Origin of the sequence: Pseudomonas sp. S30, from assembly GCF_016518545.1 — a bacterium.
Classification (GTDB): domain Bacteria; phylum Pseudomonadota; class Gammaproteobacteria; order Pseudomonadales; family Pseudomonadaceae; genus Aquipseudomonas.
In genome coordinates, this window is record NZ_JACVTO010000021.1 from 1 (window position 1) to 57,671 (window position 57,671).

General features: G+C 66.7%; 38 protein-coding genes and 1 other RNA gene (1 of these 39 running past the window's edge). 22 read left to right on the top strand and 17 right to left on the bottom strand.

Features of this window, described 5'->3' with window-relative positions; translation table 11 throughout:
- Window positions 1–244 precede the first annotated feature (244 nt).
- Window positions 245–1,105 carry a DUF2242 domain-containing protein gene (locus IAE34_RS20000; protein ID WP_200140682.1) on the top strand — a complete coding sequence of 287 codons (861 nt, stop codon included), beginning with the start codon at window positions 245–247 and terminating at the stop codon, window positions 1,103–1,105.
- Window positions 1,106–1,293: 188 nt separating this feature from the next.
- On the opposite strand, the gene IAE34_RS20005 is transcribed toward IAE34_RS20000, so the two are convergent.
- Together IAE34_RS20005 and IAE34_RS20010 are read right to left on the bottom strand one after the other, a co-directional pair.
- Window positions 1,294–2,334 (bottom strand): AraC family transcriptional regulator, encoded by a 1,041-nt coding sequence (locus tag IAE34_RS20005; RefSeq protein WP_200140683.1) that lies wholly within the window; start codon window positions 2,332–2,334, stop codon window positions 1,294–1,296.
- Between the two features lie 3 nt (window positions 2,335–2,337).
- Window positions 2,338–3,456: a nitrilase-related carbon-nitrogen hydrolase gene (locus IAE34_RS20010; protein WP_200140684.1), complete on the bottom strand. Its 1,119-nt coding sequence runs from the start codon at window positions 3,454–3,456 to the stop codon at window positions 2,338–2,340.
- 191 nt (window positions 3,457–3,647) lie between these two features.
- Between IAE34_RS20010 and IAE34_RS20015 the strand changes: the two genes are divergently transcribed.
- From IAE34_RS20015 to IAE34_RS20025, 3 genes are all read left to right on the top strand, one after another.
- Window positions 3,648–5,684: an NADPH-dependent 2,4-dienoyl-CoA reductase gene (locus tag IAE34_RS20015; protein WP_200140685.1), complete on the top strand. Its 2,037-nt coding sequence runs from the start codon at window positions 3,648–3,650 to the stop codon at window positions 5,682–5,684.
- A 90-nt stretch (window positions 5,685–5,774) separates the two neighbouring features.
- Window positions 5,775–9,671 (top strand): dermonecrotic toxin domain-containing protein, encoded by a 3,897-nt coding sequence (locus IAE34_RS20020; protein ID WP_200140686.1) that lies wholly within the window; start codon window positions 5,775–5,777, stop codon window positions 9,669–9,671.
- Window positions 9,672–9,713: 42 nt separating this feature from the next.
- Window positions 9,714–10,604, top strand: coding sequence for a pyridoxal-phosphate dependent enzyme (locus tag IAE34_RS20025; RefSeq protein ID WP_200140687.1), 891 nt, complete (start codon window positions 9,714–9,716; stop codon window positions 10,602–10,604).
- Here IAE34_RS20025 and IAE34_RS20030 read toward each other — a convergent pair.
- Complete coding sequence (locus IAE34_RS20030) at window positions 10,595–11,140, bottom strand: cytochrome b (RefSeq protein WP_200140688.1); 546 nt, start codon at window positions 11,138–11,140, stop codon at window positions 10,595–10,597. The two genes, IAE34_RS20025 and IAE34_RS20030, sit on opposite strands and share 10 nt — an antisense overlap.
- 228 nt (window positions 11,141–11,368) lie before the next feature.
- On the opposite strand from IAE34_RS20030, the gene IAE34_RS20035 reads away from it, so the two are divergent.
- The 11 genes from IAE34_RS20035 to IAE34_RS20085 all read left to right on the top strand — a co-directional run bounded on the left by IAE34_RS20035 (window position 11,369) and on the right by IAE34_RS20085 (window position 23,291).
- Window positions 11,369–12,259, top strand: coding sequence for an NAD(+) kinase (locus IAE34_RS20035; protein ID WP_039576369.1), 891 nt, complete (start codon window positions 11,369–11,371; stop codon window positions 12,257–12,259).
- Window positions 12,259–13,230 (top strand): metallophosphoesterase, encoded by a 972-nt coding sequence (locus IAE34_RS20040; RefSeq protein WP_200140689.1) that lies wholly within the window; start codon window positions 12,259–12,261, stop codon window positions 13,228–13,230. Before IAE34_RS20035 ends, IAE34_RS20040 begins: the two co-directional genes overlap by 1 nt.
- The gene (locus tag IAE34_RS20045) at window positions 13,227–14,123 is read left to right on the top strand and encodes a rhomboid family intramembrane serine protease (RefSeq protein ID WP_200140690.1); all 897 of its coding nucleotides are present in this window, start codon (window positions 13,227–13,229) and stop codon (window positions 14,121–14,123) included. The genes IAE34_RS20040 and IAE34_RS20045 overlap by 4 nt, the downstream gene beginning before the upstream one ends.
- Window positions 14,124–14,137: 14 nt before the next feature.
- Window positions 14,138–14,398, top strand: a complete 261-nt coding sequence (locus IAE34_RS20050; protein ID WP_200140691.1) for a YeaC family protein — start codon at window positions 14,138–14,140, stop codon at window positions 14,396–14,398.
- A complete protein-coding gene (locus tag IAE34_RS20055; RefSeq protein WP_200140692.1) occupies window positions 14,395–15,225 on the top strand; it encodes a DUF2797 domain-containing protein in 831 nt (276 codons plus the stop codon). The genes IAE34_RS20050 and IAE34_RS20055 overlap by 4 nt, the downstream gene beginning before the upstream one ends.
- A gap of 13 nt (window positions 15,226–15,238) precedes the next feature.
- Window positions 15,239–17,896 (top strand): aminopeptidase N, encoded by a 2,658-nt coding sequence (gene pepN / locus IAE34_RS20060; protein ID WP_200140693.1) that lies wholly within the window; start codon window positions 15,239–15,241, stop codon window positions 17,894–17,896.
- 192 nt (window positions 17,897–18,088) lie between these two features.
- Window positions 18,089–19,111 (top strand): WD40/YVTN/BNR-like repeat-containing protein, encoded by a 1,023-nt coding sequence (locus IAE34_RS20065; RefSeq protein ID WP_200140694.1) that lies wholly within the window; start codon window positions 18,089–18,091, stop codon window positions 19,109–19,111.
- Complete coding sequence (locus tag IAE34_RS20070) at window positions 19,108–21,501, top strand: efflux RND transporter permease subunit (RefSeq protein ID WP_442793228.1); 2,394 nt, start codon at window positions 19,108–19,110, stop codon at window positions 21,499–21,501. The genes IAE34_RS20065 and IAE34_RS20070 overlap by 4 nt, the downstream gene beginning before the upstream one ends.
- A gap of 65 nt (window positions 21,502–21,566) precedes the next feature.
- Window positions 21,567–21,857 carry a DUF5629 family protein gene (locus IAE34_RS20075; protein ID WP_200140695.1) on the top strand — a complete coding sequence of 97 codons (291 nt, stop codon included), beginning with the start codon at window positions 21,567–21,569 and terminating at the stop codon, window positions 21,855–21,857.
- Window positions 21,823–22,953, top strand: a complete 1,131-nt coding sequence (locus tag IAE34_RS20080) for a lactonase family protein (protein ID WP_200140696.1) — start codon at window positions 21,823–21,825, stop codon at window positions 22,951–22,953. Before IAE34_RS20075 ends, IAE34_RS20080 begins: the two co-directional genes overlap by 35 nt.
- A 137-nt stretch (window positions 22,954–23,090) precedes the next feature.
- Window positions 23,091–23,291: a hypothetical protein gene (locus IAE34_RS20085; protein ID WP_200140697.1), complete on the top strand. Its 201-nt coding sequence runs from the start codon at window positions 23,091–23,093 to the stop codon at window positions 23,289–23,291.
- A 21-nt stretch (window positions 23,292–23,312) separates the two neighbouring features.
- Here IAE34_RS20085 and IAE34_RS20090 read toward each other — a convergent pair whose 3' ends face one another.
- The 10 genes from IAE34_RS20090 to IAE34_RS20135 all read right to left on the bottom strand — a co-directional run bounded on the left by IAE34_RS20090 (window position 23,313) and on the right by IAE34_RS20135 (window position 37,240).
- Window positions 23,313–23,906, bottom strand: coding sequence for a glutathione S-transferase N-terminal domain-containing protein (locus IAE34_RS20090; RefSeq protein ID WP_200140698.1), 594 nt, complete (start codon window positions 23,904–23,906; stop codon window positions 23,313–23,315).
- On the bottom strand, window positions 23,903–27,547 hold the full coding sequence (locus tag IAE34_RS20095) for an AAA family ATPase (RefSeq protein WP_200140699.1): 3,645 nt from the start codon (window positions 27,545–27,547) through the stop codon (window positions 23,903–23,905). Before IAE34_RS20095 ends, IAE34_RS20090 begins: the two co-directional genes overlap by 4 nt.
- Window positions 27,544–28,782, bottom strand: a complete 1,239-nt coding sequence (locus IAE34_RS20100) for an exonuclease SbcCD subunit D C-terminal domain-containing protein (protein WP_200140700.1) — start codon at window positions 28,780–28,782, stop codon at window positions 27,544–27,546. Before IAE34_RS20100 ends, IAE34_RS20095 begins: the two co-directional genes overlap by 4 nt.
- 142 nt (window positions 28,783–28,924) lie before the next feature.
- A complete protein-coding gene (locus IAE34_RS20105; RefSeq protein ID WP_200140701.1) occupies window positions 28,925–30,544 on the bottom strand; it encodes a BatD family protein in 1,620 nt (539 codons plus the stop codon).
- Window positions 30,541–32,271: a VWA domain-containing protein gene (locus IAE34_RS20110; protein WP_200140702.1), complete on the bottom strand. Its 1,731-nt coding sequence runs from the start codon at window positions 32,269–32,271 to the stop codon at window positions 30,541–30,543. Before IAE34_RS20110 ends, IAE34_RS20105 begins: the two co-directional genes overlap by 4 nt.
- Window positions 32,268–33,344 (bottom strand): vWA domain-containing protein, encoded by a 1,077-nt coding sequence (locus IAE34_RS20115; protein ID WP_200140703.1) that lies wholly within the window; start codon window positions 33,342–33,344, stop codon window positions 32,268–32,270. Before IAE34_RS20115 ends, IAE34_RS20110 begins: the two co-directional genes overlap by 4 nt.
- Complete coding sequence (locus IAE34_RS20120; RefSeq protein WP_200140704.1) at window positions 33,337–33,831, bottom strand: DUF4381 domain-containing protein; 495 nt, start codon at window positions 33,829–33,831, stop codon at window positions 33,337–33,339. Before IAE34_RS20120 ends, IAE34_RS20115 begins: the two co-directional genes overlap by 8 nt.
- Window positions 33,828–34,769: a DUF58 domain-containing protein gene (locus IAE34_RS20125; protein WP_200140705.1), complete on the bottom strand. Its 942-nt coding sequence runs from the start codon at window positions 34,767–34,769 to the stop codon at window positions 33,828–33,830. The genes IAE34_RS20120 and IAE34_RS20125 overlap by 4 nt, the downstream gene beginning before the upstream one ends.
- Before the next feature lie 5 nt (window positions 34,770–34,774).
- Window positions 34,775–35,734: an AAA family ATPase gene (locus IAE34_RS20130; RefSeq protein ID WP_200140706.1), complete on the bottom strand. Its 960-nt coding sequence runs from the start codon at window positions 35,732–35,734 to the stop codon at window positions 34,775–34,777.
- A 156-nt stretch (window positions 35,735–35,890) separates the two neighbouring features.
- A complete protein-coding gene (locus IAE34_RS20135; RefSeq protein WP_200140707.1) occupies window positions 35,891–37,240 on the bottom strand; it encodes an NCS2 family permease in 1,350 nt (449 codons plus the stop codon).
- Window positions 37,241–37,570: 330 nt separating this feature from the next.
- Here IAE34_RS20135 and IAE34_RS20140 point away from each other — a divergent pair, with 330 nt between their 5' ends.
- Complete coding sequence (locus IAE34_RS20140) at window positions 37,571–38,326, top strand: GntR family transcriptional regulator (protein WP_200140708.1); 756 nt, start codon at window positions 37,571–37,573, stop codon at window positions 38,324–38,326.
- Window positions 38,327–38,550: 224 nt separating this feature from the next.
- Window positions 38,551–43,434, top strand: coding sequence for a hypothetical protein (locus IAE34_RS20145; protein ID WP_200140709.1), 4,884 nt, complete (start codon window positions 38,551–38,553; stop codon window positions 43,432–43,434).
- A gap of 2 nt (window positions 43,435–43,436) precedes the next feature.
- Here IAE34_RS20145 and guaD read toward each other — a convergent pair whose 3' ends face one another.
- The 4 genes from guaD to xdhA all read right to left on the bottom strand — a co-directional run bounded on the left by guaD (window position 43,437) and on the right by xdhA (window position 49,516).
- Window positions 43,437–44,741 carry a guanine deaminase gene (gene guaD, locus IAE34_RS20150; protein ID WP_200140710.1) on the bottom strand — a complete coding sequence of 435 codons (1,305 nt, stop codon included), beginning with the start codon at window positions 44,739–44,741 and terminating at the stop codon, window positions 43,437–43,439.
- 10 nt (window positions 44,742–44,751) lie between these two features.
- Window positions 44,752–45,597 (bottom strand): xanthine dehydrogenase accessory protein XdhC, encoded by an 846-nt coding sequence (xdhC, locus tag IAE34_RS20155; RefSeq protein WP_200140711.1) that lies wholly within the window; start codon window positions 45,595–45,597, stop codon window positions 44,752–44,754.
- Between the two features lie 72 nt (window positions 45,598–45,669).
- A complete protein-coding gene (gene xdhB, locus IAE34_RS20160) occupies window positions 45,670–48,069 on the bottom strand; it encodes a xanthine dehydrogenase molybdopterin binding subunit (protein ID WP_200140712.1) in 2,400 nt (799 codons plus the stop codon).
- Window positions 48,062–49,516 (bottom strand): xanthine dehydrogenase small subunit, encoded by a 1,455-nt coding sequence (xdhA, locus tag IAE34_RS20165; protein ID WP_200140713.1) that lies wholly within the window; start codon window positions 49,514–49,516, stop codon window positions 48,062–48,064. Before xdhA ends, xdhB begins: the two co-directional genes overlap by 8 nt.
- Window positions 49,517–49,794: 278 nt before the next feature.
- Between xdhA and IAE34_RS20170 the strand changes: the two genes are divergently transcribed.
- The 5 genes from IAE34_RS20170 to ffs all read left to right on the top strand — a co-directional run.
- Window positions 49,795–50,454 carry a GntR family transcriptional regulator gene (locus tag IAE34_RS20170; RefSeq protein WP_200140714.1) on the top strand — a complete coding sequence of 220 codons (660 nt, stop codon included), beginning with the start codon at window positions 49,795–49,797 and terminating at the stop codon, window positions 50,452–50,454.
- A gap of 3 nt (window positions 50,455–50,457) precedes the next feature.
- Entirely contained in the window at window positions 50,458–53,952 is a 3,495-nt protein-coding gene (gene smc / locus IAE34_RS20175) for a chromosome segregation protein SMC (protein WP_200140715.1), read from the top strand.
- A gap of 204 nt (window positions 53,953–54,156) precedes the next feature.
- A complete protein-coding gene (gene zipA / locus IAE34_RS20180; RefSeq protein ID WP_200140716.1) occupies window positions 54,157–55,035 on the top strand; it encodes a cell division protein ZipA in 879 nt (292 codons plus the stop codon).
- 87 nt (window positions 55,036–55,122) lie between these two features.
- Window positions 55,123–57,453, top strand: a complete 2,331-nt coding sequence (ligA, locus tag IAE34_RS20185) for an NAD-dependent DNA ligase LigA (protein WP_200140717.1) — start codon at window positions 55,123–55,125, stop codon at window positions 57,451–57,453.
- Between the two features lie 181 nt (window positions 57,454–57,634).
- Window positions 57,635–57,671, top strand: an RNA gene (gene ffs, locus IAE34_RS20190) — signal recognition particle sRNA small type; it runs 60 nt beyond the window's last position.

Consider the following 57,671-nt stretch of genomic DNA (forward strand, 5'->3'; position numbering starts at 1 on the left):
CGGCCTGTCACGCCGGGGGTCGCGGGTTCGAGTCCCGTCCGCTGCGCCATACTCGCACCGAGGTCGCTGAACACCTCGGAGCACAGATCAAGCGACCTTCTGGTCGCTTTTTTTGTGCCTTCAGCCATCTCGCACGCAAGGGTGGGTGCAGCACGGCGCTGAAGCTATCTTCATCGACCGGCGGTTCCAGCCATTGCCGGATGTGTTGCACAATAGGCACCGTTCGTCTCTCCCGGAATCGACAATGTCCAGATCTATCGTCTGCGTGGCGCTCGGGCTGACCCTGACGCTGGCGGGCCTCGCAGGCTGCGCCACGAAGAAGGCGGCCGTCTACGAGCATGAAAACTTTGCCGACTCAGGTACCTTCTCGCGCAGTTTTCCAGTGGCCGAGGCTGGCTCCTGCGAGGCGGCGCGGCGCGCCTTGCTCAGCCAGGGCTACATCATCACCAGCAGCGATGCCAGTCAGGTAGCCGGTAACAAGAGCTTTCAGCAGAATGCCGAAAACCATCTGCAGATCAGCTTCAACATCACCTGCGTGCCGGACAGCAATGACGAGCAGCGCTCGACTATCTTCGCCAACGCCTTGCAGGACCGCTACGCGCTGAAGAAGTCCAATACCTCCGCCAGCGTCGGGGTGGGCGTGCTCGGCTCCTTGTCGATGCCGATCGGCTCCACCGACGATTCGATGGTCAAGGTGGCCAGCGAGACGGTGTCCTCGGCGCAGTTCTATGATCGCTATTTCGCGCTGGTGGAAAGCTATCTGCCCAAGCCACGCAAAGCGAGCCGGCTCGCGCCCAGAACCGAAGCGCCAAGCGCTGTCCCGCCCGCGCCTGCGCTGGGGCTGCCGGAACCTGCAAGCCCGGCGCCGAGCGACGCGCAGGCCGCTGCCAGCGTGCCGGCTTCGACCTCCAGCACTGCGCAGACTCAGGCGCCTGCCGCCGTCCCGCTCGACGACAGCCAAGGCTCGCAGCCCGTGGCGCCACCCTCCGAGCCGGCACCACTCGAGGTTCAGCAACCTGCTGAACAGCCCCCTGCCAGCCAGCCCCCTGTCAGCCAGCCCTCCGTCAACCCGACCGAAAGCGCCTCGCCTACGCAGAGCGAATGAACCTGCGCGTGGTGTCCTCGCTCATAGCACTGTCATGATGATTTAACCTGGCGCGGCCAGGATCATCAGCGAACACGACAACACAGAGCGAGAGAGGGCGGTGACATGGACGATTATCAGGAAGAACTGCTGGAGTTCCAGGCTTACGAACTGGATGCCTCCGAAGAGCTCGAAGACGCGACCGAACTCTAACCCAGGCGTCGTTGCTCGCGGCGGAACGCTCCCGGGGTCAGGCCGGTCCAGCGCTTGAAGGCGCGCTGAAAGGCCTCCGCCGATGCGAACCCCAGTAAATAGGCGATTTCACCGAACGCCAGGGCCGTGTCGCGTATGTAGGTCTGCGCCAGGTCTCGGCGGGTGTCGTTGAGCAGGGTGCGAAAGCTCGAGCCCTCTTCGGCCAGTTTGCGCCGCAGCGTCCAGCTGGGCAGGTGCAACGCTCTTGCGACGTCTTCCAGGTCAGGTTCGCGACCACCGCTGAGTAGCGGGCCGAGCATGTGGATGATGCGCTCTCCCAGGCTGCGCACGCGCGTGCGCTGGGCCAGTTCCCTTTCACACAGCTGCAGCAACTGCAACCAGGTACTGGCGCAGTGCTGCTCGTTGCGCTTCTCCAGCAGGCCCTGGTCCAGATGCAGTTGATTGCAATCGGCGCCAAATTGCACTGGCGTGCTGCACAGCCCCTGATAGCGGTCGCTGTAGGCCGGTGCCGCGAACTCGATCTGCAGACGATCTGCCGTGAGTCGACCGCCCGCCAGGGGTGACAACTGCGCCAGCCAACCGGACAGCACCGAGTCGACCACGAAGCGGTTGTAGGCGTTGTAGGGGCTGATCGAATAAAAGCGCAGCCAGGCGCCCTCGCTGTCCTCCACGAACGTGGAACTGCCCCGGTAGTTGGAGGCGTACAGAGGCTCGAAGCGCAGCAGAGTGCGTGCCGCTTCCCCCAGCGTCGGGGCCTGTGCGGCGGTGACGCCGGCCAGGCCTGCCTGGGCCATGTGGCCGAGGCGGCCGATGCTCAGGCCCAGTGCCGGTTCATTGCACAGCGTGATGGCGGCATGGCCCAGATGCATGTAGCGCGGGATCGACAGGCGTGCGCCGGGCTCGGCCATGCGCGCTGCATCCAGGCCGTAGCGCAGCAGCAGGGGCAGGGGGTCATGGCCGCATTCGCGCACGGCGGCGCTCAACGGCTGGATGAAGCCGACCGACAGATCGCCCAGGCGCACGCGTGGCGGGGCCATGCTCTACAACCACAGGTTCAGCAAGCGGGCGCCCTGCAGGGGCCTTCCGGCCAGGTGCTGTCCCGCCTGGAAGGCGAAGCCCTGGCCGTCGCTGCCCAGCTCCCAGAATTGCCCGCGCATGAACACGCTCAGACCGGGAAGGCCCGGATTGGCCGCCAGGGACAGCCGAGGCCAGGCCGACTGCTCGTCGACCTGGCCTCGGCTCAGCGGCAGCTGGGCGGCCGCCGGCTGATGACGGTTGCCGCGCCAGGGCGGTTGCCAACTGCCCTTGCCACTGAGAAATGCCGGGTTGACGATCAGTTGCGCCGACTGGCGTTGCAACAGCTCGTGATTGCGTGGGTACCAGCTGTCGCTGCCCACCAGCACACCCACGCGTCCCGCGGGGGTCTGCACCACATGCAACGGCTGACTGACGCCATCGTCGACGTAGCGGCGCATTTCACTGTCGACGTACTGCTGCAGCTGGGGTTGCCCCACAGGCGAGCCATCGCTGGCGAAGACGACGCTGGCGTTGTACAGCGGTCCGCGACCGACCTGCAGGCGACCTTCTTCGACGTAGGGGACCGGCAGCACGATGGAACCGGCCACCACGGTGACGCCGAACTCGCGCGCCAGGCCACCGAACAGCTGTTGGTAATCGGCGGCCATCTGTCCCGCCTTCATGCGCAGGTGGGCATCGGCGCGGCGATCGTCGCCGGTGGCGGCCAGCATGGCCAGGCCATAGCGCAGCGGGTTGCTCAGCTCCAGCCACTGCCAGGCCTCGCGCAGGCGCGTGACCTGGTACACCTCGTTCTTTTCCCCGCGGGCCCAGAGCCAGGTGCCGATGTGTTCCGGGAACACCACCACGGTGCGTGGATTGAGCAGCCCCTGGTCCTGGGCCTGGTGCAGATAGGCCGACAACTTGCGGTGCAGGCGTTGCAGGTTCTGGTAGTCGGTGGGGTAGAGCAAGGGTTCGACGCCCAGCAGGTTGCCGCGCTCGCCGGGCACACCCTGGTCGAGCACCAGTTCGATGCGCAGGTCGGACAGGTAGTGGCCCTCGGGCCGTTTTTGGGTCCAGAAGCCATAGCCGCCGAGGGCCACCATCAACACCAGCGCCAGGGCGCTTGCCAGAAGCTTTCGCATGAAGCGGTACATCACCTTGAACGAGTGCGATAGCCAAGGGTAATCGCGCTGCGCGGCTGGATCAATGAATTGTCAGTTTCGATCATTGAGCCTGTTCAAACGCCTGTTTAATGTCGCTGCCAGACAACCGACGGACGCCCTTCGAAGGCGCCCGCACTTTCCGTGAATACGCCGACTGTGGAGCCTTTCCCATGGCAGCCCGACCTTATCCGCACCTGCTCGCGCCCCTCGACCTGGGCTTCACCACCTTGCGCAACCGCACCCTGATGGGCTCGATGCACACCGGCCTGGAGGAGCGCCCCGGCGGCTTCGAGCGCATGGCCACGTATTTCGCCGAGCGGGCCCGTGGCGGGGTCGGGTTGATGGTCACCGGTGGCATCGCGCCGAACGATGAGGGCGGTGTCTATGCCGGCGCTGCCAAGCTCAGCACAGAACAGGAGGCCGACCAGCATCGGCAGGTCACCGAGGCGGTGCATGCCGCGGGCGGCAAGATCTGTCTGCAGATCCTGCATGCCGGCCGCTACGCCTACAGCCCGCGGCAGGTGGCGCCCAGCGCGATCCAGGCGCCGATCAATCCGTTCAAGCCGCAGGAACTGGACGAGGCGGGTATCCAGAAGCAGATCGACGATTTCGTCACCTGTGCGCGGCTGGCCCAGCGCGCTGGCTACGACGGGGTCGAGATCATGGGTTCGGAAGGGTATTTCATCAACCAGTTCCTCGCCGCCCACACCAACCAGCGCAGCGACCGCTGGGGCGGCAGCTATGAGAACCGCATGCGCTTGGCCGTGGAGATCGTGCAGCGGGTGCGCGAAGCGGTGGGCGAAGCCTTCATCATCATTTTCCGCCTGTCGATGCTCGACCTGGTCGAGGGTGGCAGCGATTGGCTGGAAATCGAGCAGTTGGCCAAGGCCGTCGAGCGCGCCGGGGCCACCCTGATCAACACCGGCATCGGCTGGCACGAGGCACGGATCCCGACCATCGCCACCAAGGTGCCACGCGCGGCATTCAGCAAAGTCACCGCCAAGCTGCGCGGTGCCGTGAGCCTGCCGTTGATCACCACCAACCGCATCAATACACCCGAGGTGGCCGAGCGCGTGCTGGCCGAGGGCGATGCCGACATGGTCTCCATGGCCAGGCCGTTTCTGGCCGATCCGGAGTTCGTCAACAAGGCGGCGCAGGGGCGCGCGGCGGCGATCAATACCTGCATCGGCTGCAACCAGGCGTGCCTGGATCATACCTTCGGCGGCAAGCTGACCAGTTGCCTGGTCAACCCCAGGGCCTGTCACGAGACCGAACTGAACTACCTGCCCGTGGCCACGGCCAAGCGCATCGCCGTGGTCGGGGCTGGACCTGCCGGGCTGGCCGCCGCGAGCGTGGCCGCCCAGCGCGGTCATCGGGTGACCCTGTTCGATGCCTCGGCCCAGATCGGCGGGCAGTTCAACGTCGCCAAACGCGTGCCGGGCAAGGAGGAGTTCTTCGAAACCTTGCGTTACTTCAGCAATAAGCTCGAGGAGACCGGCGTGGAGCTGCGCCTGAACACCCAGGTGGGTGTCGAGGACCTGGTCGCCGGTGGCTTCGACGAAGTGATCCTGGCCACCGGCATCGTTCCCCGCACGCCGGACATCGTGGGCATCGAGCATGCCAAGGTGCTCGGTTACCTGGACGTGCTGCTGCAACGCAAGCCGGTAGGCCAGCGGGTGGCGGTGATCGGTGCGGGCGGCATCGGTTTCGATGTGTCCGAGTACCTGGTGCACAGTGGGACCTCCACCAGCCTGGATCGCGAGGCGTTCTGGCGCGAATGGGGCATCGATCCCAGCCTGAATGCCCGTGGCGGTGTGGCCGGCGTTCATCCGCAACCGCTCGCCCCGGCCCGCCAGGTCTACCTGCTGCAGCGCAAGCAGAGCAAGGTCGGCGACGGGCTGGGCAAGACCACCGGCTGGATTCATCGCACCGGCCTGAAGAACAAGCAGGTACAGATGCTCAATGGCGTGGACTACCTGAAGATCGACGACCAGGGTCTGCATGTGCGCATCGGTGACGGCGAACCGCAGGTGCTGGCGGTGGACAACGTGATCATCTGCGCGGGCCAGGAGCCGCAGCGCGAACTGCACGAAGGGCTGCTCGCCAAGGGCCAGTCGGTGCACCTGATCGGCGGCGCCGACGTGGCGGCCGAGCTCGATGCCAAGCGCGCCATCGACCAGGGTTCGCGATTGGCCGCCAGCCTTTGACCTGCGACCAGGGCCTGACGGCGCTACATAGTTAGCGCCAGGGACGCAGCGGGGCGCAGCAAGCTCCGGGCTTTACGCCGGAGAGTGCCGATGACTTCCCCCGACCGTCCCGCCGCGCGGGTGGCGCACCTGCCTGATGGGCTGCCCGAGATCGCCAACCTGCCGTCGCTGTCCCAGGCGGCTCGTGCCTTGTTCGAGGCGCGGCTGCCCGGGGTGCTGGCGCTCGAGCTGTACCTGCTGACCCTGGCGCCCGAGGATGGCCTCGGGCAGCGCCAGGTGCTCGAGGCCCGGCCCCTGACCCGAGTGCTGGAAGGGGTCCGTCGCGGCCAGCCTGTCCCCAGCCATGCCTTCGAACCCGAGCGTGGCGCGTTGTCCGTGCGCGCCGAGGTGCTCCAGGCGCCGCCTGCGGCGATGGCCCTGACCCTGTCCCGGCTGCGCGAGGTGTTGAACGGTATCGCGCCGATGCAGGTGCAGGCGCGTCTGCTGCAAGATGCGCTGGCCTACTGGGAAGTGCCGCCGAGTCTGTCCGAGGACAGCCGGCGCCTGACCATGCAGCGCCAGATTCGCCAGAGCCTGCGCAGTGCGCTGACGTCGTTCAGCGCTGCCGGTTGGCTGGCAATGTCCACCAGGACCATGGTCGAGGACATCGTCGCTCATCCACGCCTGATCGATCGCAGCATCCGGCGAGGCGTCTACGCCGTGATCGCGAGGGCCGCAGGCGGTGGGCAGGACATTGTCCTGCCAGGCGTGGTGGCGTTGTCCACGGAGCCGGCCGGGTTCAGTCCGGCGCACACGGGGGTCACCGAGCGCCAGACGCTGACCGGGCCCTGCGTGCTTTATTGCACCGGCTATTTCGGTTTCGTCAACGCGTACGCGCATTTGCAGCAAGCGCTGACCTGGCTGGCCACCGCCCTTGGTGGACAGGGGCCTTGGTTGCAGACGTTGCTGCGGCGCCTGGGGCCTGCAGCCCAAGCGCAGCTGATGCAGGAACGAACGCGCCCCGACGGTCGCTTCGAGGTGTTCGCCAGGCCTATCGACGACAACTTCTTCGAGGTGCTGGCCGAGCAACAGATCGCGGCCTGGCGCGACAGCGCGCAAACGGACGAAACCTCGCTGTGGGACTCCAGGCTGGGGCTGGACGTCTCGGTGGCGCGCACGCAACGCATCGTACAGGCCTTCATGGACCACAGGCTGGCATTGCGAGCCCGACTGCCACTCGGACTGCGCGAGTTGTCGCAGGCGCGCCAGGCTGACCTGGACCGGTTGATCGCAGCGTTGTTCGAACAGCGGCGGTCGGCGGCTCGCTTCTGGGCGGCGCTGCCCTCGTTCGACACTTTCGCCCGCGAGCGGATCGCGGCAGCACTGGCGCTGGATGGCATCCAGGCCGACCCCGCCGCGATCGGCGTGACCATCACCGTCACCGAATTCTCCGCCGAACAGGTCGGGTCCGAGCTGGCGCCTGGAGTCGATCCGGATCGCGGCCATGCCCAGACACGGGTCATCGACTGCACGCTGCTGGAGTACCTGGCCATGCGCATGGAGGCTCGCGCCGATGCCCATTGGCAGGTCGAGCTACACCCTTCGGGCGAATCGTTGCCCCCCCGTCTGACGCTGTCCTACCTCAAGACCCTGGGCCAACGGCTGAACCTACCTCAGCGCTACGCACAGAAGATCGCCGACACGACGCAACGCGCACGCGCAGGCGAGCGTGAGGCGGCGCTTGGGCAGATCGAAACCCAGCTGCGCCTGGACGCGCTGCTGGCCAATGCCTGCGGCGCACTCGACGACTCCGGACATGCGCTGGTGGTCGACGCGTTGGCCGCTGCCGGCCATCGCCAGCCGTCCACCCGGGTCGAGGGCCTGACCATCGCGGGCAACTCGGTGCGCGACGTGCTGATCTTCTCCCGCGCCGGGGAGTCCTCGATCGTCTGTTACCTGCCGGGCCATCCGACCGGGCAGCCATTCAAGCGCTGGCATTCGCGCAGCGGCTTGTTCAGCCTCATGCAGCAGGATCTGCACGGCATGGACCCGACGGTGACCTGGACCGCTGCGGTGCGCTACTGGCTGCAACGGTTCGGCAAGCACCAGCATGCCAGCGTGTTTCCGGCATTGCGGCACATCGCCGAGGGCAAGGGGGGTGAGCGGATCGCGACGGTGCTGATCGGCAAGCCTCTGGCGCTCCAGCTGTTCGACTACCGTCTGGCCTTCCTGTCCGCCGAGGCGGACAGCCTGGCGCTGTCCGATGCCGAACTGGCGCTGGAGCGGGGTCTGGACATCGCGGTGATGGTGTTTCGTCTGGTCAGTGCCGTCATACCGGCCCGCCTCATGACGGTACTGGACCTGGCCGAGCTGGGCTATTACCTGTTCAGCGGCTACGCAGCCTATGCCCAGGGCCAGAAGGAGCAGGCGGGCGATTATGTGCTGGAGGCGCTGAGCAGTGTTTCCGGCCTGGCCAATGCCCGCTTGCCGCGACTGCGTTGGGGAGCCCCCGCGCAGGTGCCGATGCGCTTGCGGTCAGTGGCGGCGGGGCTGTCGCTGGAGCCTCTGCCGACGACTACGCCCAGCGCCGGACTGCGGCGGATCGAGTCGGGTATTCGCAAGGGGCTGTTCGTTGCCGATGATGGCTTGCATGTCATGCTCGACGGGCGCTCGTATCGGGTGTACGAAGTTCTGGACCCGCTGCAGGGCACTTCGCGGTTCTACCTCGGAGAAGGCGAGCATGCCCTGGCCCGCTCCTTGTTCTCGAACCCGGATACCCGCGTGCACCGGGAGCCTGGCGGCCATCGCTGGCGCATCGTGCCACGCCTGGGGCTGCGCGGTGGGATGGAGCTGTCGACGGTCGGCCGCGGCGCTGCGCCGGGGCATCTGCGCGGCGTGCGCAGCAGTGAGGTCAGGGGCAGCGTCGAGCATCGGATCGATGATGGCGTGCGTAGCCAGGTGGTGTATTTCGATCTGGATGTCTGTTGCTGGTATTCACCTGAGCACCGGCTGTTCTATGAATACGACGCTGGCGCCGGGCATCACCGGGCCGTGTCCCCCTCCGCGCGATTGCCCAGCGAGGTGCAGCGTCAACTCGCTCGCTATGAATTGGAATGCGTCGAGCGGCCGATGTTGCCGACGCTGAAGACGGCGGTGACCGGTGAGCCGTTGCCGAAGGAAATCCATCAGGTCTGGATCGGCGAGGTCGACGCATTGATCGGGGCGCACGATACAGCCATCAAGGCCAACGCAGCGATGGCTCGACAGAGCGGCTACGGCCTGAAGGTGCATTTCCTGGGCACCGGTGGTCGCCTGCGAACGCTGGCTCAACTGTCGCGGCTTCGTCTGCGCTATCGGGAGGTGACGTTCGTCGGCCTGGCGGCGCAGACCTCGTTCAACGCCTTTCGCAGGTCCGCTCAGGGGCAGGTGTTCGACTACTTCCTGCAGCCGCCGCATCGCAACCATGCCGCCGCCAGCGACGTATTGCGGTATCACCTGCTGTTCGAGCACGGCGGGCTGTATCTGGACGTCGACGACCGACTGCTCAAACCCTTGCCCGACTTCCATCTGCGTCCCGGTCAACTGGCCGTCGGGGCGATCGTGGAAAATTACCTGCTGACCCTCAAGGGGCCGAACAACAGTCACTTCGCCAGCCTGGCGGGTAATCCATTGCTCGATGCCATGCAGATGGAAGTCGTCCGGCGCTTTGCGCAACACGGCCTGCCCGACCAGCGCCCGCTGTTCGACCAGCCGGGTTTCTCTGCCTACATGCGCGAAATCTCACGACTCACCGGTCCTGGAATGTTCAACGATGTGCGCCATCTGGCGGATGCCGAGGTCCGTGCGGTGGACGGGGCCAGGGGCTACGTCTTCGACCTCATAGGTCAGGGGGTGCTGGCCGAGCGTGAGGTGATGCACTGGCTGGATGCGGCCGAGGCCCTGTATCCGACCCTGGAGGCGTTCATCGACGTAGGCAATGCCCATAGCTGGCGAACCACCCGGCGCTGACCTGCTACCCTGGCGCGTTTGCCGTCAGCCGAGCAGGTGCCCATGTTCAGCCATCTCCCCCGCGCGCCCCTGGAGCGCTTGCGCCTGCCCTGGCTGGCGCAGGCGCGGATCGACTGCGCCATCCTGCGTCTGGACCTGATCGACCCGCTGATCAGCGGCAACAAAGGCTTCAAGCTCCAGGAGCCGCTGCGCCTGGCCCGTGCGACGGGGGCGCCCGGTTTGATCAGCCTGGGCGGCAACCACTCCAATCACCTGCATGCCCTGGCAGCGGCGGGGCGTCGATTCGGTTTCGCCACGGCAGGGCTGCTGCGCGGCCATCCTCAGGACACCCCCACGGTGCGCGACCTGCAGGCCTTCGGCATGCACCTGCACTGGTTGGGGTACGCCGGTTACCGGGCGCGTCACCAGGCGGATTTCTGGCAACCGTGGCAGGACCGTTACCCCGGCTGGCACTGCATCGCCGAGGGTGGCGCGGGCGAGCAGGGCATGGCGGGCTGCGCGCTGATCGTCGAGCAGGCGCGGGGGCAACTGGCGCAGATCGGTTGGCCGGACTATCACGCCTGGTGGCTGGCGGTCGGCAGCGGTACCACCCTGGCCGGGCTGGTGCGCGCCGAGCAGGGCGCGCATCCGGTGCATGGGGCGCTGGCGCTGCCGGCTGACCACGGCGTGGCGCAGACCGTACAGGCGCTGGTCGGTGGCGCAGGCTATCACTTGCACGACGCCTGCCGTGGCGGCTTCGCCCGCGTGGACGACGCGTTGCTGGCGTTCATCGAGGCCAGCGAACGCGCCAGCCAGGTGCCTCTGGAGGCGGTGTACACCGGCAAGGCGTTGCTGGCCCTGCGCGAGCAGGTCGAGGCCGGGCGATTCGCGCCTGGCACCCGCCTGATCTTCGTGCACACCGGTGGCCTGCAGGGGCGCCGGGGTTACGTGTAGGGCAGCATGCGCTGCAAGGTGTTGTCGCGCCGAATAGCGTGGTGATACAGCCCGGCCAGCGCGTGCAGGCCGATCAGCCAGTAGCCCCAGGTGCCGACTCGTTCGTGCCAGCCCTTGATGAATTTGGCCAGGTCCGGGTCCTTGCCGATCAGCGCAGGCAGCTCCAGGCCGTAGAAGGGTATGGGCTTGCCGGCGGCACTGAGGATCAGCCAGCCGGCCAGTGGCATGCCGATCATCAGCAGGTACAGCATCAGGTGCATCAGGTGGGCCAGGCCGGTCTGCCACGCCGGCGGTCGTGGCAGGATCGGCGGCGTCGCGCGCACCACGCGCACGGCCAGGCGCAGCCAGACCAGCGCGAACACGCTCAGGCCGAGCATGAAGTGCAGATTCTTCATCAGGTCGCGTTCGGCGCTGTCCCGGGGGAACTGGCCGCGCAGCTCGATGCAGGCGTACACGGCGGCGAGCAGCACCAGCATCAACCAGTGCAGGGCGATGGATAGACGCGCGTAGCGCGCTGAAAGGGTGAGCGTAGCCATGGTCGTTCCTCGTCATCAGGTCGAAGGGGCGCTCTTGCCGGCGCCTGGTAGAGACTGTAGCGCGTGAAATGATAGATTTTCGGCGTGCCTAGCGGTGCATGCGTGCGCATCGATTCGCCCATCGTCTCGCAGACCGCCTGCGCTGCGAGCGCGGCGGTTTGCCGCTGGCCGGGCGTTTCGCCCATAATCGCGCCATCGTCACCCGCCGCAGCGCTTCGCAGGAGCCCCATGGAGCAATTTCGCAATATCGGTATCATCGGTCGCCTCGGCAGTTCGCAGGTGCTCGACACCATTCGCCGACTGAAGAAATTCCTGCTCGAGCGCCATCTGCACGTGATCCTCGAAGACACCATCGCCGAGGTGCTGCCTGGTCACGGCCTGCAGACCTCCTCGCGCAAGCTGCTGGGCGAGGTATGCGATCTGGTGATCGTGGTCGGCGGCGATGGCAGCCTGCTGGGCGCCGCCCGCGCCCTGGCCCGGCACAACATTCCGGTGCTGGGCATCAACCGCGGCAACCTGGGCTTTCTCACCGACATTCGCCCGGACGAGCTGGAAACCAAGGTCGCCGAGGTACTCGACGGCCATTACCTGGTGGAAAACCGCTTCCTGCTCCAGGCCGAAGTTCGCCGTCACCACGAGGCCATCGGCCAGGGCGATGCACTCAACGACGTGGTGCTGCATCCGGGCAAGTCGACCCGGATGATCGAGTTCGAGATCTACATCGACGGCCAGTTCGTCTGCAGCCAGAAGGCCGACGGCCTGATCGTCGCCACCCCTACCGGTTCGACCGCCTATGCGCTGTCGGCCGGTGGCCCGATCATGCACCCCAAGCTCGACGCCATCGTCATCGTGCCGATGTACCCGCACACTCTGTCCGGCCGGCCCATCGTGGTCGACGGCAACAGCGAGCTGAAGATCGTCGTGGCCAAGGACCTGCAGATCTACCCGCAGGTGTCCTGCGACGGGCAGAACCATTTCACCTGTGCGCCGGGCGATACCATCACGGTGAGCAAGAAGTCGCAGAAGCTGCGGCTGATCCACCCCTTGGGACACAACTACTACGAGGTCTGCCGCACCAAGCTCGGTTGGGGCAGCCGCCTGGGGGGCAGGGACGACTGATGCTCGATCCGGCTCGCAGTTACGACATCATCGGCGACGTTCACGGCTGTGCGCATACCCTCGAGCGTCTGCTCGACACCCTCGGCTACCAGCGTGTGGGGGGCGTGTGGCGTCACCCCAGCCGTCAGGCGCTGTTCCTCGGCGACATCGTCGACCGCGGCCCGCGCATTCGCGAGGCCCTGCACATCGTGCGCGACATGGTCGAGGCCGATCAGGCCCACTGCATCATGGGCAACCACGAATACAATGCCCTGGCCTGGGTCACCCCGGCGCTGCCAGGCACCGGCCAGACCTACGTGCGCGAGCACACGCCGCGCCATGCCCGGCTGATCGACGAGACCCTGGAGCAGTTCGCCCGGCATCCGCTGGACTGGCAGGATTTCCAGCAGTGGTTCTACACCTTGCCGCTGTTCATCGATGCCGGCCGCTTTCGCCTGGTGCACGCCTGCTGGGACGCGCAACTGGTCGCGCAGCTGCGCGAGCAGTATCCGCACGGGCGCATCGATGCGCACTTCATCCAGGCCTCGGCCCAGGCGGGCAGCTTCGCCGCCACCGCTTGCAACCGCCTGCTGCGCGGCACCGACATGCGCCTGCCCGGTGGCCTGACGCTGACCGGTGGCGATGGCCTGACCCGAGCCTTCTTCCGCACCAAGTTCTGGGAAGAAGACCCGCAGACCTACGGCGACATCGTCTTCCAGCCCGATGCTCTGCCTGACGAAGTGGCGCGCGCGCCCCTGAGCCACAGCCAGAAGAATGCCTTGTTGCGCTATGCCGAGGACGAGCCGCTGCTGTTCGTCGGCCACTACTGGCGCAGTGGCCATCCTGCACCCATCCGTCCCAACCTGGCGTGCCTGGACTACAGTGCCGTGCTCTACGGCAAGCTGGTGGCCTATCGCCTGGACGGCGAAAGCCGCCTGGATCCCGACAAGTTCGTGTGGGTCGATGTCGACCGTCCGCAGGCCAGCCAATGAACGTGATCGAAGTGCTGCGCCTGCCCCTGTCGGTCGATCTCGGCGGCTTCGTGACGCTGCTGGGTCGGCTGCACGTGCCGCATCGGGTGGTCGAGGAGAACGCCGAGCAGGTGCTGTGGGTGCCGCCGGCCATGGCCGAACAGGTACTGGAGCTGTACCGTCGCCATCCCGACGGGGATGCCGACCTGCAGGCTCTGGGCGTCACGGAAGTTGTCGAACCGACCCTGACACCGACGGCGAGCGAGCTGGCCCCTTCGCTCAAGGCCCAGGCCCTGGCGTGCAAGGCCACCGTCGCCATCCTGCTGATGTGCCTGCCGGTGGTCGCCCTGACCGGGCTCGGCGACAACCTGGCGACCCTGCGCTGGTTCACCTTCCAGGACTACCAGGTGCAGGGCGACTACCTGTACTTCGTGCCCCTGGCCCAGAGCCTGGGCGAGGGCCAATGGTGGCGGCCGATCACGCCGATCTTCCTGCACTTCGGGGTGCTGCACCTGCTGATGAACGGCCTGTGGTTCTGGGAGCTGGGCCGGCGCATCGAGCGGCGACAGGGCCCCTGGACGCTGTTGGTGCTGACCCTGGTGTTCGGCTTGGTGTCCAACCTGGCGCAGCATGTGATCGGCGGCCCGAACCTGTTCGGTGGCCTGTCCGGCGTGCTCTACGGGCTGCTCGGCTACCTGTGGCTGTATCAGCGCCTGGCGCCGAACCGGCTGTTCGAGCTGCCCCGTGGCGTGCTGGCGATGATGCTGGTGTGGCTGGTGGTGTGCATGACCGGGGTCGTCGGCCAACTCGGCTTCGGCGAGATCGCCAATGCCGCCCATGTGGGCGGTCTGCTCATCGGTTGCCTGACCGGGCTCTTGGGTGGACTGCTGGCCCGGCGTAAACTGTCGGCTTGATTCAGGAGACGTTCATGTCCACTTTCGCGCAAATGATCGAAAACATCACCCCCGAGATCTACCAGAGCCTCAAGACCGCCGTGGAACTGGGCAAATGGTCCGATGGCCGCAAGCTCACCGCCGAGCAGAAGGCGCTGTCGCTGCAAGCCATGATCGCCTGGGAGGCCAGTAATCTGCCCGAAGAGCAGCGCACCGGATACATGGGCCCGCAGGAGTGCGCCTCGAAGTCCGCGCCGATCGCCAACATCCTGTTCAAATCGGACTCGGTACATTGATCGAACTCGCTCGTGGCTCTCTGAGCAAGATGTCGGTGCGCCTGGACGCCCCGGTGGTGCAGTACGCTTTTCGCCTGGATGAGCACCTGCTGCCGGTCAACCCGCTGATCGGCCAGACCCTGCGCCTGCAGTACCTCGGCGCGATCCATTGCAGCCATTGCGGCAAGCGCACCAAGACCAGCTTCAGCCAGGGCTACTGCTATCCCTGCATGACCAAGCTGGCCCAGTGCGACCTGTGCATCATGGCGCCTGAGCGCTGTCACTACGACGCTGGCACCTGTCGCGAGCCGTCCTGGGGCGAACAGTTCTGCATGACCGACCATATCGTCTACCTGGCCAACTCCTCGGGCATCAAGGTCGGTATCACCCGCGCCACCCAGCTGCCCACGCGCTGGCTCGACCAGGGTGCCAGCCAGGCGCTGCCGATCCTGCGAGTGGCCACCCGCCAGCAGTCCGGGCTGGTCGAAGACCTGTTGCGCAGCCAGGTGCCGGACCGCACCAACTGGCGCACGCTGCTCAAGAGCGATGCCGAGGTGCTCGACCTGCTCGCCGTGCGCGAGCAGATCTTCGACGCCTGCGCCGAGGGGCTGCGCGCGTTGCAGGGCCGCTTCGGCGTGCAGGCGATCCAGCCGTTGCCCGACGCCGAAGTGGTGCAGATGCGCTATCCGGTGCAGGCCTATCCGAAGAAGATCGTCAGTTTCAACCTGGACAAGGACCCGCTGGTCGAAGGCACGCTGCTGGGCATCAAGGGCCAGTACCTGATCTTCGACACCGGCGTGATCAATATTCGCAAGTACACGGCCTACCAGCTGGCCGTGCTCCAGTAAAAGGATCGTCAGCATGCGCACCGAACAACCGCAAGTGATCTACCTGAAGGATTACCAGGCGCCCGACTACCTCATCGACGAGACCCACTTGACCTTCGAGCTGTTCGAGGATCACAGCCTGGTGCACGCGCAACTGGTCATGCGCCGCAACCCCGAGCGCGGCGCCGGCCTGCCGCCGCTGGTACTCGATGGCCAGCAGCTGGAATTGCTGCGCGCCGCCCTGGATGACCAAGAGCTCGCGCCCGGCGACTACCGGCTGGACGATGCCACGCTCACCGTGCAGCCCAGTGCCGAGCGCTTCACCCTCGATACCAGCGTGAAAATCCACCCCGAGCGCAACACGGCGCTCGAAGGGCTGTACAAGTCCGGCAGCATGTTCTGCACCCAGTGCGAGGCCGAGGGCTTTCGCAAGATCACCTATTACCTCGACCGCCCGGACGTGATGAGCCGGTTCACCACCACGGTGATCGCCGAGCAGCATCGCTACCCGGTGCTGCTGTCCAACGGCAACCCGGTCGACAGCGGCCCGGCCGACGAGGGCCGTCACTGGGCGACCTGGGAGGACCCGTTCAAGAAGCCGGCCTACCTGTTCGCCCTGGTGGCGGGCGACCTGTGGTGCGTCGAGGACAGTTTCACCCGTCAGTCGGGGCGCGACGTGACCCTGCGCATCTACGTCGAGCCGGAAAACATCGACAAGTGCGCCCATGCCATGGCCAGCTTGAAGAAGTCCATGCGCTGGGACGAAGAGGTGTACGGTCGCGAATACGACCTGGACATCTTCATGATCGTGGCGGTCAACGACTTCAACATGGGCGCCATGGAAAACAAGGGCCTTAACATCTTCAACTCCAGTTGCGTGCTGGCCCGCGCCGAAACCGCCACGGACGCTGCGCACCAGCGCGTCGAAGGCGTGGTGGCCCACGAATACTTCCACAACTGGTCGGGCAACCGCGTGACCTGCCGCGACTGGTTCCAGCTGTCGCTCAAGGAAGGCTTCACGGTGTTCCGCGATGCCGAGTTCAGCGCCGACATGAACTCGCGCACGGTCAAGCGCATCGAGGACGTGGCCTATCTGCGCACCCACCAGTTCGCCGAGGACGCCGGCCCCATGGCGCACCCGGTGCGCCCGGACAGCTTCATCGAGATTTCCAACTTCTACACCCTGACCGTGTACGAAAAAGGCGCCGAAGTAGTGGGCATGGTGCGCACGCTGCTCGGCGACGAAGGGTTCCGCAAGGGCAGCGACCTGTACTTCGAGCGCCACGACGGCCAGGCGGTGACCACCGACGACTTCATCCAGGCCATGGAAGACGCCAACGGCGCCGACCTGACCCAGTTCAAGCGCTGGTACAGCCAGGCCGGTACGCCGCGCCTGGCGGTCAGCGAGGCTTACGATGCCGAGGCCCGAACCTACAGCCTGACCTTCCGCCAGAGCTGCCCGGCCACCCCTGGGCAGGACCAGAAACTGCCGTTCGTGATCCCGGTGGCGTTGGGCCTGCTCGACGATCAGGGCCGTGACCTGCCGTTGCAATTGGTCGGCGAGGCGAGCGCGCCGGGCACCTCTCGCGTGCTGGCGGTGACCGAGGCCGAGCAGACCTTCACCTTCCAGGGCATCGACGCCCGGCCGCTGCCCTCGCTGCTGCGTGGCTTCAGTGCCCCGGTGAAGCTGACCTTCCCCTACGACCGCAACCAGCTGATGTTCCTCATGCAGCACGACAGCGACGGCTTCAACCGCTGGGAAGCGGGCCAGCAACTGGCGGTGCAGGTACTCCAGGAACTGATCGGCCAGCATCGACGTGGCGAAGCGCTGGTGCTCGACCAGCGGCTGATCACCGCGCTGGCCAGTGTGCTGGGGGATACCTCGCTGGATGCGGCCATGGTCGCCGAGATGCTCTCGCTGCCGGGTGAGGCCTACCTCACCGAGATCAGCGAAGTGGCGGACGTCGAGGCCATCCATACCGCGCGCGAATTCGCCCGCCGACAGATCGCCGAGCAGTTGTCCGACGCCCTGTGGTCGCGTTATCAGGCGCACCGCCAGGTGTCGCGCAGCACCGCTTATGTGGCCGAGGCCGAGCACTTCGCCCGGCGCAGCCTGCAGAACATCGCCTTGTCCTACCTGATGCTCGGCGCCACGCCGCCTGCACTGGAGGCAGCGCTGGAGCAGTTCGACCAGGCCGACAACATGACCGAGCGCCTCACCGCGCTGGCCGTACTGGTCAACTCGCCGTTCGAAGCCGAGCGCGCCAAGGCGCTGAACGCCTTCGCCGAGCACTTCAAGGACAATCCGCTGGTGATGGACCAGTGGTTCAGCGTGCAGGCCGCCAGTCCGTTGCCCGGCGGCCTGGCGCGGGTCAAGGCACTGATGCAGCACCCGGCCTTCACCCTGAAGAACCCGAACAAGGTGCGTGCGCTGGTGGGCGCCTTCGCCGGCCAGAACCTGATCAATTTCCACGCGGCCGATGGCTCGGGCTACCGCTTCCTGGCCGATCTGGTGATCGAGCTGAACGCCCTCAACCCGCAGATCGCCTCGCGCCAGCTGACGCCGTTGACCCGCTGGCGCAAATACGACGCTGCGCGTCAGGCGTTGATGAAGGCCGAGCTGGAGCGCATTCGCGCCTCCGGGTCGCTGTCCAGCGATGTCTACGAGGTGGTGAGCAAGAGCCTGGCCTGATCGGCCGGGGTATCCAGGGGCCGCACTGCGGCCCCTTTTTCGTGCGCATAACAAAACATAACGTTTGGCGCATTGGTTCCTGACAACGACCCCGCTAGCATTCCGGTAACGCTATTGCAGGCCCTGCACTTGGGTGTTTGGCAGTGCCTGCAATGGACGACCCTCCCAGAACACAACAACAAAGGGGCAGTCATGAGGGATTGGCTGAAGGCGGGTACCCGGCACGGCATCCGCGGGCTCACGGCCGGCGTCGCACTGGCGCTGGGCGCATGCAGTTGGGTGGCGCAGGCCGCTGCCGTCGCCGAATACTCGGTGGAGTCGGCCAAGGCCAGTCAGGGCCTGCTGATCGATGCCACCCACGCGGGCAAGCGCCTGGTGGTGGTGGGCGATCGCGGCCATATCCTGTTCTCCGACGACCAGGGGCGCAGCTGGACCCAGGCCCGCGTGCCCACCCGGCAACTGCTCACAGCGGTGTTCTTCCTCGACGACAAGCGCGGCTGGGCGGTCGGCCATGATGCGCAGATCCTGGCCAGCAGCGACGGCGGAGCCACCTGGACCAAGCAGTTCGAAGATCTCGCCCGTGAGGCGCCGCTGCTGGACGTGCGCTTCATCAATGCCCAGCACGGTTTCGCCGTGGGTGCCTATGGCGCACTGCTGGAAACCACCGACGGCGGGCAGCATTGGCAGGACGTCGCTGACCGGCTGGACAACCCCGACCAGATGCACCTGAACGCCATCACCCAGGTTGCCGATGCCGGCCTGTTCATCGTCGGCGAGCAGGGCAGCATGTTTCGCTCCAGCGATGCCGGCCAGAGCTGGAGCCCCGTGCAAAGCCCCTACGAGGGTTCGTTGTTCGGGGTGATCGGCACCGCGCTGCCGCGTACCTTGCTGGCCTTCGGGCTGCGCGGCAACCTGCTGCGCTCCACCGACTTCGGCGACAGCTGGCAGCGCATCGCCGTGCCCACCCCCCGTGGCCCGCTGGCCTTCGGCCTGGCCGGCGCCGCGCTGCTCGATGATGGCAGCCTGGTGGTGGTCGGCAATGGTGGCAGCGTGCTGCGCAGCCTCGATCATGGGCAGACCTTCAGCCTGTACAACCGCGCCGATCGCCTGGCCCTGGCGGGCGTCAGCGGCCTGGTCGGCGACAGGCTGCTGCTGGTGGGCCAGGGCGGCGTGCACCTGGCCAGTGCCCAAGGTGCCGAGGAGGTGCAGCGATGAACCATCAGCAGAGGCCCGACATGCATCACAACGACAAGGCCAGCCTGCTGGAGCGGCTGATCTTCAACAACCGTCCGGTGGTCATCGTCCTGTGCGTGGTGGTGAGCCTGTTCCTGTTCTGGCAGGCCACCCAGATCCGACCCTCAACCAGCTTCGAGAAGATGATTCCGCTGCAGCACCCCTTCATCGAGCAGATGATGAAGCACCGCGACGACCTGGCCAACCTCGGTAACACCGTGCGCATCTCGGTGGAGGCGACCCAGGGCGACATCTTCGACAAGGCGTACATGGAAACCTTGCGCCAGATCCACGACGAGGCGTTCTACATTCCCGGCGTCGACCGCGCCGGGCTGAAGTCGTTGTGGAGCCCCAGCGTGCGCTGGAGCGAGGTGACCGAGGAGGGCTTCTCGGGCGGCGAGGTGATTCCCAACACCTACGATGGCTCGGCCGCCAGCCTCGATACCCTGCGTGACAACGTACTCAAGTCCGGGCAGGTGGGGCGTCTGGTAGCCAACAACTTCAAGTCGAGCATCGTCGACATTCCGTTGCTGGAGAACTTCCCCGACCCCCAGGACCCCGGCAAGCTGGTGCGCCTGGACTACCAGAAGTTCTCCCATCAGCTCGAAGAGAAGATCCGCGACAAGTTCGAGGCGCAGAACCCCCATGTGAAGATCCATATCGTCGGTTTCGCCAAGAAAGTCGGCGACCTGATCGACGGGCTGGTCATGGTGGCGATGTTCTTCGGCATCGCCTTGCTGATCACCTGGGCCTTGCTCTACTGGTTCACCTGGTGCATCCGCAGCACCATCGCAGTGCTGATCACCACGCTGGTGGCAGTGGTCTGGCAGCTGGGGTTGATGCATGCCGTGGGCTTCGGCCTGGACCCCTACTCGATGCTGGTGCCGTTCCTGATCTTCGCCATCGGCATTTCCCATGGCGTACAGAAGATCAACGGCATCGCCTTGCAGTCCAGCGCTGCCGACAACGCCCTGACCGCAGCGCGGCGGACGTTCCGCCAGCTGTTCCTGCCGGGGATGATCGCCATCCTGGCCGATGCCGTGGGCTTCATCACCCTGTTGATCATCGACATCGGGGTGATCCGCGAGCTGGCCATTGGCGCCTCGATCGGCGTGGCGGTGATCGTCTTCACCAACCTCATCCTGCTGCCGGTGGCCATCAGCTATGTGGGCATCAGTCAGAAAGCCATCGACCGCAGCCGCAAGGACGCGGTACGCGAGCATCCGTTCTGGCGCCTGCTGTCGAACTTCGCCAGCCCCAGGGTGGCGCCGGTGTCCATCGTCCTGGCGCTGCTGGCCTTCGCCGGTGGTCTCTGGTACAGCCAGCACCTGAAGATCGGCGACCTCGACCAGGGCGCGCCGGAGTTGCGTCCCGACTCGCGCTACAACCAGGACAACAGCTTCATGATCGGCAACTATTCCACCAGTTCCGATGTGCTGGTGATCATGGTCAAGACCCCCGCCGAGCGCTGCTCGGTGCACGATACCCTGGCGCCGATCGACGACCTGATGTGGACCATGGACAACACCCCTGGCGTGCAGTCGACGGTGTCGCTGGTGACGGTGTCCAAGCAGGTGATCAAGGGCATGAACGAGGGCAGCCTGAAGTGGGAAACCCTGTCGCGCAACCCGGACATCCTCAATAACTCCATCGCCCGTGCCGACGGCCTGTACAACGCCGACTGCTCGCTGGCACCGGTACTGGTGTTCCTCAACGACCACAAGGCCGAGACCCTGGAGCGGGTGACGGCGGCGGCCAAGGCCTTCGCCGACGCCCATGACCGCGACGGCCTGCAGTTCCTGCTGGCCGCCGGCAACGCGGGCATCGAAGCGGCCACCAACGAAGTGATCAAGTCGGCCGAGCTGACCATCCTGGTACTGGTGTACCTGTGCGTGGCGGTGATGTGCCTGATCACCTTCCGCTCCTTCGCCGCGACCTTGTGCATCGTGCTGCCGCTGGTGCTCACCTCGGTGCTGGGCAATGCCCTGATGGCGTTCATGGGCATCGGCGTGAAGGTGGCGACGTTGCCGGTGGTGGCCCTGGGCGTGGGCATCGGCGTGGACTACGGCATCTACATCTACAGCCGGCTGGAGAGTTTCCTGCGCGCCGGGCTGCCGTTGCAGGAAGCCTACTACCAGACGTTGCGCTCCACCGGCAAAGCGGTGCTGTTCACCGGGCTGTGCCTGGCGATCGGGGTGTGCACCTGGATCTTCTCGGCGATCAAGTTCCAGGCCGACATGGGCCTGATGCTGACCTTCATGCTGCTGTGGAACATGTTCGGTGCCTTGTGGCTGCTGCCGGCCCTGGCGAGGTTCCTGATCCGCCCGCAGAAGCTGGCGGGCAAGCAGGGTGGCTCGATCTTCGCCCATTGACCGGGCAGGGCGCCGGGACGGCCTGGACGCTATACTGGCCGCCCTGCACACCCAAGGTATTTCTCATGTCCACCCTCAACGCCGCCCTGCAATCCACTGACATGCTCCTGATCGACGGCCTGCACGCCTTCGAGTTCGAGGTGGAGGCGGGAAGCCTGGTCATCCAGTGCATGGATGGTCGCCAGCTGCGCCGCTGGTGCTTCAGCGCCGAGCAGGTCGCCGCCGCCCGCGCCGAGGGGAACGATTGGCTGATCGACGATGCCGAAGCTGAACACCGGCTAGTCTTGATGAGCGCCTTGCGCGCACCCGAAGAGGACGAAGATGAACCGCACCTTCAAGCGCCTGCTGATCGTTAGTCTGATGGGGCTGGGCGCCAGTGCCCAGGCCGCGACGCTGCTGGTGGGCACCTACACCGACGGCGCCAGCAAGGGCCTGTACCGCTATGCCTTCGATACCTCGACGGGCCAGATCGACAAGCGCCCGTTGCAGGTGATCGAGACCGACAGCCCGTCCTGGCTAGTGCTGTCCGAAGATAACAAGCAGTTGTACACGGTCAACGAAACGGCCAAGGGGCACGTCAGCAGCTATGCCGTAGGCAGCGACGGTACGCTGAAGCTGCTGGGGCAGGTGGCCAGCCTTGGCGACGAACCCACCCATGCCAGCCTCAGCCAGGACGAGCGCTACCTGTTCGTCGCCAACTATGCGGTAGCGCCGGACTCCGGTGGCAGTCTGGTGGTGGTCGCGGTGGACCGCGATGGCAAGCTGGGCAAGGTACGACAGCAATTGAGCCATACCCCGAGCCGGGTCGACGCCGAGCGCCAGCGCGGGGGCCATGTGCACTCGGTGGTGCGCTCGCCCGACGGCAGCCACTTGTATGCCAGCGACCTGGGGGCCGACAAGGTGTTCATCTATCGCTACGACGGCGCCAGCAGCGACCAACCGCTGACCCCGGCCACGCCCGCCTCGATCAGCCTGCCCCCCGGCAGCGGGCCGCGTCACCTGCTGTTCGACGCCAAGGGTCGGCACGCCTATCTCACGCTGGAAATGAGTGCCGAAGTGGTGATGTTCGATGTCGATCAAGTCCGGCTAATCGAACGCCAGCGTCTGCCGCTCACCGACAAGCGCGAGCCTTCGGCGAAAGCGGCGGCGGGGCTGCACCTGTCGGCCGACGGTCGCTTCCTCTACGTCAGCAATCGCGGGACGGCCAACCAGATCGTGGTGTATGCGGTGAATGCCGAAGACGGTCGCCTGAGCCTGGTGCAGCGCCGATCGGTCGAGGGCGATCACCCCCGCGAGTTCGCTCTGGACCCCAGTGGCAAGTTCCTGCTGGTGGCCAATCAGAAGACCAATCAAATCGTGGTGATGCAGCGTGATCCGCGCACCGGCACCTTGGGCAAGACCGTGCAGACCCTGGCGCAGCAGGCGCCTGCGGACCTGAAGCTGTTCGAGTGATGGGCGCGGGCAGCGACTATCGATCCGCTCGATAGTCGCTACTGACGCAATGAATTTCAGCGAAGCGGTGCATCGGCGTAGGTTTGACCCAAGGCCCCAGCGGGCCACTGTCGAACCCCGCAGACAAGGACACTCCGATGAACTTCGATCTTTTCCCGGTGATTGCCGCTTCCGCCATTTCCGCCTCGGTCGTGCTGCCAGCACACGCCCACGAACAGGCCAGCCAGGCCATCGGCACCCAGAGCTACACCCAGCAGTACCTGCGCCAGAGCGCGCATTTCCATGCGGCGCTGGGCGGCAAGCCTGGCGAGGTTGTACCGGCGCAACGCAGCGCCTGACTGCCGTGCCAGGCCAGCGACCTACCTGGCCATGATCGCCCGGAACAGCTCCGACTCCAGCCACCCCTGCAACCAGCTGCGCAGCCGCGGATAGGCCGCCTCGGCGAACCACTGCGGTTCGACCCCGGCGAACTGGCGCAGCAACGGTAGCAGCGCGGCATCGGCCAGGCTGGGATGATCGGCCAGCAGGAAGGGTCGGTTTTCCAGCAGCGCCTCCAGCTCCGTCAGCCACCCTTCGGCCTGCTGGCGGTAGTACGGGCGTGGGTGCTCAGGGTGGCGCTCGGCGTATTTGTAGCGGTTGACCTGGGCCTTGAAGTCCGTGTCGTTGCGCGCGATCAGCGCTTCGGCGCGCGCGGCTGCTTCAGGATCGGCGCGTAGCCGCCAGTCCTGAGGGTCGTGCCGCGCCAGTGCCCAGCGCATGATGTCCAGGCTCTCGTCCAGCACCTGCGTGCCGGTATCGAGCACCGGCACCGTGCCCTTGGGCGAAAGGGCCAGCAGCTGGGCGGGCTTGTGCCTGAGCGACACTTCTTCGATGGTCACCGTGCAGCCGGCATAGCGCAGCGCCAGCCGAGCACGCATCGCCCAGGGGCAGCGCCGGAACGAGTAGAGAATCACCCGCAGACCTCGATATCGCTCAGGCCGTTGCCCTGACGGCGGACCTGGATCTGCACCGGAATCCGCTCGTGCATGTCCTGTACGTGGGAAATGACCGCCACCTTACGTCCCTGGGCTTGCAGGCCGTCCAGCGCGTCCATGGCCAGTTGCAGGGATTCGGGGTCCAGGCTGCCGAAGCCTTCGTCGATGAACAGCGACTCGATCCGCAGGGTGCTCGACGCCATGGACGCCAGGCCCAGGGCCAACGCCAGCGACACCAGGAAGGTTTCGCCACCGGACAGCGAGTGCACCGAACGCAGTTCGTCGCCCATCTCGGTATCCAGCACCAGCAGGCCCAGGGCGCTGCCACCGCGCTTGAGGCGGTAGCGGCGGGCCAGTTGGCGCAACTGCTGGTTGGCATGGTGCAGCAGCAGGTCGAGGTTGTAGCCCTGGGCGATCTTGCGGAACACATCGCCGGACGCCGAGCCGATCAACGCGTTCAGGCGCGCCCAGCGCCGTTCCTCCTGGCGTGCCTGCTCGATCTCCGCGGCCAGCGCCTGGTGTGCCTGCTGCCGCCGTTGATCGTCGGCCTGGCGCGCGCGCAGTTCGGCGCACTGCTGCTCCTGGAGGATGAGTTGCTCGCGCACCTGGGCAAGCTGCGCCTGGACTTCATCGTCCGAGGCGGTGACCGCACCCTGCGCCGCGTGCTGCTGCACGCGCTGTTCGCGTTCGCTCAGTAGTACGCGGGCCTGCTCGACGGCCTTGTCGGCCTCGTGCAGGCCCTGGCGCAGCGCGCCGACGTCGGCGTCCTGCATGGCCAGCAGGCGGTCGAGACCGGCGTCGTCGAGCTCCGGATGCTCGGCGCGCCAGGCGCTGATCTGACCTTCAAGGGTCTGTCGTTCCTGCTCCAGCGCCTGCTGGCGAGCGACGTTGGCCTTGAGTTCGCCCGCCAGTTGCACGCCCTCGGTGCGCAGCGTCTGCAATTGCTCGGTGGTACTGGCCTGCAGCGCACGGGCCTGCTCCAGCGCCTCGTTCACGTGGCGTTGCCAGGCCTCGGCCCCGGGGTGCTCGCCGAGCAGTTCGGCCAAGGCCGAGTGCTCCTGCTGGCGCTGCTGTTCGAGGCTCGCGCACTGCGCCTGGAGCTGTTCTAAGGCCTGCTCGCGGGCCTGCTGCTGCTCGGCCGCCTTGTCCAACTGCACCTGGCGCGTTTGTCGCTCCTGGGCCTCCTCTTGACGCTGAGCCTGCTGCTCGATGCGCAGGCCGACCTGCTGGTCCAGGGCGATGAACGTATTGCTGGGGTCGTCTTTCAGGGCTTGCAGCAGCTCGGCTGGCAGCACGTCGGACAAGGCAGCCAGGCCTTGCTCGAGCTGCCGTTCGTCGCCTTCCAGGGCCTGGTGCTGCTTGTCCAGATGCGCCTGGGCCTGCTGCTGCGCCTGCTGCGCGGCCTGCAACTGCTGGGTGAGGCGGGCAGCGTCCTTTTGCAGCGTGAGCAGCGCGCCCTGGCGCTGCTCGTCCTTGCCGATCTCGTCGGTCAAACGGCGCAGCTGATTGTCGAGCCAGGCGCTGCGGGCCGAGGGGTCCTGGGCGTCCATGGCTGCCCACAGGCTGTGGGACTGCATCTGTGCCAGCAGGGCGTTGCGGTGCTCGGCCAGCGCGAGCTGCTGCTGCTGGGCGTCCTTCAGTTGGGCATTGATCACGCCCAGTTCGGTCCGCAGGTCGCCGAGCCGGCTGGTGAGCGTCGCGACTTGCTGCTGAGCGGTCTGCTCCTCGACCTGATCGTGCCGGCCAAGGCTGTCGAGCAATGCTTCGGGTTGATGGAAGGGGTGTTCGGCGCTGCCGCACACCGGGCAGGGCTCGCCTTCGCGCAGTTGGCTGCGCAGTTCCTCGACACTGCTGTGACGGGCCTGACGCTGACGCTCCAGCAACTGCTGGGTCAGCTTCAGGGCCTGCTCGGCCGCCTCCAGCTCGGCCTTGGCAGCCGTGCCTTCGCCAATCAACGCCTGGCGCCGCTGCATGGCCTGTCGGTGCCGCTGGCCGAGCGCCTCGTGCTGCTCGTCCAGTTCCCGCCCGCGGTCGTGCAGGCGGAGCATTTCCTCGACGGCACGCTGCTGCTTGCGGTTGTCGTGCAACATGCCGCCCAGTAGGTCGATCTGTTCGGCCAGCGCTTCAGGTTCGGCCTTGGCCTCGCGGAACATCAGCTCGAGACTGTCGCGCTGGTTCTGCAACTGAGCGTTGGCCTGGCTGGCCTGGGCCTGAAGCCCTGGCAGTTCCTCGCGGCCCTGGCTCAGGCGGGCGCCGACCTGCATCACCTGGCGCACCTGCGGCAGGTAGGCTTGCCAGGCGTCGGCCAGGGCGGCCAGCGACTGGCTGCCGGCCAATGCCGCGTCGATCGAGGCCAGCTGTTCGAGGCTGCGCTGCTGGTGCGCCTGCAATTGCTGCACCTGCTGCCGCGCGTGGCCGAGGTCCTGTTCGGCGTCTGTCTTGGCCGCGAGCTGTTTCTCCAGCGCCTGGTCGAGCGCTGCCAGCGCGTGCTCGCTGGCGAAGGCCTGGCGCAGGCGGGGGGCATCGTCGCTTTGTTGCGCTTGCTGCTGGGCAAGGGCGTCGCGCACGCTCACCTGTGCCTGTTCGAGCTCCACCAAGCGCGCCTGCAGCGCCGTCTGCCGGGCATTTTGCTCGGCGATCTCGCTGGCCAGGGGGGGCAGTTGCGCGGCCATTCCTTGCAGGCGGTGGAAGGCGTGGCGCTGCGGTGCCAGGCGCTCCAGGCGTTGCAGGTCGAGACGCTGGGCGCCCAGCTGCTCACTCGTCTGCTCGGCTGTCGCCAGTGCCTGTGCCACTTCGCGGTGCTGCGCCTGCAAGCGTTCCCGATCGGCCAGCCACGCGCCTTGCCGTTGCAGTTCGCGTTCGCGCAACTGCTCGGCCTTGAAGCGCTGCTGGGCCTGTTCGAGTTCAAGGTCGAGCGCGGCGCGCGCGTCGTCCGCCATCGGCAGCAAGTGGCTGGCCTGGTCGGTCAGCGCCCTGAGCGCTTCGCTTGCCTCGCGGGTACGGCTGAATGCCCGTTGCCCCAGGTGGGTGTAGATCGCGGTGTTGGTGAGCTTTTCCAGCAGCTCGCTGCGGTCGCGGTCGTCGGCCTTGAGGAAGGCACCGAACTCGCTCTGGGCCAGCATCACCGCGCGGGTGAACTGCTCGAAGTTCAGCCCCAGGCGGGCCTCGATCAGTGGCTTGTATTCCTGCTTGGCACCGGTCAGCAGTTGCTCGGCGTCCAGGTCGTAGAGGCTCTGGCGGCTGGGTTGCAGCTTGCCATCGGCCCTGTCGCGGGCGCGGTTGGCTTCCCAACGGGCACGATAACGGCGGCCGTCGATACCGAGGAAATCCACCTCGGCGAAGCCGTTGCCGGTGCCGCGACGCAGCAGGTTGCGCGGGTCGGAGGTGGGAATCTCGCCGTCGGCGTCCGGCACCTTGGCCTCGCGGCGAATCGGATCGAGCCGTGGCACGGTGCCGAACAGCGCCAGGCACAGGGCGTCGAGCAGGGTGCTCTTGCCGGCACCCGTGGGCCCGGTGATGGCGAACAGCCCGGCGCTGGCCAGGGGCTCGGCGGTGAAGTCGATGTCCACCGGGCCGGCGAGCGAGGCGAGGTTCTTCAGGCGAATGGCGAGGATCTTCATGGCTGCTGCTCCTGCAAGTGCACATCCTGCAGCAGCAGGGCGAAATCGTTCAGGGTCTGTTCGTCCACCGGCCCGCCATAGGCCTGCTCCCAGGCGCGGCTGAACAGGTCCTGGGGCGTCAATTGCGCCAGCTCGACGAACTCCTGAGGCTCTTCGTCGCGACGCTGGCGCCCGGCATATTCGGCGGCGATGCGCACCAGGCGCACGGCCTTGCCTTCGAGCGCGGCTTCGATGCGCTGGCGCAGGTCGGGCTGCGGTTCGTCCAGGCGCACCCTCACCTCCAGCCAGGGCTGACGGTTGGGGTCTTCGAGCAGGTCCACCTGGGGCAACTCGGCCAACTGGTCGAGCAGCTCGGCCAGCGGCGCCGGCCCCATGCGCTGCAAGGCCACCGCGCGGGGCACCAGGCGGGGCTCGACGCTGACCAGTTCGGCACCGTCCAGCTCGATCTCCAGCACCTGGTGCGGGTAGTTGATTTCGGCGAACGACAAGGGAATGGGCGCACCGCTGTAGCGGATGCGGGTCTCGCGGTTGACCTTCTGCGGCTTGTGCAGGTGACCCAGGGCGACGTAGGCGATGGCCGGGTCGAACAGACGGGCCGGCAGCGCCTCGGCGTTGCCGATGATCAGGCTGCGTTCGGAGTCTTCGCTGATCGAGCCGCCGGCCATGTGCGCATGGCTGATGGCGACCAGCGCCTGATCCTTGCGGCGTTTATCCAGGGCTGCGGCCGTGAGCTGCTGGTGAACCTGGGCGATGCCTTGCAGGTAGTCGTCGCCCAGGCGCGGGCCGGTCACTTCGGCCGGTCGCAGGAAGGGCAGGGCCAGGCACCAGGCACAGACCTTACCGCGGGCGTTGGTCAACGGCACCAGCAGCCGCTCGGCGTCGAGCCGGCCTTCATCGAGCCAGTGCACCCGGCCCAGGGCATGGGTGCGCAGGCGGCGCATCAGCGGCGCCGGCAGCTCGATGCGCGAGCCGGAGTCGTGGTTGCCGGCGATCATCACGATGTCCAGTTTGGGCAGCTGTTCGTGGGCCTGGACGATGAAGTCGTAGAGGCGTTCCTGGGCTTTGACCGGCGGGTTGACCGTGTCGAAGATATCGCCGGCGATCAGCAGCGCGTCGGGCTGGCGCAGGCGCAGTTGGCCGAGCAGCCAGTCGAGGAAGCAGGCATGTTCGAAGTCGCGTTCCTGGCCGTGCAGGCTTTGGCCCAGGTGCCAGTCGGAGGTGTGAAACAGACGCATGGAAGACCTGTGATGTCGAGTCGGCCGAGTGGCCGCTTGGCGGGTATGGGGTTCGCGCAGGGGGACATGTTACCTCAAGCGGCAAGGCCTGCGGCTGTTCGGCCGACGGCGCCGATCCTGTCCTGGCGCCATGCGCTACGGGTCATTTCGGGTACAGCGGTGGCAGGTTGCCGCCTTCGCTGGAGGCGGTGGTCGCCTTCGCCGCCGGGGCGATGTCGCCGATCGCCCGCCACAGCTCGTCGCCGTGCCAGTTCTGGCCGCTCTCGCTGTACAGGGCACCATTGAGCCCATCCAGCGCATCGGACAGCGGCACGAAGCGCGCGGCCATCTCGGCCAGGGTCTCCGGCTGCTGGCGTGCCCAGGCGTCGAGCGCCTGGCGGGTGGCCTGCGGATCGTTGGCCTGGCACGCGCGCTTGAGGTCGTCCAGCAGCGTGCGTGGGCTCGGGCCGCTCTGCGCCATGCGCTGCACCGCAGGCTGTGAGCGCGCACGCCACCACAGGCCGAAGCCGAGCAAGGTGGTCAGGGCCAGCAGCAGCGTCGTCAGTTGCCAGGGCCACAGCAAGCGGGTGCCGCCCATGCCGTCGCTGACCTGCGAGTCGGCATTCAAGGCAGGATTGTCGTCGATGTGCAGGCTGCGTGCAGGCAGGCTGCTGTGTTCGAGGTGGTCTTCCAGGGTATTCCACCAGGTGATTTCCAACGCCGGCAGCATCAGCTCGCCGCTGCGGGTCGGCACCAGCGCCTCGCGTTCTTCGCGGCTGGCGGTCATGCCGCGTTCGCTGACGTCGTTGCGCAGCAGCGGTTGGTCCGGGTAGCGACGCAGGCCTGCAGCCTCGGTGGCTGGCAGGGGCGGCAACTGTGTGCTGGACAGCCCCTCGGCGCGCAGGGTGATGCTGCGGGTCAGGGAGTCGCCCACCTGCGTGGGCTGCTGGCCGGGATCGGGGTTCCAGCGTTCCTCAAGGCCCAGGCTTCGCGCGGGCAGCCAGGGCAGCCCGGCCGGCCAGGCCGGCGGAATGGCCTTGACCGTCAGGGTCAACGGCAGCGAACTGGCCTGCACCTGGCGTCCGCCACCGCTGCCGTTCTGGGCGGCGCTGTCGGCGGCCGTGGCGGTGAACGTGAGCGGTGGCAGCTGCACGGTGCCGCTGTGCTGCGGATAGAGTGCATAGCGGGTTTCGATCACGCCGTGGCGCACGCCATCGATCTGCTTTTCATAGGTACGCGACTCACCCAGGGCCTCTACCTTGACGTTGTCCAGGTTCAGCGGGCTGAGATTGCTGTCATCGTACAGCGACACCGAGTGATAGACGCGCACGGTCAGCACGGCCTGAGCCTGAACATAGACCTCAGGGCTGTCGAGGCTAGCCTCGATGAACACCTGCGAGGCGCTGTCGGTACGGCCAGGATCGGCTTGCACCACCTGCAGGTCGATCGCCTGGCTGCGCGATTGTCCCAGTTGCAGCGCGGGAATCTGCAGGCTGCCGCTGCGCCGAGGCAGCAGGGTGATGATCCAGCGGGTGCTGGCGCGGGTCTCGCCGTCGAGCGAATGCAAGCTGTTGAGCTGACGGGTGCCGCGTACTTCGAAGTCGTCCTCCAGGCTACGCAGGTCGGGCTTGCCGAACTGGGTGACGTCCTGGCTTTCCAGGGTCAGTTCCAGGGTTTCGCCGGCTTGCACCCGGGTACGGTCGACGCTGGCCTGCAGCGCGGGCTGGGCCTGGGCCAGCGTGAGCCAGAGCAGGCCGAGTACAAGGGCGCCGAGGCGACTCATCGTTTGGTTTCCTGATGCAGTTGCTGTTCGTACCAGAATTTGCGACGCAGCAGTTGTTCCGGATTGTCGGGGATGTCCCGCAGCCATTGTTCCAGCGCCTGGCGCTGTTCGGCGTCGAGGGGCGTGGCAGGGGGACGTTGCGGCGGTTGGGTGACGCTGTCCTGGTCGTCGCCGGCGCCGTTGGAGCCGCCGGCGTCGTTACGGTTGGCGCTGTCGTTGCCGCCGTCGTGGCTGTCTTGGGCCTGGGGCGGCTCGTCGCTGCCGGGCGTGCCCTGGGCATTGCCGGGCGAGCTGCTGTTGCCCGCGTTGTCGCGGCTCGGCGGCTGCTCGGCCTGGCCGCCTTCGGATTGCGCCTGCGCCTGGCCCTGACGCTGCTGCAACAATTGCTCGACCAGCGCCTGGTTGTCCAGTGCCGGTTGCAGATCCGGCTGGCGTTCGAGGGCCTGTTCGTAGGCGTCGAGCGCCGCTTCCAGCTCGCCGGCGCGGGCCAGGGCATTGCCACGGTTGTAATGGGCCGCGGCGTCGTTGCCCTGGGCGAACGCCTGGGCGGCGCCGGCGTAGTCGCCAGCCTGGTACAAAGCCAGGCCCCGCCACTGGGCATCCTCGAAGCGTTCGGCCGCTTCGGCCGGGCGCTGTCGTTGCAGCAGGTGCTGGCCCTGTTGGTCGGGGCGTTGCCACAGGTCGCGCCATTCCAGGGCCTGGCTCTGTTGCGGCAGGGCCAGCAGCAGCGGCAGGCAGAACAGCCAGCCGCGCCGGCCCGCACAGGCCGCCAGCAGCAGCAGTGGCAGCAGCAGCCAGTAGCCCTGGTCGGCCCAGCTGTCCAGTTGCAGGGTCTGGCCGTCGCTGCGCAGTGCGCGCGGGTTGTCGAACAGGCCGAGCCCGCGCAGGTCGAGGTCGTCGAGGCGGGCGTGGCGATAGCGCCCACCGGTACCGGTCACGAAGCGCTTGAGTTCGGGGCTGTCCAGGCGCGGCACCAGGATGCCGCCCTGGGCATCTTTGAGGTACTCGCCGTTGGCCTGACGCACGGGGGCGCCGTCGGCGGTGCCGACACCCAGCATCAGCAGCGCCGGCCCATGGCGTCCGAGGGCCTGGACGATGCCCTGGCGTTCCTGGGCGCTGAGCGAGGAGCCGATGAGCAGGACGCGCCCCTCGCCCAGGCCGCTCTGGGCAAGCAGGGCCAGACCCTTGTGCAGGGCCAGGTCGGCGCGCTGGCCGGCCTGGGGCATGATCGAGGGGTCGACCGCTTCGAGCAGGTTGCGCGTGGTGCCCAGGTCGTCGGACAGCGGCACCAGGGTGTGGGCGCTACCGGCGTAGACGATCAGCGCGGTCTGGCTGTCGCGACGGTGTTCGAGCAGGTCCAGGATCTTGCGCCGGGCTTGTTCCAGGCGGTTGGGGCGTACGTCTTCGGCGAGCATCTGCGGCGTCAGCTCGAGCAGGATCACCAGCGGGTCGGCGGGGCGCTGGCGGGTTTCCTCCACGCGTTGCCAACTCGGCCCGAGCAGGGCCAGCATCACCAGCAGCCAGGCAAGGCCCAGGGCGATCCACGGCAGTTTGCTGGCACTGCCGCCGCCGCCGCCGAGCAGCACCGCGTGAAACGGCGGCGGCAGGATCATCTGCCAGCGTCCGGCGCGCTGGCGGCGGTGCCACAGCTTGAACAGCAGCCAGGCGAGCAGCGGCACGGCCAGCAGCCAGAGCGGGCGCAACCATTGGGGCCAGAAGTCGGTCATCGTTTAGTCCCCGGGCGCAGGCGTTGCAGGCGCTGGCGCCACTGCGGGGGCGGCTGCAGGAAGCGCGGTCGGCGCAACGTGCGCTGCAGGGGGTTGTCCGGCCACTGCACGGCGACCACCAGCAGCACGCTGAGCAGCAACGCCAGGCCAAGCGGCCAGGCATACAGTTCCTGCGCGGTGCGTGCCTGGGTGGGTTGCTGGGCGACCGGCTCCAGGCGGTCGAGGGTGTCGCCGATGGCGTCCAGTTCGGCGCCATCGTGGGCGCGGAAATAGGCGCCCTGGGTCAGGCTGGCGATCTCCTTGAGCGAGGCCTCGTCCAGATCCAGGCTGGGATTGAGGCCGAGCAGGCCCGGCGTGCCGTTGGCCTCGGGGTCGGCACCGATACCGATGGCATAGATGCGTACGCCTTCCTGGGCCGCCAGGCGCGCGGCGGTCAGCGGATGGATCTGGCCGCCGTTGTTGGCGCCGTCGGTGACCAGCACCAGCACACGGCTGTGCGCTGGCCGCTGGCGCAGGCGCTTGACCGCCAGGCCGATGGCATCGCCGACGGCGGTGTTCTTGCCGGCGATGCCGATCTGCGCCTCGTCGAGGAAGGTGCGCACGGTGCGGCGGTCGAAGGTCAGCGGCGCCTGGAGGTAGGCCTGGCTGCCGAACAGGATCAGCCCGACTCGGTCGCCCTGGCGGTCTTCGAGGAAGTCGCCCAGCAGTGCCTTGACCAGGTCCAGGCGGCTGATGTCCTCGCCCTTGAAGCGCATATCGGGAAAGTCCATCGAACCGGACACGTCCACCGCCACCAGCAGGTCGCGGCCGCTGGCGGCGATCGGCACTGGCTCGCCCAGCCATTGCGGGCGCGCCGCTGCCACCAGCAGCAGCGACCAGATCACCAGGAACGGCGCCTGCTGACGCCAGGTCGGCAGGTTCAGACGCGCGCGGCGGCCGGCCAGGCTTTCCAGCTCGTCGAGAAAGCCCACCTTGAGGACCGGCTCGCCACTGTCGGCGGCCGGCAGCAGCAGGCGCATGAGCCAGGGCAGCGGCAGCAGCACGAAGATCCACGGCCAGGCCAGGTCAAACATGTTTGCGAATCCAGGTCTCGACCGCCTGGGCGAGCCCGACGATGGCTTTGTCGTCGAGTTTGCACTCGGGCTTGTACGCGCCTTCGACCAACACCATCCAACGGGTCAGGCCGGCTGCCGGGCAGCGATTGTCGAGAAACGCCAGCCATTTGCGACCATTGAGGGTGTGACTCTGAGCGCCTGGGTAATGGCTGCGGCACAGGCGCTTGAGCAGTGCGTTGATCTGTTGCAGCCAGGCGCCGGCCGGCGCGCCGTCATAGGGGCGCGGCAAGCGGGCGAGTTCGGCCAGGGCCTCGACACGCGCCGGGTCCAAGGGCTGCTCGGCGCGGGCTACCGCAGGGGCGGCAGGGCGCCAGCGGCTCAGGCGCCACAGCCCCCATCCCAGCAGCGGCAACAGCGCCAGCAGCAGCCACCAGCCGGGCGCCGGTGGCCACAGGCCGATGGCGGGGGGCGCGATCAGCGGCTGCAACTGCTCCAGGGGGTTCATTGGCCGTTTCTCGAGCGCTGGTCGAGCGCGGCGCGCAGTTGCTCGATCATCTCGCTTTGCGTGCTCAGCGGCATCAGCACCACCCGCAACTTCTGCGCCAGTACCTCCCAGCGCTGGACACGCGCCTCGGCCTGCTGGCGATAGAGCTGGCGCAGGTTGGCGTCGAGGGTATCGAGTTCGAGCTGGGCGCCGCGTTGCGCGAAGCGCAGCAGCCCGGCAGCGGGCAGGGCGTGGTCGAGCGGATCGCTGACCGGCATCAGCAGCAGGTCGCAATGGCGCGAGAGCATGGCCAGGTGCTGCTGCGCCGCCTCGGTCAGGGCGCGCTCGTCGCAGATGACGATGGCCAGACTGCCGGGGCGCAGCACCTCGCGTGCCCGGCGCAGGGCCAGGCCCAGGCTGTCGGCCTGGCCCAGGGCCTCGGTGTGCAGCGACTGGTTGGTCCGCGCCAGCCGATTGAGCAATTGCAGCAAGCTCTGCTTGCTGCGTCGCGGCTTGATCTCGTGGTGCTCATGGTCGCCGAACACCAGGCCGCCGATGCGGTCGTTGTGCCCCAGCGCCGCCCAGCCGAACAGGGCGGCGGCCTGGGCCGCGAGCACCGACTTGAACATCAGCCCCGAGCCGAAGAACAGGCGCTGGCTCTGCTCCACCAGAATGAAGATCGGCCGCTCGCGCTCCTCGTGAAATAGCTTGGTGTGCGGTTCCTGGGTGCGAGCGGTGACCCGCCAGTCGATGTTGCGCACATCGTCACCGGCCTGGTAGACCCGCACCTGGTCGAAGTCCACGCCGCGTCCGCGCAGCTTGGAATGGTGCAGCCCCACCAGCGGGCTGCGCTGGCCCGGCCGGGAGAACAGCTGGATCTCGCGCACGCGGTGGCGCATGTCGATCAGCTCGGCCAGGCCGATGCGAATCCCGGGTTCGGTGAGGTAGGCGGTGGGCATGAGGGTCAGGCGACGGCGACGACGTCGAGGATCCGCTGCACCACGCGGTCCTGGTCGACGCCGGCCGCTTCGGCCTCGAACGACAGGATGACGCGATGGCGCAGCACGTCGAACAGCACCGCCTGGATGTCCTCGGGGCTGACGAAGTCGCGTCCGGCCAGCCAGGCGTGGGCCCGTGCGCAGCGGTCCAGGGCGATCGAACCACGGGGGCTGGCGCCATAGGCGATCCAGTCCGCCAGCTCGGCATCGAACTTGCCTGGGGTGCGGGTGGCCATGACCAGTTGCACCAGGTATTCCTCCACCGCATCGGCCATGTACAGCCCGAGAATCTCCCGCCGCGCGGCGAAGATCGCCTGCTGGCTGACCTGGCGCTCCGGCTTGACCTCGCCGCCCAGCGCCTCGCCGCGGGCCTGCTGAAGGATGCGCCGCTCCACGGCGGCATCCGGGAAGCCGATCTTCACGTGCATCAGGAAGCGGTCGAGCTGGGCCTCGGGCAGGGGATAGGTGCCTTCCTGCTCGATCGGGTTCTGCGTGGCCATCACCAGGAACAAAGGCGACAGCTCGTAGGTGCTGCGCCCGACACTCACCTGGCGTTCGGCCATGGCCTCCAGCAGCGCCGACTGGACCTTGGCCGGAGCCCGGTTGATTTCGTCGGCCAGCACCAGGTTGTGGAAGATCGGGCCCTGCTGGAACACGAAGCTGCCGGTTTCCGGACGGTAGATTTCGGTGCCGGTGATGTCCGCCGGCAGCAGGTCGGGGGTGAACTGGATGCGGTGGAACTGCGCCTCGATGCCTTCGGCCAGCTCCTTGATGGCCTTGGTCTTGGCCAGGCCAGGCGCGCCCTCGACCAGCATGTGGCCGTCGGCCAGGAGCACGATCAGCAGACGATCGACCAGCTTCTCCTGGCCAAGGATCTGCGAGGAGAGAAAAGTGCGCAGCGCGATCAGCGCTTCACGGTGTTCCATGGTCGGTGGGTTCCTGGGTGGGGGCCGGGCGCTTTGACTGCAAGCGGTCTGCGGGCAGGGGCCCATACTTTAATCCATCCAGGGGGGTGGCGACCAATGGCCGCCTGAAAATAACCTGCTGCCTGAGCTTGCGCTGCCCTGGCGCCCGGCCTGGCGTCAGAGGAACACGAACTTGGCGATGAAGATCAGGCACAGCACCCACAGGCTCGCGGAAATGTCGCGGAACTTGCCCGTGCCGGCCTTGAGCGCCACGTAGCTGATGAAGCCCAGGGCGATGCCGTCGGCGACCGAGAAGGTCAGCGGCATTATGATCACCGTGACGATGGCCGGAATGCTGTCGGTGGCCTCGTCCCATTCGATGTGCGCCAGGCTGCCCATCATCAGCATCGCCACGTAGATCAGCGCGCCGGAGGTGGCGTAGGCGGGGATCATCCCGGCCAGCGGCGCGAAGAACATCGCCGCGACGAACAACAGGCCGACCACCACGGCGGTGAGCCCGGTACGCCCGCCCGCGGCCACGCCGGCGGCGCTTTCGACATAGCTGGTCACCGGCGGCACGCCCACGGCAGCGCCGAAGACGCTCGAAGCGCTGTCGGCCTTCAGCGCCCGCGACAGGTTTTCGATGCGTCCGTCCGCCGCCACCAGGTTGGCGCGCTGGGCCACCCCCATGAGGGTGCCGGCGGTGTCGAACATGTGCACGAACAGAAAGGCCAGCACCACGCTGATCATGCTGACGCTGAACACGCCGGCCAGGTCCATCGCCAGCCAGGTGGGCGCCAGGCTCGGCGGCAGCGACAACACCCCGCCATACTGCACCAGCCCCAGGCCCCAGCCGACCAGGGTCACAGCGACGATGCTGATGAGGATGGCGCCGAACACGCGGTGATAGCTCAGCACCGCGATCAGCAGAAAGCACAGCGCCGCGAGCAAGGGCGCAGGCTCGTGCAGCGAGCCCAGGCGGATCAGCGTGGCCGGGCTGGCGACGATGATCCCGGCGGTCTTCAGCCCGATCAGCCCGAGAAACAGCCCGACCTCCGCGCCCATGGCATGGCGCAGGCTCAGGGGAATGCTGCTGAGCAGCCATTCGCGCACCCGCGACAGGGTCAGGACCATGAACAGCACGCCCGAGACGAACACCGCGCCCAGGGCCGTCTGCCAGCTGTAGCCCAGGGTGCCGACCACGGTATAGGTGAAGAAGGCGTTGAGCCCCATGCCCGGTGCCAGGCCCACCGGCCAGTTGGCGTACAGCCCCATCAACAGACAGCCCAGGGCGGCGGCGATGCAGGTGGCGACGAAGGCGGCGCCGTGATCGATTCCGGCATCGGCCATGATGTTGGGATTGACGAAGATGATGTAGGCCATGGTGATGAAGGTGGTCACCCCGGCGATCAGCTCGGTTCTGACGCTGGTGCCGTGGTGCTTGAGCCTGAAGAGGCGCTCCAGCCAGCCCGGCTTGGGCGCCGCGGCCAGATCCAGCGTGGGGGCTTGGGATTTGCGACTGTGCACGGTGGGTACTCCTCGGGTCGTTATTGTTGTTGGGGAGCGCTGCACCTGCGCACCAGGCGGCAGCTGCAGATGGTTTCCTGACTGAAAGGTCAGGAACCTGGTCGAGGGATTATGCTTTTGTGTACAAATAAATCAAATGATGTTTTAGCGTTTGTACCCACCCTGGCAGTTCAATGGGCTTAGCGGACGAATGCCTACCTGCAGAAACGCCTCAGCCTGTGTACAATGCGTCGATACTTCGGTCCTTTTTCAACCCCAGGACTTGCCAGCCACCCTGCGACCGGTATTACAGTCGAGACTCCCTGGCCGATCCCTTGTGCTCGAGCGCCCATGAACGAACAGCTGCAACCTCTGAAGAAGCCTGCGCGCCCTGCCAAGGCCGGCCGTAGCGGCACCCAGGACGACATCGTCTACGCACACATCTTCGAGGCCATCCTCGAACAGCGGCTGGCGCCGGGTACCAAGCTGAGCGAGGAAGCACTGGGCGAGATCTTCGGCGTCAGTCGCACCATCATCCGCCGCGCGTTGTCGCGCCTGGCCCATGAAAGCGTGGTGCTGCTGCGGCCCAATCGCGGCGCGGTGGTCGCCAGCCCGACGGTGGAAGAGGCGCGCCAGGTGTTCTTCTCGCGGCGCATGGTCGAGCGTGCCATCACCGAACTGGCCGTGCAGCATGCCAGTGCCGAACAGCTCGGCGAGCTGCGGCAGATGGTGCGTGAGGAGCGCGACAGCTTTTCCCGCGGCGACCGCGGGGCCGGCATTCGCCTGTCCGGGGAATTCCATCTCAAGCTGGCCGAGGCCGCCGGCAACGCACCGCTGATCAGCTTCCAGCGCAGCCTGGTCTCGCAGACCTCGCTGATCATCGCCCAGTACGAAAGCGGTAACCGCTCGCACTGCTCGTACGATGAGCACCTGCAACTGATCGACGCCATCGAGGCGCGAGATACCGAGCGTGCGGTGAGCCTGATGATGCACCACATGGACCATATCGACAGCAAGCTCAACCTCGACGAAGACAGCGCCTCCGATGACTTGCACGCGGTCTTTTCGCACCTGCTGAAAAAACCCAAGGCGGCGCTCAAGTCCTGAGCCGGGGCACGCGACTCAGGCTGGTCTGTGCAGACTTCGTACCCGGTGACAGTGCGCTGAAGATGGCTGGGCGTCGCCAGCCGCAAGTGCCTTGCCTGAACGCTGTCGGCAGTTTCGAAGCACAGCCCAGGCACGCCATCGCCCGGCGCGTGCGTTAAGCCACTACCACTGCTCGAGGCGGCTGGCAGTCCAGATTGACAGCTTGTCAACCTGGAGCCGACCACATGCAGCCACTCGATCATCTTCTCGAAACCCTGCCCTGTGCACAGGGCAACGAGCCCGAACCCGTAGCAGCCGAGATGCAGCAGGCCTTGGACGAGCTGCGCAAGGCGCTGGCCGACGCCGATGACCCGATTCTGTGCCTGAACCAGACGATAATGGCCCTCGACGCGCTGGCGCTCGGCGATGACCACTGGACCACGGTGCTTCCCGACGCGTTGCGCGCACACGGACCGCTCGCCGAGCAGCATGCCGATCACTGGCGCGAAGCGGCGCGACAACTGGCCGTGTCACAGGCCGAGGAGTACACCGAACTGCTGAATCTGGGTAGTCAACCGGCACGTTATCCGCGTCAGTTGCTCGACGACCGCCAGCAGCTTCACCAGGCGCGCCTGCATGCGCGCTTTGGCCAGGCCGCGCCAGATGAGGCTCGCCTCAAACCCTGGCGCACCCTGCTCGCCGACCGACAGGCTGCCTGGAAGCGCGCGCGCGAGATCATCCTGGCCGAGCCGGAAACCTGGCGGCAGGCCGCGAGTCGGCTCGCTACCGTCACAGTGCAGGCGATGCGTGCCGAATCGGCACTGCAAGCCCTGGAGACGGATCAACCCGCCAGCGACCTGTTCGCCGCGGATGGACAGATCCAGTGGCTGGCGGTCGAGGCCGCACAACAGCGGTTACCTGGGGTGTGGGTGATGACCGAGCGGCACGCGTGGTCGACCGGCCGGCGTGATCGGCCGCTGTGGATCTGGATGCAGGGCGAAGGGGGTGGCCTGGCCTGTGCAGGGGAGCGTGACGAGGTGCTCGACCGTCTGGCCTTCACCTTGCGCGAAGGCGCACTGCCGGCGGCGGCCGCATTGCCGGATCTCGAGCCAGACCAGGACCAGGCGCTGCGTCTGGTGGCGGTCGAGCAAGGCTTGCCCGAGCTGCTGGCGGCTACACTGGAGCACTGGCTGGCGGACCTGGCCAGCGCCACCCCCGAGCTTCACGAACAGCGCCTGGAGCTGGCGCGCGCAGCATTGGCGGTGCCAGCCGACACCTGCCGCCAGGTGGCCCTGAGCCTGGCCGAGCGACAATGGCAGGCAGATGCCCTGATCGAATATCTACCCTCCTGGGTGCTGTCGCGCAGCGATGCGCAACGCGCGGAGTATGCCCGTAGCCTGCAGGAATATCATGGTGCCGCGCTGGCGCTGGAGTTCCATCTGCTTGGCGAGGCGCCAGCGTTTTCGACCTGGGCAGGGAATTTGCTCAAGGCGCGTATCCAGAAGGACCTGGGCATCGAACTGGAGATCGACGAGATCCTGTTGTGGCGCCCCGATCCGACCATGGACCTGTCGTTGCCGTATCTGCCGAGCACGGTGGCCGAGGTGGCCTGTGAAAGCTTCGACCCAGACAGCGACGAAGAATACACCCGCCTGGATCTGGCGCGTTGGCATATAGAAGGCATCGACCACGATTACCTGGCGCGGGTATTGCCAGAGCTCGATCCGCTCAAGCAGTACGAGCGCAAGCTGCGCGCGTTGTTCGAGCCGGAGTCGGCCGACGACCTGGAGCGCTTGCGGCGGCCATACATGCTCGAGCTCAAACTGCTGGCCCTGTCCGAGTACTGGCGGGGCAATCTGAGCGAGCGTGGCTCGCGGATGCTCGCACAGGCTGCCGAGGCGACTACGCGCGAGGCCTTGGAGGCGCTGGGCATGCGCCTGCACTGGCTGGTGGTGCACTCGACCCAGGAGTTGGGTGACACCCTCGAAGGCGCATCGGCGCTGGTCGACGCGCAGGGGCATGCGTTGATCCACCTGCCGGATGCAACGACCCACGTGCGACTGATCGAACGTGACAGCCTCGAGGAGGCCCTGGCCTACCTGGCGTCGTGCATTGCCAGCACGCCGCAACTGGCGCTGTACGTCGCCCAGCGCAGCGGCACGCGCCCCTCCGCACTGCTGAGCTATCTGCAGGAGGCGGCGCTGCGCGGCTACAGCGGATACCTTCGCAGCGTGCCCACGCTGGAGCAGAGCCTGGTGGGCGTGCGATTGGCCGGGCGCTGCAACAGGCTGATCAATCAGGCCAGGGAAAAGGGCCGCAGTCAGTTCGGCATCCGCCTGGACAATACCCATGCCAGCCACCTGCGCCACGTCGGCTACGTGTGGCTGGCCCTGGGGGTGGTTCCTGGGCTGGGGACCTGGCAGAGCGTCACCGCAATCTACGATGGCGCTCAGGAGGTCGTCGAATCCTGGCGCAGTGGCGACAGCATCCAGATGATTCGCGGTACGCTGAGTGTCGCCCTGGGCCTGATCGATATCCTCATGACGGTCATCCCGGTGGGGTCATCGCTGTCGGCGGTGCGCCGGATCGTTCGCCAGGCCGTGCGCCAGCGGATGCTGAGCCAGCCGTGGCGTGGCTACGCCAGCGGGCAGCTGCTCCACGGCGCCGAGCCGTTGCGAGGGATCGACAGCGGTACCTGGCGCCAGCACGGCAAGCAGTACATCTGGCAGGACTCCCGGGCCTATGAGGTCTACCGTCGCAGTGGCGAGGCGACGTTGCGTCTGCGTGCCACGCCTGGCCGATTGTACGAAGCGCCGGTACGCCGGGAAGGGGCGCGCTGGGTCATGCACACCGATGTCGGCTTGCGCGGTGGTGGCGGCAGGTTGACCGATGCCGAGCGCGTTTTCGCCGACTGGGGCCCAAATAGCCGACACCGGCCCTTTCGCGGCTTAACCCGTGCCAGCGCGCTGCATCGAGGACGTCAAGCGCTGGCGCGCTACGATTTCCCCGACAACCAGCGTCGGGTCGAGTTCGCCTATGCGCTGGTACAGGACGGCGTAGCCCCGGACTGGGCCACGCAATACCTGCGTACCGGTGCTCATCCGGTCCAGCCGGTCCCCCTCGACGGCTGGGAAGTCGTGCGCTGGAACCTGGGGCCAGGCGACACGGTGAGGTCAGGCGCGCGCGGCCGGGTGGACGTCACCTTCGCCGGTGCCGGCCAGACGAGCGTGCCAGGCGTGCGGATAGCCGGTCACTACTATCCGATCCTGCCAGGGGTCGAACTGGACAACATGGTGCATGTGCGTCCGTCCGGTACGCTGCCCACCACCCTGGCTCGACTCGACGAACTGATCGCGCGTGGCGCAGGCCCGATTCGCGTCACCTTGGGTGATTCGCCGGCCGAGGCAGCCAGGGTACTGGGCGGCTATACCGAAACCTTCGGCCAGCGCCTGGCGACACGTTTCCCCTCGCTCAGCGAGCACAGTCGAGCGGCGCTGGGCGAGCACCTGTTCAGGCAAGCGGAGCCGGCCACGCAGAACCTGACCCATACTCGCCTGGTGCAGTTGCAGCGGCGCCTGGCCGATTCGCACCTGGAGCCCTTGCGCGAGCTGGCAGCCACGCCGATCGATCGAGCATCGCGTCAGCTGGCGTTGCAATCGCGCACTGGCGCGTTCCAGCAGTTGGCCTGGCGGTTGCAACCGAGCGAGAACCAGGCCCTGCGCGAAGCATTGGCCGGGCTCGATTCACGGGCCTTCGACACGGTCATGCGCGAGGTACTCAGCGCTCGCGGATACCAGATCCTGCACAGCGTGGGTCCGGCACAAAATCACCTGATCATCTTCCGTCGCACGGGCTTGCCGCAGGTCTACGTACTCTTGCAGGAGCGCACGATGGGTCAGCTGTCGCTGCAAGGCGCCAATGGCCTGGTGCTGCTCAGCGAGCCGTGGCTGGACATGGTCATCGCCAACATCCAGGACATGCGTCTTGCCGGTTTGCTGCGCCTGGCCCGCCGCCAGGGCACGCTGCGACCGCTGCTGGGCGGTGTGCATCTGGAGGGGACAAGCGACAGCCTGTTGGTGTGGGAGCGAACGGTCGTCACCCTGGGCGATCAGGCCCCGCTGGGCAATCTGAGGAACTGGCGACACGAGCTGCGGGCGCTGGGCCCTGGCGATCGGGAGCTGATTCCGGGCTCGGGTCTGTACGGCATCGCTGGGGAGCCCAGCGTGATCGGTGCCAGGGTCAGTGGCCGCTACCTGCCGGTGTTCCCTGTCGAGCAGCAGAGTCGCGTGCTGCTGACTCGTTCGTCCAGTCTGCGCAATGCCTTGACCTTCGATGACCTGGAACGCTGTCTGCGTGAACGCTTCACCGAGCAGCCCTGGATCGTGGTGCGCGGCAACGAAGGGTGGAGCGTGCGCCGACCACTGTTCAGCGCGCCGCTGGAGCGCCGCGTTGGCCGTGCTCGGCCCGGACTGACGCGACAGAGCGCGTTGAACGCCGGTCGCCATGTGTTCGAGCGCGCCGAGGGCAGCGATCATCAGCGTCTGCTCTATCTGGAAAACGTCACCAGTGGCTGGGCTTACGGCACGCGTCCGGTGGACGCCCTGGCCGACCCCTTGCTGATTCTGCGTGAGCAGGTGCCCACCGGGCTGCAGGGCGGTGAGGCCTGGCACCTGGCGCTGTCGATCGACACCGTCAGCGCAACGCCGGGGCAGTTCTACCTCAGCCCCACGAGTCCACATAGCCAACGCCTGCTGGCTGCGGTAAGCGGCTCGCGCATGCGGCGCATGGCCCCCAACCTGATCGATGACATGCTCGTCGAGTACGGCCTGACTCGGCAGCACCGCGCAGGCACCGTGGCGTTGTATCACCAGCCTGGCACCGAGCGCAGCTACCTGGTGGCGCTGGCGACCACCGAGCGTGCAGGGGTCGAGTTCGCTTTCCATGACGGGCGAGCCTTGCTGTCCGAAGACTGGCTGGGCCACTGGCGACAGCAACTGCCGGCCGAGGCCGAGCGCTTGCTGCAACAGGCGCAGGCGCGCGGACGGCTCGAAAGACTGGTGGCCGTGTTGTGCCTGCAGCCGGGTCCGCATGCAGGACAGGTGGCGGTCATCCGCCTGGCACCCTTCTGAGGTCAGCGCTGGTGCACCCGACGACCGGCCGCGTAGGTTTCACGCACGGTGCGGTCGTCGCCCAGGGTGGTGAGCACGAACAGGGTTTCCTCGATGCTGCGCGACTGCTGCAGGCGGTAGTCCAGCAACGGGGTAGCCTTGTAGTCGAGCACCACGAAATCGGCGTCGTTGCCGGGGCGCAGGCTGCCGATGCGGTCGTCCAGGCGTAGCGCCCGGGCACCGCCCAGGGTGGCCAGGTACAGCGATTTGTACGGGTGCAGGCGCACGTCCTGCAACTGCATCACCTTGTAGGCTTCGTTCAGGGTATCGAGCAACGAGAAGCTGGTGCCGGCGCCAACGTCGGTGCCCAGGCCCACATTGACCTTGAAGCGCTCGGCTTGGGGCAGGTTGAACAGCCCGCTGCCCAGGAACAGGTTCGAGGTCGGGCAGAAGGCGATGGCCGAACCCGTCTCGGCCAGGCGCTGGCATTCCTCGTCGCACAGGTGCACGCCGTGGGCGAACACCGAGCGCTCGCCGAGCAGTTCGAAGTGGTCGTAGACGTCCAGGTAGCCCTTGCGCTCCGGGAACAGCGCCTTGACCCAGTCGATTTCCTTGAGGTTTTCCGACAGGTGCGTGTGCAGATACACGCCGGGATGCTCCTTGAGCAGGCGACCGGCCGCGGCCAGCTGCTCGGGGGTGCTGGTGGGCGCGAAGCGGGGCGTGACCGCGTAGTGCAGGCGCCCCTTGCCATGCCAGCGCTGGATCAACGCCTTGCTGTCGGCATAACCGGATTCGGCGGTGTCGGTGAGGTAGTCGGGGGCGTTGCGGTCCATCATCACCTTGCCGGCGATCAAGCGCAGGTCCAGGCGCTCGGCCTCCTCGAACAGCGCGTCGACCGACTCGGGATGGACGCTGCCGAACACCAGCGCCGTGGTGGTGCCATTGCGCAGCAGTTCCTGGAGGAAGATCTTCGCTACCTGATCGGCATGGGCTTTGTCGGCGAACTGCCGCTCGCAGGGGAAGGTGTAGGTATTGAGCCAGTCGAGCAGTTGCTCGCCGTAGGAACCGATCATGCCGGTCTGCGGGAAATGGATGTGGGTGTCGATGAAGCCCGGCGTGATCAGCGCGTCCTGGTGATGCACCACCTCGATGTCGGCGGCCAGCGTCGGCAGCAGTTCGGCCGCGTGGCCGATGGCCGCGATACGGCCCTGATCGATGACCAGCAGGCCGTCTTCATAGTACTCATGGGACGCCTCCAGCCCGACTTCGGCGGGGTCGGCGATGCTGTGCAGGAGGGCGGCGCGGTAGGCTTTGCGGGTGGCGGTCATGAAACGCTCGTCAAATGGCGTGGCTGCGCCGGGCGGGCGGCAGCAACTGGGCAATGGGGCCTGCGTTGGCACCAGCGTCGTGCTGGCCGAAACAGGCGTTGTAGGTGGCGATGATTTCGCCGGCGATGGAAATCGCGATCTCGATGGGCAGCTTGCCCTTGACCTGCGCCAGCCCCATGGGGCAGCGCATGCGCGCCAGCACGGCGTCATCGTAGCCGCGCTCGCGCAAGCGGTGCTCGAACTTGACCCGCTTGGTCTTCGAGCCGATCAGGCCGAACCAGGCGAAGTCGTTGCGCGCGAGAATGGCAGCGCTCAGCTCCAGGTCGAGCTGATGGTTGTGGGTCATGACGATGCAGTAGCTGCCGACCGGCAGCTCGGCCACTTCGTCGACCGGCTCCTCGCTGATCACCTGGGTCACCCCCTGGGGCATCAGCGGCGGAAATTCCTGCGCCCGCGCATCGATCCAGCGCACCCGACAGGGCAGCGCGGCGAGCAAGGGTACCAGAGCGCGGCCGACATGACCCGCACCGAACACGGCGATCTGCGCCTGCACCGGTGCCATGGGCTCGAACAGCAGCACGGTCGCGCCGCCACAGCATTGGCCCAGGCTGGCGCCGAGGCTGAAACGCTCCAGGTGCGGTGTGCTGCGCCGCTCGGCGAGCATCTGCCGGGCGATGTGCAGCGCCTTGAACTCAAGGTGCCCGCCGCCGATGGTGTCGAACAGCGCGTTGGCGCCGACCACCATCTTCGAGCCGGCGTTGCGCGGCGTCGAGCCACGCTCCTCGATGATGGTCACCAGGATGCAGGGCTCTCCGCGGGACTGGTGGTCGGCGAGGGCATTGATCCATTCGTGCATGATGCAACCTCTCTTGGCCATGGGGCACAAGTCCGAGCGCCGATGAACAGGCGCCCACAGGGCCTGGCGTCGTCAGTGGGCCACGGTTTCCAGTTCCGCGTCGGCAGGTCGTGCGTCACGCGCCGCCTGGCGCATCTGTTCGCAGCCCCACAGCACGCGCTCGGGGGTGGCCGGCGCATCGATTCGCGGCTGCACCTTGTAGTCGGCCAGGCTGGCTACCGCATCCTTGATCGCGCACCAGGCCGCGATGCCGAGCATGAACGGCGGCTCGCCCACGGCCTTGGAGTGGAACACGGTGTCCTCGGGGTTCTTGCGGTTCTCCACCAGCTTCACCCGCAGGTCCAGCGGCATGTCCGCCACGGCGGGAATCTTGTAGCTGGCCGGGCCGTTGGTCACCAGCTTGCCCTTGGCGTTCCACACCAGCTCTTCGGTGGTCAGCCAGCCCATGCCCTGGATGAAGCCGCCCTCGACCTGGCCGATGTCGATGGCCGGGTTCAGCGAGTCGCCCACGTCGTGGAGGATGTCGGCCCGCAGCATCTTGTACTCGCCGGTGAGGGTATCGATCACCACCTCGACACAGGCTGCGCCAAAGGCGAAGTAGTAGAACGGCCGGCCGCGGGCCTGGCTGCGGTCGTAATGGATCTTCGGCGTGCGGTAGAACCCGGTGCTCGACAGCGACACCTGGCCGAAGTACGCCTGCTGCACCAACTGCTCGAAACTCAGCAGCTGGTCGCGCACGCGCACGTGGCCATTGCGGAACTCGATGTCTTCCTCCGTTACCTGGTAGTGCCGGGCGGCGAATTCGGTGAGCCGGCGCTTGAGGGTCTCGGCGGCGTTCTGCGCCGCCTTGCCATTGAGGTCGGCGCCATTGGAGGCGGCGGTAGGCGAGGTGTTGGGCACCTTGTCGGTGTTGGTGGCGGTGATCTGGATGCGCGCGATATCGACCTGGAACACCTGCGCCACCACCTGGGCCACCTTGGTGTTGAGGCCCTGGCCCATTTCCGTGCCGCCGTGGTTCAGGTGGATGCTGCCGTCGGTGTAGATGTGGATCAGCGCACCGGCCTGGTTGAGGAAGGTGGCCGTGAAGGAGATGCCGAACTTCACCGGCGTGAGGGCCAGGCCTTTTTTCAGAATCGGGCTGGCGGCGTTGAAGCGGCGAATCGCCTCGCGGCGCTCGGCATAGTCGCTGCTGGCCTCGAGTTCAGCGGTCATTTCCTCGAGCAGGTTGTGTTCCACGGTCTGGTAGTAATGGGTGACGTTGCGCTCGTGCTTGCCGTAGTAGTTGGCCTTGCGCACGGCCAGCGGATCCAGGCCCAGGTGGCGGGCGATATGGTCCATGACCTGCTCGATGGCGACCATCCCCTGGGGGCCGCCGAAGCCGCGGTAGGCGGTGTTCGAGGCCGTGTGGGTCTTGCAGCGATGGCCGTTGACCGTGGCATCGCCCAAGTAATAGGCGTTGTCGGCATGGAACATGGCGCGGTCGACGATCGAGCCGGAAAGGTCCGGCGAGTAGCCGCAGTTGCCGGCCAGGTCGAGCTCGATGCCGTGCAGCCGGCCCTCGGCATCGAAGCCGACGTCGTATTCCACGTAGAAGGGGTGGCGCTTGCCGGTCATGGTCATGTCTTCGACCCTGGGCAGGCGCATCTTGGTCGGCTGCCCGGTCAGGCGCGCGATCACCGCGCACAGGCACGCAGGGCTGGCCGCCTGGGTCTCCTTGCCGCCGAAGCCGCCGCCCATGCGGCGCATGTCCAGCACCACCTTGCTCATGGGGATGTCCAGCACTTCGGCCACCAGCTTCTGCACCTCGGTCGGGTTCTGCGTCGAGCAGTACACCAGCATGCCGCCGTCCTCGGTGGGCATGACCGAGGAAATCTGGGTTTCCAGGTAGAAGTGCTCCTGGCCGCCGATGTGCAAGGTACCTTGCAGACGATGCGTGGCGCCGGCCAGGGCGGCGGCCGAATCGCCGCGCCGGTGGGTGTGGCTGTCGAGCACGAAATGCTTTTCACGCAGGGCCTGGACCACGTCCAGCACTGGTTCCAGGTCTTCGTACTCGATCAGCGCCGCCTGCGCCGCGCGGCGTGCGGTGTCCAGGTCGCAGGCGGCCACGGCGAGCACCGGCTGGCCGAAGAATTCCACCTTGTCGATGGCCAGCAGCGGATCGCCCGCCACTATCGGGCCAATGTCCTTCAGGCCTGGGATGTCCTCGTGGGTGATGACGATGCGCACGCCCTCGAAGGCGTAGCAGGGCGTGGTATCGATGCGCAGGATGCGTGCGTGGGCGCGGTCGGCGGTGCGCGCGTACACATGCAGCTGATTGGGAAATTCCAGGCGGTCGTCGATGTACTGGGCCTCGCCCGAGACATGCTTGTCGGCGCTCTCATGGCGCACGCTGCGACCCACGCCGCTGGTCAGGTCCTGGGCGAACAGCTCGGCCATCTCGGCCTGGCTCTTGACGATGTGATGGTTAGACATAAGCGGTCACCCGCGTCTCGATGGACGGCGATTGCTCTTCGATGAAGTACTTGCGCAGCAGGTTCTGCGCGGTGAGCAGGCGGTAGCCCTGGCTGGCGCGAAAATCGCTCAGCGGGCTGAAATCCTCGGCCAGCGCCTGGCAGGCGCGCTCGACCGTGGCCTGGCGCCAAGGCTGGCCGAGCAGGGCGGCCTCGCAGGCACGCGCACGTTTGGGAATCGCCGCCATGCCGCCGTAGGCGATGCGCGCCTCGGCGACCACGCCCTGGTCGATGCGCAGGTTGAAGGCGGCGCACACCGCCGAGATATCGTCGTCCAGCCGCTTCGAAACCTTGTAGGCGCGGAAGGTCCATGCCGGGCGCGCACGCGGCACGCGAATGGTTTCGATGAATTCTCCGTCCTGGCGGGCGGTGACGCGGTAGTCGATGAAGTAGTCTTCCAGCGCCAGGGTACGCTGGCGCTGGCCCTGGCGCAGGACGATGCGGGCGTCGAGGGCGATCAGCAGCGGCGGTGAGTCGCCGATCGGCGAGGCGTTGCTGATGTTGCCGCCCAGGGTGCCCTGGTTGCGGATCTGCAGCGAGGCGAAGCGTTGCAGCAGGGCGCCGAAGTCCGGGTATTCGGCGTTCAACGCATCGTAGCAATCGGTGAGCGCGGTGGCGGCGCCGATCTCCAGGTGCGTGGCGTCGATGTCGATGCGCTTGAGCTCTGCGACATGGCCGACATGGATCATCACCGGCAAGGTCTTGTGCATCTGCGTCACTTCCAGTGCCAGGTCGGTGCCGCCGGCGAGCAGCCGCGCTTCGGGATGCGCGCTATAGAGGTCGGCCAGGTCGGCGACGGTCAGCGGCACCAGGCAGCGCTTGTCGCCGCTGTTCAACTCAGCGGTCTGGCGTGGGGCGATGGCTTGCAGGCGGGCGATGGTCTGCGCCTGTTCGGCGTCGAACTGGTCGGGGCAGGAGTGAGAGCAGCTGCGCTCGGCGGCGTCGAGGATCGGCCGGTAACCGGTACAGCGGCACAGGTTGCCGGCCAGGGCCTCGTGCGCCTGGTGGCGGTCGGGGCCGTCGCTGTTCTTCTGCAAGGCGAACAGCGACATGACGAAGCCTGGGGTGCAGAAACCGCATTGCGAACCATGGCAGTCGGCCATGGCTCGTTGCACGCTGTGCAACTGGCCCTGATGCTTGAGCCCCTCGACGCTGATGAGCTGCTTGCCGTGCAGGGCAGAGACGAAGGTCAGGCAGGCATTCAGGCTGCGATAGCGCAGGGTGTCCCTGCCCTGGGCGTCGTGCGACAGCTCGCCGACCACCACGGTACAGGCGCCGCAGTCGCCGCTGGCGCAGCCTTCCTTGGTGCCGGTCTTGCCCAGCTGTTCACGCAGGTACTGGAGCACCGTCATGTTCGGGTCCAGCGCCTGTTCGCTGCGCAGCGTCTGGTTGACGAGAAACTGGATCACGGGAATGCCTCGCAGGGTTTTCTTGTTGTTCGAGCGACTCTAAGCAGGCGCTGACCCTGGGGTCAATAAAATTCTGACCCAAAGGTCAGGATTTTGCGCGTGCAGCAGGTGCGTCACTCGATTCAGCCTTGTTCCAAGCATAGATCGCGCCGAGTCGCCGCGCTGACCGGCAAGTCGCACAAACCCGTGCGTGGCGCTGCGCGGTTGCCTGGCGAGTGCGCTACAATCGCGCGCTTGTGCACCGTTTTCGACTCTGGTTTCGACTTCCAAGGACCCCCATGACGTTCAAGGCGCCTGACAGCCTCTGCGAGCAGATCGCTCACTACCTGGCCGAGCGGATCATCCGCGGTGAGCTCGTGCCCGGCGAACGCATCCAGGAGCAGAAGGTCACCCAGGCGCTCAACGTCAGTCGCGGCTCGGTGCGCGAAGCGCTGCTGATCCTCGAACGGCGCCATCTGATCGCCATCCTGCCGCGCCGTGGCGCCCATGTCACCGAGCTGGACGAGCGCAGCGTGCGCAGCCTGTGCGCGCTGATGGGCGAGCTGTACATCCTGCTCGGCTACGCGGTTGCCGAACACTGGCGCAGCGACGCCGACCTGCTGCCGTTCCTGGCTATCCAGCAGCGCCTGCACCAGGCCCGCGTCGCCCAGGACATCGAAGCCTTCGTCGCCGACAGTTTCGCGGTGATGCGCGCGGCCTATCCGTTCGCCGCCAACCCGTACCTGCAGGAAACCGTCGAGAACCTGCAGCCGGCCATGAGCCGCGCCTACTACCTGGCCCTGGACCAACGCCAGGCCAACATGGACGACTACCTCGAACTGTTCGCCCGTCTGCTCGAAGCCGTGCAGCAGCGCGACATGCCGCGCATCCGCCAGGTGCTGGTCGCCTACTGCCAGCGCAGCTGCGAGCTGGTGCTGGCCGCCCTGGCGCGGGGCTGATCGATGCGCCTGAAGTGCATTCGCCTGGCCGGGTTCAAGTCCTTCGTCGACCCCACCACGGCCAACTTCCCCAGCAACATGGCCGCCGTGGTCGGGCCCAACGGCTGCGGCAAGTCCAACATCATCGACGCGGTGCGCTGGGTGATGGGTGAAAGCTCGGCGAAGAACCTGCGTGGCGAATCGATGACCGACGTCATCTTCAACGGCTCCTCCGGGCGCAAGCCGGTGAGCCAGGCGAGCATCGAGCTGGTGTTCGACAACAGCGACAGCACGCTGGTAGGCGAGTACGCCGCCTATGCGGAGATCTCCATCCGACGCAAGGTCACCCGCGACGCGCAGAACACCTACTACCTCAACGGCACCAAGTGCCGACGCCGGGACATCACCGATATTTTCCTGGGCACCGGCCTCGGACCGCGCAGCTACTCGATCATCGAGCAGGGCATGATCTCCAAGCTGATCGAAGCCAAGCCCGAGGAACTGCGCAACTTCATCGAGGAAGCCGCAGGCATCTCCAAGTACAAGGAGCGCCGCCGCGAAACCGAGAACCGCATTCGTCGCACCCAGGAAAACCTGGCGCGCCTGACCGACCTGCGCGAGGAACTCGAGCGCCAGCTCGAACGCCTGCATCGCCAGGCCCAGGCCGCCGAGAAATACCGCGAATACAAGGCCCAGGAACGCCAGCTCAAGGCGCGCCTGTCCGCCTTGCGCTGGCGCGCCCTGGATGAACGGGTGCGCCAGCGCGAAAGCATCATCGGCGACCAGGAAGTGGCCTTCGAGGCGCTGGTGGCCGAGCAGCGCAATGCCGATGCCAACATCGAGCGCCTGCGCGACGGGCATCACGAGCTGTCCGAACGCTTCAACCAGGTGCAGGGCCGCTTCTATTCGGTGGCCGGCGACATCGCCCGGGTCGAGCAGAGCATCCAGCACGGCCAGCAGCGCCTGCGCCAGTTGCAGGACGATCTCAAGGAAGCCGAGCGCACGCGCCTGGAAACCGAGTCGCACCTGGGCCACGACCGCACCTTGCTGGCCACCCTCGGCGAAGAGCTGACGATGCTCGAACCCGAGCAGGACATGACCCTCGCAGCGGCCGAAGAGTCGGCCGCCACCCTGGAGGAGGCCGAGCAGGGCATGCACGGCTGGCAGGCACAGTGGGACGACTTCACCACCCGCTCGGCCGAGCCGCGGCGCCAGGCCGAGGTCCAGCAGTCCCGGTTGCAGCAGTTGGAAAGCAGCCTGGAGCGCCTGGGCGAGCGTCAGCGCAAGCTCGGCGAGGAACGCGAGCAGTTGGCGGCCGATCCGCAGGATGCGGCGCTGCTCGAAGTGGCCGAACAGGTGCAGGAAAGCGAGCGGCTGCTCGAACAGTGGCAGGCGCAGGAGCAGCAGGTGCTCGACAGCCTCGAAGGCGTACGCGAGACGTTGCAGCGCACCACCCGCGACCTGCAGCAGCGCCAAGGTGACTTGCAGCGCCTGGGTGGCCGCCTGGCCTCGCTCGAAGCCTTGCAGCAGGCCGCCCTGGAGCCGAGCCCCGGCGCTGGGCAATGGCTAGAGGCCCAGGGGCTTGGCGAGCGCCCGCGCCTGGCCGAAGGGCTGCGGGTGGCGCCGGGTTGGGAGCTGGCGGTGGAAACCGTGCTGGGCGCCGATCTGCAGGCGCTACTGGTCGACGAGGTGGCTTCGCTGGACTTCGCAGCGCTCGAGCAGGGCGATGTGCGCCTGCTGCTCGAAGGAGCGGGCGCCTGCCAGGGTGCCATGCCCGGTAGCCTGCTGGACAAGGTCCAGAGCCGTGTCGACCTGAGCCCCTGGCTGGGCCAGGTCGTGCCGGTGGACAGCCTCGAGCAGGCCCTGGCACGGCGTGCCACACTGGCCGCCGGCCAGAGCCTGGTCAGCCGCGACGGCTATTGGGTGGGCCGGCATTTTCTGCGCATCAGTCGTGGCGGCGATGCCCAGGGCGGGGTGTTGGCCCGCGCCCAGGAAATCGAGCGCCTGCAGGCGGAGCACGCCGAGCAGCAGGCCCTGCTCGAACAGCTCGAGGCGCAGGTGCAGGCCCTGGGCGAGCGTCAGCGCGACGAAGAAGCGCAGCGCGAGCAGTTGCGTCGCCACAGCCAGGCGGAAAGTCGCGCCCTCGGCGAGGCCAAGGCACGCTTGTCCGCCGGCCAGGCCCGCGCCGAGCAGTTGGAATTGCGTCGCCGGCGCCTGCATGAGGAGTTTGATGAACTTCAGGAGCAGCGCGCTTTGGAACTCGAGCAATTGGGTGAAGCGCGCCTGATGCTTCAGGATGCCCTGGACCTCATGGCTCAGGACACCGAGCAGCGCGAGCAGTTGCTGGCCAGCCGCGACACCCTGCGCGAGCGCCTGGACCGGGTACGCCAGGAGGCCCGCCAGCACAAGGATCACGCCCATCAGCTGGCCGTGCGCCTGGGCTCGCTGCGCGCCCAGCACGATTCCACCCGTCAGGCGCTGGAGCGGCTGGAGCAGCAGGCCGCGCGCCTGCATGAACGCCAGGAGCAACTGAGCCTGAACCTGGAAGAGGGCGAGGCACCGCTGGAGGAGCTGCGGCTCAAGCTCGAGGAGCTGCTGGAGCGGCGCATGGGCGTCGACGAAGAAATGCGTCAGGCGCGCCTGCACATGGACGAGGCCGACCGCGAGCTGCGTGAGGTCGAGAAGCGCCGCACCCAGGCCGAACAGCAGGCCCAGTTGCTGCGTGGCCAGTTGGAGCAGTCGCGCCTGGAATCCCAGGGCCTGGATGTGCGTCGCAAGACTTTGCAGGAGCAACTGCTCGCCGATGGCTACGACCTCGACGGGGTGCTCGCCACCCTCGAGCCTGAAGCCAGCGAGCAGGGCACCGAGCAGGAACTGGAGCAAACCGAGGCGCGTATCCAGCGCCTGGGGGCGATCAACCTGGCCGCCATCGAGGAGTACGAGCAGCAGTCCGAGCGCAAGCGCTACCTGGATGCGCAGAATGCCGACCTGGTGGAAGCGCTGGATACGCTGGAAAACGTGATCCGCAAGATCGACAAGGAAACCCGCAGTCGCTTCAAGGATACCTTTGATCAGATAAATGCAGGGTTGCAGGCACTTTTTCCAAAAGTTTTCGGCGGTGGCAGCGCTTATCTGGAACTGACGGGCGAAGATTTACTCGATACAGGGGTGACGATCATGGCGCGTCCCCCGGGCAAGAAGAACAGCACCATCCATTTGCTGTCCGGCGGCGAGAAGGCACTGACCGCATTGGCCCTGGTGTTCGCCATCTTCAAGCTGAACCCGGCACCGTTCTGCATGCTCGACGAAGTCGATGCGCCGCTGGACGATGCCAACGTCGGCCGCTACGCCCGGTTGGTGAAGGAGATGAGCGAGACGGTGCAGTTCATCTACATCACCCACAACAAGATCGCCATGGAAATGGCCGACCAGCTGATGGGGGTGACGATGCACGAACCCGGCTGTTCACGTCTTGTTGCAGTTGATGTGGAGGAGGCGATGGCCATGGTCGATGCGTGATACGCGAAGATGGGCCGGTATTTGTGGGTAAATGCGCCTCATCTGAGGGGACAGACGGTGTAAATTGCCGTGGGTCGTGCTAGCTTAACGTCACTCGTTTTGTGCGTGGGTAAAACGCCTGTCAGAACATAGAGTTGGCGCCACGTGTTAAAGGGCTTTCAAGCCTTTGTTTTCAAGCATATTTCTATAGAGGCACGGGATTACATGGAAATCGGTCTGCGCGAGTGGCTGATCGTCATCGGCATCATTGTCATCGCCGGTATTCTTTTCGACGGCTGGCGCCGTATGCGCGGCGGAAAGGGCAAGTTGAAATTCCGTCTGGATCGCAGCTATTCCAACCTGCCGGACGACGAAGGCGGTGCCGAGGTGCTCGGCCCTGCACGCGTACTGGACACGCATAAAGAACCCGAGCTGGACGAATCCGACCTGCCATCGATGAGCGCCCCTGAGCGCGAGCGCGATGCCAAGCCCGTCAAGCCGCCCAAGCGGGGCAAGCGAGCCGCCAGCGAATCCCATTCGCACGAGGCGCCCCTGGTCGCCGAGCCGCGTGAACCCGATCTGTTCGCCGATTCAGGTGACGAAGTCGTCGCTGACACCTCGCGCAACACCGGCTTCGCCAGCGGCAACAATGCCGCGAAGGAACTGCCTCCGGTGGAGGAAGTGCTGGTGATCAGCGTCATTTCTCGTGATGAAGGTGGCTTCCGAGGCCCGGCGCTGTTGCAGAACATCCTCGAAAGCGGCCTGCGTTTCGGCGAAATGGACATCTTCCACCGCCACGAAAGCATGGCCGGTCACGGCGAAGTGCTGTTCTCCATGGCCAACGCCGTCAAGCCAGGAATCTTCGACCTGGACGACATCGATCACTTCAGCACCCGCGCCGTGAGCTTCTTCCTCGGCCTGCCAGGCCCGCGTCATCCCAAGCAGGCCTTCGACGTGATGGTGGCCGCCGCACGCAAGCTGGCACACGAGCTGGACGGCGAACTCAAGGACGATCAGCGCAGTGTGCTGACCGCCCAGACCATCGAGCACTACCGTCAGCGCATCGTCGAGTTCGAGCGCCGCGCGCTGACCCAGAAGCGCTGATCGCACGGTGGACCTGTCGTCCGCCAGGGTTCAAGCACAAGAGCAGCCCCCTCAGGCTGCTTTTTTGTTTTGCAAGAGAAGATGAAAATGAACGCCGAAAACCGAATCCACGAACTGCGCGCCGAGCTGGACCAGCACAACTACCGCTACTATGTGCTGGACGAACCCAGTGTGCCGGATGCCGAATACGACCGGCTGTTCAACGCCCTCAAGGCTCTCGAAGCCGAGCACCCGCACCTGGTCACCCCGGATTCGCCCACCCAGCGGGTCGGCGGCGCGGCGCTGGCCGCCTTTTCCCAGGTGCGCCACGAAATCCCCATGCTCAGCCTGGGCAACGCCTTCGAGGAAGACGACCTGCGCGAGTTCGGCCGCCGTGTGGTGGAAGGGCTCGACCAGGGCGAGGCAGTGGACTACAGCTGCGAGCCCAAGCTCGACGGCCTGGCGGTCAGCCTGCTGTACCGCGACGGCCAGTTGGTGCAGGGCGCCACCCGGGGCGATGGCACCACGGGCGAGGACATCAGCACCAATGTGCGCACCATCCGCAATGTGCCGCTCAAGCTTCACGGCAAGGGCTGGCCCGAGGTGCTGGAGGTGCGCGGCGAGGTGTACATGAGCAAGGCCGGCTTCGAGCGGCTGAACGCCGCCCAGGCCGAGGTCGGCGGCAAGACCTTCGCCAACCCGCGCAACGCCGCGGCCGGCAGCCTGCGCCAGCTCGACTCGAAGATCACCGCCAGCCGCCCGCTGGAGTTCTGCTGCTATGGCGTCGGTCAGACCTCGGCCAGTGTCGGCGACAGCCACATCGCCACGCTCGAACAGCTCAAGGTCTGGGGCCTGCCCATCAGCCCCGAACTCAAGCATGCCGCCGGCATCGAGCAGTGCCTGGCCTATTATCACGACATCGGCGCACGGCGCACGGCGCTGCCCTACGAAATCGACGGCGTGGTGTTCAAGGTCAACAGCCTGGCGTCGCAACGCGAACTGGGCTTCCGCGCCCGCGAGCCGCGCTGGGCGATCGCCCACAAATTCCCGGCCATGGAAGAGCTCACCGAAGTGCTCGACGTCGAGTTCCAGGTGGGCCGCACCGGTGCGGTCACCCCGGTGGCGCGGCTCAAGCCGGTCAAGGTGGCGGGCGTGACCGTGTCCAACGCCACCCTGCACAACATGGACGAGATCGCCCGCCTGGGGCTGCGCATCGGCGATACGGTGATCATTCGCCGTGCCGGCGACGTGATTCCCCAGGTCATGCAGGTGGTGCTCGAGCGCCGTCCAGAAAACGCCCGCGTCGTCGAGGTGCCCAGTGCCTGCCCGGTGTGCGGCTCGCAGGTCGAGCGCACGCAACTGGTCAAGCGCAGCAAGGGGCGCGAGACCACCAGCGAGGGCGCGGTGTACCGCTGCGTCGGTCGCCTGGCCTGTGGCGCGCAGTTGAAGCAGGCGATCATCCATTACGTGTCGCGCCGGGCGCTGGACATCGATGGCCTGGGCGAGAAGAGCGTGGAGCAGCTGGTCGACGAAGGACTGATCCGCTCGCCGGCCGATCTGTACCAGTTGCAGTTCGAGCAGGTGGTCGAGCTCGAAGGCTTCGCCGAGGTGTCCAGCCGCAAGCTGCTGGAAGCCATCAAGGCGAGCAAGACCCCGACCCTGGCGCGCTTCATCTTCGCCCTGGGCATTCCCGATGTCGGCGAGGAAACCGCCAAGGTGCTGGCCCGCTCGCTGGGCAGCCTGGCGCGGGTGCAGGTGGCGCTGCCGCAGGTGCTCACCTACCTGCCCGACATCGGCCTGGAAGTGGCGTACGAGATTCACAACTTCTTCGAGGACGTGCACAACCGCGAAGTGATCGCGCAACTGCTCGCCAGTGGCATGCAGTTGCAGGACGAAGGCGAGCTGGCTGCCGAGTTCGCGGCCAGCACGACACTGGCCGGCATGCTCGCCAAGCTCGACATCCCCTCGGTCGGCCCCACTGGTGCCGAGAAGCTGGTGGACAAGCTCGGCACGCTGGACAAGATCATCGCCGCCGACGGCATCGACCTGCGCCAGGCGCTCAACACCAAGCAGGCCGAAGCGGTGCGCGAGTTCTTCAAGGTCGAGGCCAACCAGCAGCTCGCCCGCGCGATCGAAGCCCAGCTGGCGGACTTCGGCATGCACTGGCACAGCGAGAAGAAGACCGCCGACGGCTTGCCCCTGGCCGGCCAGACCTGGGTGCTGACCGGCACCCTGGAACGCATGAGCCGCGACATCGCCAAGGAGAAGCTGGAAAGCCTGGGGGCCAAGGTGGCCGGCTCGGTGTCCGGCAAGACCCACTGCGTGGTGGCCGGGCCTGGCGCCGGCTCGAAGCTGGCCAAGGCCAGTGAGCTGGGGGTGAAGGTGCTGGACGAGGACGCGTTCGTCGCGTTTCTGGAAGGACAGGGCGTCGCGGTCTGAGTCGCCCTGGTAGACGCGGCGGTTCGCCGTCGCAGTCTACCGATGCAGAAGTCCCACGATCCTGGTATGCGTCCCAACCCTTTGAGAAATGATGACTTTTTTCACCTCAACGGTTGTAACTTCCCCACGTCCCGGTACAATGGCGCCACTCATCGCCTGATGAGCTGCGTTATGGTGGCCCCACCGGTCCCCCCGCATTGATTACCCGTTAACCTGGT

Bases quoted from the DNA above. Each gene is read 5' to 3' on its own strand.
- IAE34_RS20140 (WP_200140708.1), top strand. From the start codon at position 37,571: ATGAACGAACAGCTGCAACCTCTGAAGAAGCCTGCGCGCCCTGCCAAG.
- pepN (WP_200140693.1), top strand. From the start codon at position 15,239: ATGCGCACCGAACAACCGCAAGTGATCTACCTGAAGGATTACCAGGCG.
- zipA (WP_200140716.1), top strand. From the start codon at position 54,157: ATGGAAATCGGTCTGCGCGAGTGGCTGATCGTCATCGGCATCATTGTC.
- IAE34_RS20120 (WP_200140704.1), bottom strand. From the start codon at position 33,831: ATGAACCCCCTGGAGCAGTTGCAGCCGCTGATCGCGCCCCCCGCCATC.
- IAE34_RS20030 (WP_200140688.1), bottom strand. From the start codon at position 11,140: ATGGCTACGCTCACCCTTTCAGCGCGCTACGCGCGTCTATCCATCGCC.
- ligA (WP_200140717.1), top strand. From the start codon at position 55,123: ATGAACGCCGAAAACCGAATCCACGAACTGCGCGCCGAGCTGGACCAG.
- IAE34_RS20085 (WP_200140697.1), top strand. From the start codon at position 23,091: ATGAACTTCGATCTTTTCCCGGTGATTGCCGCTTCCGCCATTTCCGCC.
- IAE34_RS20005 (WP_200140683.1), bottom strand. From the start codon at position 2,334: ATGGCCCCGCCACGCGTGCGCCTGGGCGATCTGTCGGTCGGCTTCATC.
- IAE34_RS20050 (WP_200140691.1), top strand. From the start codon at position 14,138: ATGTCCACTTTCGCGCAAATGATCGAAAACATCACCCCCGAGATCTAC.
- IAE34_RS20015 (WP_200140685.1), top strand. From the start codon at position 3,648: ATGGCAGCCCGACCTTATCCGCACCTGCTCGCGCCCCTCGACCTGGGC.
- IAE34_RS20125 (WP_200140705.1), bottom strand. From the start codon at position 34,769: ATGCCCACCGCCTACCTCACCGAACCCGGGATTCGCATCGGCCTGGCC.
- IAE34_RS20025 (WP_200140687.1), top strand. From the start codon at position 9,714: ATGTTCAGCCATCTCCCCCGCGCGCCCCTGGAGCGCTTGCGCCTGCCC.
- xdhC (WP_200140711.1), bottom strand. From the start codon at position 45,597: ATGCACGAATGGATCAATGCCCTCGCCGACCACCAGTCCCGCGGAGAG.
- IAE34_RS20040 (WP_200140689.1), top strand. From the start codon at position 12,259: ATGCTCGATCCGGCTCGCAGTTACGACATCATCGGCGACGTTCACGGC.
- IAE34_RS20000 (WP_200140682.1), top strand. From the start codon at position 245: ATGTCCAGATCTATCGTCTGCGTGGCGCTCGGGCTGACCCTGACGCTG.
- IAE34_RS20035 (WP_039576369.1), top strand. From the start codon at position 11,369: ATGGAGCAATTTCGCAATATCGGTATCATCGGTCGCCTCGGCAGTTCG.
- IAE34_RS20145 (WP_200140709.1), top strand. From the start codon at position 38,551: ATGCAGCCACTCGATCATCTTCTCGAAACCCTGCCCTGTGCACAGGGC.
- IAE34_RS20080 (WP_200140696.1), top strand. From the start codon at position 21,823: ATGAACCGCACCTTCAAGCGCCTGCTGATCGTTAGTCTGATGGGGCTG.
- xdhB (WP_200140712.1), bottom strand. From the start codon at position 48,069: ATGTCTAACCATCACATCGTCAAGAGCCAGGCCGAGATGGCCGAGCTG.
- IAE34_RS20115 (WP_200140703.1), bottom strand. From the start codon at position 33,344: ATGTTTGACCTGGCCTGGCCGTGGATCTTCGTGCTGCTGCCGCTGCCC.
- smc (WP_200140715.1), top strand. From the start codon at position 50,458: ATGCGCCTGAAGTGCATTCGCCTGGCCGGGTTCAAGTCCTTCGTCGAC.
- IAE34_RS20095 (WP_200140699.1), bottom strand. From the start codon at position 27,547: ATGAAGATCCTCGCCATTCGCCTGAAGAACCTCGCCTCGCTCGCCGGC.
- IAE34_RS20075 (WP_200140695.1), top strand. From the start codon at position 21,567: ATGTCCACCCTCAACGCCGCCCTGCAATCCACTGACATGCTCCTGATC.
- IAE34_RS20065 (WP_200140694.1), top strand. From the start codon at position 18,089: ATGAGGGATTGGCTGAAGGCGGGTACCCGGCACGGCATCCGCGGGCTC.
- IAE34_RS20010 (WP_200140684.1), bottom strand. From the start codon at position 3,456: ATGCGAAAGCTTCTGGCAAGCGCCCTGGCGCTGGTGTTGATGGTGGCC.
- IAE34_RS20170 (WP_200140714.1), top strand. From the start codon at position 49,795: ATGACGTTCAAGGCGCCTGACAGCCTCTGCGAGCAGATCGCTCACTAC.
- guaD (WP_200140710.1), bottom strand. From the start codon at position 44,741: ATGACCGCCACCCGCAAAGCCTACCGCGCCGCCCTCCTGCACAGCATC.
- IAE34_RS20130 (WP_200140706.1), bottom strand. From the start codon at position 35,734: ATGGAACACCGTGAAGCGCTGATCGCGCTGCGCACTTTTCTCTCCTCG.
- IAE34_RS20110 (WP_200140702.1), bottom strand. From the start codon at position 32,271: ATGACCGACTTCTGGCCCCAATGGTTGCGCCCGCTCTGGCTGCTGGCC.
- IAE34_RS20100 (WP_200140700.1), bottom strand. From the start codon at position 28,782: ATGCGTCTGTTTCACACCTCCGACTGGCACCTGGGCCAAAGCCTGCAC.
- IAE34_RS20105 (WP_200140701.1), bottom strand. From the start codon at position 30,544: ATGAGTCGCCTCGGCGCCCTTGTACTCGGCCTGCTCTGGCTCACGCTG.
- IAE34_RS20070 (WP_442793228.1), top strand. From the start codon at position 19,108: ATGAACCATCAGCAGAGGCCCGACATGCATCACAACGACAAGGCCAGC.
- IAE34_RS20045 (WP_200140690.1), top strand. From the start codon at position 13,227: ATGAACGTGATCGAAGTGCTGCGCCTGCCCCTGTCGGTCGATCTCGGC.
- IAE34_RS20020 (WP_200140686.1), top strand. From the start codon at position 5,775: ATGACTTCCCCCGACCGTCCCGCCGCGCGGGTGGCGCACCTGCCTGAT.